Source organism: Arthrobacter sp. PAMC25564 (genome assembly GCF_004798705.1).
Classification (GTDB): Bacteria; Actinomycetota; Actinomycetes; order Actinomycetales; family Micrococcaceae; genus Arthrobacter.
The window spans coordinates 2,003,854-2,058,980 of sequence record NZ_CP039290.1 but is presented as its reverse complement, the minus strand read 5'-3'; the positions used below and the strand labels follow the sequence as shown (position 1 = coordinate 2,058,980).

The 55,127-nt window shown below is 63.5% G+C and carries 65 protein-coding genes and 1 tRNA gene (1 of these 66 running past the window's edge); 47 read left to right on the top strand and 19 right to left on the bottom strand.

The features are described 5' to 3' along the window. Positions 1-146: 146 nt before the first annotated feature. The 24 genes from E5206_RS09450 (at position 147) to E5206_RS09345 (ending at position 19,941) form a co-directional block, all read left to right on the top strand. Positions 147-533, top strand: coding sequence for a hypothetical protein (locus E5206_RS09450; RefSeq protein ID WP_136322267.1), 387 nt, complete (start codon positions 147-149; stop codon positions 531-533). A 10-nt stretch (positions 534-543) separates the two neighbouring features. Beyond that, on the top strand, positions 544-2,058 hold the full coding sequence (locus E5206_RS09445) for a hypothetical protein (protein WP_136322266.1): 1,515 nt from the start codon (positions 544-546) through the stop codon (positions 2,056-2,058). Positions 2,059-2,069: 11 nt separating this feature from the next. Beyond that, on the top strand, positions 2,070-3,485 hold the full coding sequence (locus E5206_RS09440; protein ID WP_136322265.1) for a phage portal protein: 1,416 nt from the start codon (positions 2,070-2,072) through the stop codon (positions 3,483-3,485). 2 nt (positions 3,486-3,487) lie between these two features. Beyond that, positions 3,488-4,279, top strand: a complete 792-nt coding sequence (locus E5206_RS09435) for a hypothetical protein (protein ID WP_136322264.1) — start codon at positions 3,488-3,490, stop codon at positions 4,277-4,279. An 89-nt stretch (positions 4,280-4,368) separates the two neighbouring features. After that, entirely contained in the window at positions 4,369-4,902 is a 534-nt protein-coding gene (locus E5206_RS09430) for a hypothetical protein (protein ID WP_136322263.1), read from the top strand. Positions 4,903-4,929: 27 nt separating this feature from the next. Then, positions 4,930-5,301, top strand: a complete 372-nt coding sequence (locus tag E5206_RS09425) for a head decoration protein (RefSeq protein ID WP_136322262.1) — start codon at positions 4,930-4,932, stop codon at positions 5,299-5,301. Positions 5,302-5,312: 11 nt separating this feature from the next. Beyond that, positions 5,313-6,332, top strand: coding sequence for a major capsid protein (locus tag E5206_RS09420; RefSeq protein ID WP_136322261.1), 1,020 nt, complete (start codon positions 5,313-5,315; stop codon positions 6,330-6,332). A 204-nt stretch (positions 6,333-6,536) separates the two neighbouring features. After that, positions 6,537-6,698 (top strand): hypothetical protein, encoded by a 162-nt coding sequence (locus E5206_RS19245; protein WP_168709300.1) that lies wholly within the window; start codon positions 6,537-6,539, stop codon positions 6,696-6,698. A gap of 5 nt (positions 6,699-6,703) precedes the next feature. Continuing rightward, entirely contained in the window at positions 6,704-7,096 is a 393-nt protein-coding gene (locus tag E5206_RS09415) for a hypothetical protein (protein WP_136322260.1), read from the top strand. A gap of 400 nt (positions 7,097-7,496) precedes the next feature. Next, positions 7,497-7,760: a hypothetical protein gene (locus tag E5206_RS09410; protein WP_136322259.1), complete on the top strand. Its 264-nt coding sequence runs from the start codon at positions 7,497-7,499 to the stop codon at positions 7,758-7,760. Beyond that, positions 7,757-8,161 (top strand): hypothetical protein, encoded by a 405-nt coding sequence (locus tag E5206_RS09405; RefSeq protein ID WP_136322258.1) that lies wholly within the window; start codon positions 7,757-7,759, stop codon positions 8,159-8,161. The genes E5206_RS09410 and E5206_RS09405 overlap by 4 nt, the downstream gene beginning before the upstream one ends. Positions 8,162-8,215: 54 nt before the next feature. Continuing rightward, a complete protein-coding gene (locus E5206_RS09400) occupies positions 8,216-8,881 on the top strand; it encodes a hypothetical protein (protein ID WP_136322257.1) in 666 nt (221 codons plus the stop codon). Between the two features lie 82 nt (positions 8,882-8,963). Then, positions 8,964-9,098: a hypothetical protein gene (locus E5206_RS19730; protein ID WP_276605958.1), complete on the top strand. Its 135-nt coding sequence runs from the start codon at positions 8,964-8,966 to the stop codon at positions 9,096-9,098. A 28-nt stretch (positions 9,099-9,126) separates the two neighbouring features. After that, positions 9,127-9,471, top strand: a complete 345-nt coding sequence (locus E5206_RS09395) for a hypothetical protein (protein ID WP_136322256.1) — start codon at positions 9,127-9,129, stop codon at positions 9,469-9,471. Positions 9,472-9,521: 50 nt separating this feature from the next. Beyond that, positions 9,522-9,917 (top strand): hypothetical protein, encoded by a 396-nt coding sequence (locus tag E5206_RS09390; RefSeq protein ID WP_136322255.1) that lies wholly within the window; start codon positions 9,522-9,524, stop codon positions 9,915-9,917. 21 nt (positions 9,918-9,938) lie between these two features. Beyond that, positions 9,939-13,604, top strand: coding sequence for a peptidoglycan DD-metalloendopeptidase family protein (locus tag E5206_RS09385; protein ID WP_136322254.1), 3,666 nt, complete (start codon positions 9,939-9,941; stop codon positions 13,602-13,604). Between the two features lie 303 nt (positions 13,605-13,907). Next, on the top strand, positions 13,908-14,594 hold the full coding sequence (locus E5206_RS09380; protein ID WP_136322253.1) for a hypothetical protein: 687 nt from the start codon (positions 13,908-13,910) through the stop codon (positions 14,592-14,594). Then, on the top strand, positions 14,594-15,700 hold the full coding sequence (locus E5206_RS09375; RefSeq protein WP_136322252.1) for a hypothetical protein: 1,107 nt from the start codon (positions 14,594-14,596) through the stop codon (positions 15,698-15,700). Before E5206_RS09380 ends, E5206_RS09375 begins: the two co-directional genes overlap by 1 nt. Beyond that, positions 15,700-16,638 carry a hypothetical protein gene (locus E5206_RS09370; protein WP_136322251.1) on the top strand — a complete coding sequence of 313 codons (939 nt, stop codon included), beginning with the start codon at positions 15,700-15,702 and terminating at the stop codon, positions 16,636-16,638. The genes E5206_RS09375 and E5206_RS09370 overlap by 1 nt, the downstream gene beginning before the upstream one ends. After that, a complete protein-coding gene (locus E5206_RS09365) occupies positions 16,635-16,889 on the top strand; it encodes a hypothetical protein (protein WP_136322250.1) in 255 nt (84 codons plus the stop codon). The genes E5206_RS09370 and E5206_RS09365 overlap by 4 nt, the downstream gene beginning before the upstream one ends. Continuing rightward, complete coding sequence (locus tag E5206_RS09360; RefSeq protein ID WP_136322249.1) at positions 16,886-17,662, top strand: M23 family metallopeptidase; 777 nt, start codon at positions 16,886-16,888, stop codon at positions 17,660-17,662. The genes E5206_RS09365 and E5206_RS09360 overlap by 4 nt, the downstream gene beginning before the upstream one ends. Continuing rightward, complete coding sequence (locus E5206_RS09355) at positions 17,662-17,931, top strand: hypothetical protein (RefSeq protein WP_136322248.1); 270 nt, start codon at positions 17,662-17,664, stop codon at positions 17,929-17,931. Before E5206_RS09360 ends, E5206_RS09355 begins: the two co-directional genes overlap by 1 nt. Beyond that, positions 17,924-18,625: a hypothetical protein gene (locus E5206_RS09350; RefSeq protein WP_136322247.1), complete on the top strand. Its 702-nt coding sequence runs from the start codon at positions 17,924-17,926 to the stop codon at positions 18,623-18,625. Before E5206_RS09355 ends, E5206_RS09350 begins: the two co-directional genes overlap by 8 nt. A 197-nt stretch (positions 18,626-18,822) precedes the next feature. Continuing rightward, positions 18,823-19,941, top strand: coding sequence for a polysaccharide deacetylase family protein (locus E5206_RS09345; protein ID WP_240690082.1), 1,119 nt, complete (start codon positions 18,823-18,825; stop codon positions 19,939-19,941). A 63-nt stretch (positions 19,942-20,004) separates the two neighbouring features. On the opposite strand, the gene E5206_RS09340 is transcribed toward E5206_RS09345, so the two are convergent. Beyond that, positions 20,005-20,988, bottom strand: coding sequence for an acyltransferase (locus E5206_RS09340; RefSeq protein WP_168709299.1), 984 nt, complete (start codon positions 20,986-20,988; stop codon positions 20,005-20,007). 381 nt (positions 20,989-21,369) lie between these two features. Here E5206_RS09340 and E5206_RS09335 point away from each other — a divergent pair, with 381 nt between their 5' ends. Next, complete coding sequence (locus tag E5206_RS09335) at positions 21,370-21,981, top strand: YdcF family protein (protein ID WP_136322244.1); 612 nt, start codon at positions 21,370-21,372, stop codon at positions 21,979-21,981. A gap of 90 nt (positions 21,982-22,071) precedes the next feature. Here E5206_RS09335 and E5206_RS09330 read toward each other — a convergent pair whose 3' ends face one another. After that, complete coding sequence (locus E5206_RS09330) at positions 22,072-22,608, bottom strand: hypothetical protein (RefSeq protein ID WP_136322243.1); 537 nt, start codon at positions 22,606-22,608, stop codon at positions 22,072-22,074. A 613-nt stretch (positions 22,609-23,221) separates the two neighbouring features. Between E5206_RS09330 and E5206_RS09325 the strand changes: the two genes are divergently transcribed. The 5 genes from E5206_RS09325 (at position 23,222) to E5206_RS09305 (ending at position 26,030) form a co-directional block, all read left to right on the top strand. Next, positions 23,222-23,869 (top strand): hypothetical protein, encoded by a 648-nt coding sequence (locus tag E5206_RS09325; protein ID WP_136322242.1) that lies wholly within the window; start codon positions 23,222-23,224, stop codon positions 23,867-23,869. Continuing rightward, complete coding sequence (locus E5206_RS09320) at positions 23,869-24,309, top strand: hypothetical protein (RefSeq protein ID WP_168709298.1); 441 nt, start codon at positions 23,869-23,871, stop codon at positions 24,307-24,309. The genes E5206_RS09325 and E5206_RS09320 overlap by 1 nt, the downstream gene beginning before the upstream one ends. Positions 24,310-24,407: 98 nt before the next feature. Beyond that, the gene (locus E5206_RS09315; RefSeq protein WP_136322240.1) at positions 24,408-24,860 is read left to right on the top strand and encodes a hypothetical protein; all 453 of its coding nucleotides are present in this window, start codon (positions 24,408-24,410) and stop codon (positions 24,858-24,860) included. Positions 24,861-25,042: 182 nt separating this feature from the next. Next, positions 25,043-25,243, top strand: a complete 201-nt coding sequence (locus tag E5206_RS09310; RefSeq protein WP_136322239.1) for a hypothetical protein — start codon at positions 25,043-25,045, stop codon at positions 25,241-25,243. Between the two features lie 79 nt (positions 25,244-25,322). Further along, a complete protein-coding gene (locus E5206_RS09305; RefSeq protein WP_168709297.1) occupies positions 25,323-26,030 on the top strand; it encodes a DUF3800 domain-containing protein in 708 nt (235 codons plus the stop codon). Positions 26,031-27,034: 1,004 nt separating this feature from the next. On the opposite strand, the gene E5206_RS09295 is transcribed toward E5206_RS09305, so the two are convergent. The 3 genes from E5206_RS09295 to E5206_RS09285 all read right to left on the bottom strand — a co-directional run bounded on the left by E5206_RS09295 (position 27,035) and on the right by E5206_RS09285 (position 28,595). Beyond that, the gene (locus E5206_RS09295) at positions 27,035-27,280 is read right to left on the bottom strand and encodes a helix-turn-helix domain-containing protein (RefSeq protein ID WP_136322237.1); all 246 of its coding nucleotides are present in this window, start codon (positions 27,278-27,280) and stop codon (positions 27,035-27,037) included. Positions 27,281-27,350: 70 nt separating this feature from the next. Then, positions 27,351-28,025 (bottom strand): hypothetical protein, encoded by a 675-nt coding sequence (locus E5206_RS09290; RefSeq protein WP_136322236.1) that lies wholly within the window; start codon positions 28,023-28,025, stop codon positions 27,351-27,353. A 348-nt stretch (positions 28,026-28,373) separates the two neighbouring features. Further along, positions 28,374-28,595 (bottom strand): helix-turn-helix domain-containing protein, encoded by a 222-nt coding sequence (locus tag E5206_RS09285; RefSeq protein WP_136322235.1) that lies wholly within the window; start codon positions 28,593-28,595, stop codon positions 28,374-28,376. A 177-nt stretch (positions 28,596-28,772) separates the two neighbouring features. On the opposite strand from E5206_RS09285, the gene E5206_RS09280 reads away from it, so the two are divergent. Then, entirely contained in the window at positions 28,773-30,215 is a 1,443-nt protein-coding gene (locus E5206_RS09280) for a hypothetical protein (RefSeq protein ID WP_136322234.1), read from the top strand. A gap of 446 nt (positions 30,216-30,661) precedes the next feature. On the opposite strand, the gene E5206_RS09275 is transcribed toward E5206_RS09280, so the two are convergent. The 3 genes from E5206_RS09275 to E5206_RS09265 form a co-directional block, all read right to left on the bottom strand. Continuing rightward, complete coding sequence (locus E5206_RS09275; protein ID WP_240690080.1) at positions 30,662-31,279, bottom strand: TetR/AcrR family transcriptional regulator; 618 nt, start codon at positions 31,277-31,279, stop codon at positions 30,662-30,664. 132 nt (positions 31,280-31,411) lie between these two features. Beyond that, on the bottom strand, positions 31,412-32,068 hold the full coding sequence (locus E5206_RS09270) for a PAS and ANTAR domain-containing protein (RefSeq protein ID WP_136322233.1): 657 nt from the start codon (positions 32,066-32,068) through the stop codon (positions 31,412-31,414). Positions 32,069-32,222: 154 nt separating this feature from the next. Continuing rightward, entirely contained in the window at positions 32,223-32,633 is a 411-nt protein-coding gene (locus tag E5206_RS09265; protein WP_346763472.1) for a YegP family protein, read from the bottom strand. A gap of 351 nt (positions 32,634-32,984) precedes the next feature. Between E5206_RS09265 and E5206_RS09260 the strand changes: the two genes are divergently transcribed. Continuing rightward, the gene (locus E5206_RS09260) at positions 32,985-33,344 is read left to right on the top strand and encodes a metalloregulator ArsR/SmtB family transcription factor (RefSeq protein WP_136322231.1); all 360 of its coding nucleotides are present in this window, start codon (positions 32,985-32,987) and stop codon (positions 33,342-33,344) included. Between the two features lie 13 nt (positions 33,345-33,357). Here E5206_RS09260 and E5206_RS19240 read toward each other — a convergent pair whose 3' ends face one another. Continuing rightward, positions 33,358-33,501 (bottom strand): hypothetical protein, encoded by a 144-nt coding sequence (locus E5206_RS19240; RefSeq protein WP_168709296.1) that lies wholly within the window; start codon positions 33,499-33,501, stop codon positions 33,358-33,360. Between the two features lie 137 nt (positions 33,502-33,638). On the opposite strand from E5206_RS19240, the gene E5206_RS09255 reads away from it, so the two are divergent. Continuing rightward, complete coding sequence (locus tag E5206_RS09255) at positions 33,639-34,253, top strand: DUF2510 domain-containing protein (RefSeq protein ID WP_168709295.1); 615 nt, start codon at positions 33,639-33,641, stop codon at positions 34,251-34,253. Between the two features lie 143 nt (positions 34,254-34,396). Here E5206_RS09255 and E5206_RS19560 read toward each other — a convergent pair whose 3' ends face one another. Continuing rightward, on the bottom strand, positions 34,397-34,537 hold the full coding sequence (locus E5206_RS19560) for a hypothetical protein (protein ID WP_240690078.1): 141 nt from the start codon (positions 34,535-34,537) through the stop codon (positions 34,397-34,399). A 216-nt stretch (positions 34,538-34,753) separates the two neighbouring features. Here E5206_RS19560 and E5206_RS09245 point away from each other — a divergent pair, with 216 nt between their 5' ends. Both E5206_RS09245 and E5206_RS19235 read left to right on the top strand, forming a co-directional pair. After that, the gene (locus tag E5206_RS09245) at positions 34,754-35,677 is read left to right on the top strand and encodes a CHAD domain-containing protein (protein WP_136322229.1); all 924 of its coding nucleotides are present in this window, start codon (positions 34,754-34,756) and stop codon (positions 35,675-35,677) included. An 8-nt stretch (positions 35,678-35,685) separates the two neighbouring features. Next, positions 35,686-35,844: a hypothetical protein gene (locus E5206_RS19235; RefSeq protein WP_168709293.1), complete on the top strand. Its 159-nt coding sequence runs from the start codon at positions 35,686-35,688 to the stop codon at positions 35,842-35,844. 40 nt (positions 35,845-35,884) lie between these two features. Here the strand turns inward: E5206_RS19235 and E5206_RS09240 are convergent, their stop codons facing one another. Next, the gene (locus tag E5206_RS09240; RefSeq protein ID WP_240690076.1) at positions 35,885-36,298 is read right to left on the bottom strand and encodes a hypothetical protein; all 414 of its coding nucleotides are present in this window, start codon (positions 36,296-36,298) and stop codon (positions 35,885-35,887) included. Between the two features lie 301 nt (positions 36,299-36,599). Here E5206_RS09240 and E5206_RS09235 point away from each other — a divergent pair, with 301 nt between their 5' ends. Beyond that, the gene (locus E5206_RS09235) at positions 36,600-36,965 is read left to right on the top strand and encodes a hypothetical protein (RefSeq protein ID WP_136322228.1); all 366 of its coding nucleotides are present in this window, start codon (positions 36,600-36,602) and stop codon (positions 36,963-36,965) included. Here E5206_RS09235 and E5206_RS09230 read toward each other — a convergent pair whose 3' ends face one another. The 4 genes from E5206_RS09230 to E5206_RS09215 form a co-directional block, all read right to left on the bottom strand. Continuing rightward, positions 36,966-37,187: a hypothetical protein gene (locus E5206_RS09230; protein ID WP_240690074.1), complete on the bottom strand. Its 222-nt coding sequence runs from the start codon at positions 37,185-37,187 to the stop codon at positions 36,966-36,968. Between the two features lie 28 nt (positions 37,188-37,215). Then, positions 37,216-37,656: a universal stress protein gene (locus tag E5206_RS09225; protein WP_136322226.1), complete on the bottom strand. Its 441-nt coding sequence runs from the start codon at positions 37,654-37,656 to the stop codon at positions 37,216-37,218. A 98-nt stretch (positions 37,657-37,754) separates the two neighbouring features. Further along, positions 37,755-38,498: a dienelactone hydrolase family protein gene (locus E5206_RS09220; RefSeq protein ID WP_136322225.1), complete on the bottom strand. Its 744-nt coding sequence runs from the start codon at positions 38,496-38,498 to the stop codon at positions 37,755-37,757. A gap of 56 nt (positions 38,499-38,554) precedes the next feature. Further along, positions 38,555-39,037: a MarR family transcriptional regulator gene (locus E5206_RS09215; RefSeq protein ID WP_136324052.1), complete on the bottom strand. Its 483-nt coding sequence runs from the start codon at positions 39,035-39,037 to the stop codon at positions 38,555-38,557. A gap of 97 nt (positions 39,038-39,134) precedes the next feature. On the opposite strand from E5206_RS09215, the gene bcp reads away from it, so the two are divergent. The 9 genes from bcp to E5206_RS09170 all read left to right on the top strand — a co-directional run bounded on the left by bcp (position 39,135) and on the right by E5206_RS09170 (position 50,234). Next, positions 39,135-39,608 carry a thioredoxin-dependent thiol peroxidase gene (gene bcp / locus E5206_RS09210; protein ID WP_136322224.1) on the top strand — a complete coding sequence of 158 codons (474 nt, stop codon included), beginning with the start codon at positions 39,135-39,137 and terminating at the stop codon, positions 39,606-39,608. Between the two features lie 123 nt (positions 39,609-39,731). Then, positions 39,732-39,813 (top strand) — tRNA-Leu (locus tag E5206_RS09205). Between the two features lie 233 nt (positions 39,814-40,046). Beyond that, entirely contained in the window at positions 40,047-40,715 is a 669-nt protein-coding gene (locus tag E5206_RS09200; protein ID WP_136322223.1) for a fasciclin domain-containing protein, read from the top strand. Positions 40,716-40,967: 252 nt separating this feature from the next. Then, on the top strand, positions 40,968-42,584 hold the full coding sequence (locus tag E5206_RS09195; RefSeq protein WP_136324051.1) for an ABC transporter substrate-binding protein: 1,617 nt from the start codon (positions 40,968-40,970) through the stop codon (positions 42,582-42,584). A gap of 80 nt (positions 42,585-42,664) precedes the next feature. Then, positions 42,665-44,167 carry a malate:quinone oxidoreductase gene (locus E5206_RS09190; RefSeq protein WP_136322222.1) on the top strand — a complete coding sequence of 501 codons (1,503 nt, stop codon included), beginning with the start codon at positions 42,665-42,667 and terminating at the stop codon, positions 44,165-44,167. A gap of 89 nt (positions 44,168-44,256) precedes the next feature. Then, complete coding sequence (locus E5206_RS09185; protein ID WP_240690072.1) at positions 44,257-47,448, top strand: efflux RND transporter permease subunit; 3,192 nt, start codon at positions 44,257-44,259, stop codon at positions 47,446-47,448. A 162-nt stretch (positions 47,449-47,610) separates the two neighbouring features. Beyond that, positions 47,611-48,444: a hypothetical protein gene (locus tag E5206_RS09180; protein WP_136322221.1), complete on the top strand. Its 834-nt coding sequence runs from the start codon at positions 47,611-47,613 to the stop codon at positions 48,442-48,444. A 204-nt stretch (positions 48,445-48,648) separates the two neighbouring features. Beyond that, entirely contained in the window at positions 48,649-49,773 is a 1,125-nt protein-coding gene (locus tag E5206_RS09175; RefSeq protein ID WP_136322220.1) for an LLM class flavin-dependent oxidoreductase, read from the top strand. Beyond that, positions 49,773-50,234, top strand: a complete 462-nt coding sequence (locus E5206_RS09170) for a MarR family transcriptional regulator (protein WP_136322219.1) — start codon at positions 49,773-49,775, stop codon at positions 50,232-50,234. The genes E5206_RS09175 and E5206_RS09170 overlap by 1 nt, the downstream gene beginning before the upstream one ends. Before the next feature lie 71 nt (positions 50,235-50,305). On the opposite strand, the gene E5206_RS09165 is transcribed toward E5206_RS09170, so the two are convergent. Continuing rightward, positions 50,306-51,112: a transglutaminase family protein gene (locus E5206_RS09165; protein ID WP_136322218.1), complete on the bottom strand. Its 807-nt coding sequence runs from the start codon at positions 51,110-51,112 to the stop codon at positions 50,306-50,308. 76 nt (positions 51,113-51,188) lie between these two features. After that, the gene (locus E5206_RS09160) at positions 51,189-51,995 is read right to left on the bottom strand and encodes a hypothetical protein (protein WP_136322217.1); all 807 of its coding nucleotides are present in this window, start codon (positions 51,993-51,995) and stop codon (positions 51,189-51,191) included. A 114-nt stretch (positions 51,996-52,109) separates the two neighbouring features. Here E5206_RS09160 and E5206_RS09155 point away from each other — a divergent pair, with 114 nt between their 5' ends. Continuing rightward, positions 52,110-52,784 (top strand): DUF1684 domain-containing protein, encoded by a 675-nt coding sequence (locus E5206_RS09155; protein ID WP_136322216.1) that lies wholly within the window; start codon positions 52,110-52,112, stop codon positions 52,782-52,784. 110 nt (positions 52,785-52,894) lie between these two features. Then, entirely contained in the window at positions 52,895-53,410 is a 516-nt protein-coding gene (locus E5206_RS09150; RefSeq protein ID WP_136322215.1) for a GtrA family protein, read from the top strand. Between the two features lie 65 nt (positions 53,411-53,475). Here the strand turns inward: E5206_RS09150 and E5206_RS09145 are convergent, their stop codons facing one another. Both E5206_RS09145 and nadC read right to left on the bottom strand, forming a co-directional pair. Next, positions 53,476-54,648, bottom strand: a complete 1,173-nt coding sequence (locus E5206_RS09145) for a cysteine desulfurase family protein (protein ID WP_136322214.1) — start codon at positions 54,646-54,648, stop codon at positions 53,476-53,478. Positions 54,649-54,656: 8 nt separating this feature from the next. Next, positions 54,657-55,127, bottom strand: the final stretch of a protein-coding gene (gene nadC / locus E5206_RS09140) for a carboxylating nicotinate-nucleotide diphosphorylase (protein WP_136322213.1). It continues 477 nt past the right edge of the window; the window shows 471 of its 948 coding nt (coding positions 478-948); its start codon lies beyond the right edge, outside the window — the gene reads right to left on this strand; the stop codon is at positions 54,657-54,659.

The following is a 55,127-nucleotide window of genomic DNA, read 5'->3' as shown; positions in this document are numbered from 1 at the left end:
GTGGACGAGAATGAGTTGGCCTCAAGGGCTCGTGAGGCACTCTCGCTGGCAGCCTGAGGGGGTGCGGAGGGCATCCTCCCCGCCGCCCCTTCTTCGCTCCCTCGGCAATAGCTAAAAATCTCCCCCCGAGTCACAGGAGGCCACGCATGGACACCCCTCTCGGCCTTGGTGAGCGCGGCTCTGCGATCTGGCAGGCGATGGCAACGACCGACATTCCGCGCAATGCGCTGGTGCTCGAAGCGGCCCGCACCGCTGACCGCCTGGACGAGCTGGACAACATAATTCAGGGCAAGGGCGTCCTGAACCTGATGCAATTCCGGCTTGACTTCCCAAGTGGTGACGATGAGCCATACATCGTCGAAGTGAAGTTCGCAGCGCCGCTGGCTGAGGCCAGGCAGCAGGCCACCGCACTGGCCGGCATCCTCTCGAAGCTTGCCCCTGCCGATACTAAGGCTGCACCACAGGCAGCCCCGTCGAACCTTCCCTCGAACGTCTCCCCGCTACAGAGGTTGATGCAACAGCAAAAGGCGTAGGTGATGTGTCGTGCTGATCGGTTCGCAGATTGCACGATTCAACACCGCACCATCACCCCGCGGTTACAGCATGGTTCATGCCGACAGGGCGCTTGAGTTTGCAGAGGGCTACAACCACATTGCGGACCCTTGGCAGGCTGAGGCGGTCCGCGCATGGTTGCGCACCGACGACTCGGGATGGTGCTCTTCGACTTGGGGTCTGAGTGTCCCGAGGCAGAACGGTAAAAATGGAGCGCTGGAAATTGTTGAGCTCTACCTTATGGTGGCCCTCAATCTCAAGATCCTGCACACGTCGCACCTGCTGAGTTCTGCCCGTAAGGCGTTCAAGCGCCTCATGCACTTCTTTGGCACGAAGGTCAATGACCCGTATGCGAAGTTCCCGGAGCTGAATGCTCTGGTCAAGGAGATTCGGAAGACTAACGGGCAGGAAGCCATTGAGCTAATCAATGGCGGGTTGATCGAGGTCGGCGCACGCACTGGCGGCGCGGGCCGCGGTAGCTCCTTTGACGTACTCGTGGTTGATGAGGGGCAGGAGTATGAAGAGGATGAGCAGGAGGCCCTGGAGCCCACCACGTCAGCCTCTCCGTCTGGCGATCCTGTCATCATCTACATGGGCACCCCGCCACGGTATCTGTCTGATCGTGGCGCGCCTTTCGTCCGCGTCCGAAACGCTGCCATCACTGGGGCTGACAAGCGGTCTGCATGGGTTGAGCATTCCCCGGCCGGTGACGTGGACAAGATGGACGAGCAAGAGCTTCGGATCTTCACGGCCGACCGCAAGAACTGGTCAGACGGCAACCCGGCTCTCGGTGGCCGCATAAAGCTGCGCACGGTCGAGGGCGAGCAGTTCCGGATGTCGCCGCGGTCCTTTGCCCGGGAGCGGCTGAATATGTGGCCGACGCCTTCAGATATCGGCAAGCTCGCGTTCACTCCTCAAAAGTGGGATGAACTGGCCATCGAGAACCCGGACGCTGAGTGGCCTCTCGCGGCTATCGGAGTGGACATGAATCCGGAGCGCACAAAGGTCTCTATCGGCGTGGCCACATTCTCGGACACTGGCGGCGTGCATCTTGAGCTCGCTGCCGATGCCCCGTTCGATGAGGCGGGCACGACTGCTCTTGTGGATTGGTTATGGACGCGCGCTAAGCGCCGTATTCCTGTGGTGGTCGATGCTTATTCGCCGGCACGTCCGATCATCGAGGCCGCTCTGAAGAATAAGCAGATGCTTGTTCGGATCCTGGATGCCAATGAGTACTCCCAAGCCTGCGTGATGCTGCGCGAGGCCGTGGAGCGCCACCCGGCAATCACGCACTTTGGGCAGGAGCATCTTGATCATTCCGCGAAGAACACTGTGCAGGATCAGATCAAGAATCGTCCGGGCTCTTTCAAGTGGAACCGTCTGAGCCTTGACGTTGACCTGTCCCCCATTGTTTCCATCACGTGCGCGCATTTCGGTGCGCTCAAGTTCGCTAAACGTCGTCGCCAAGCTTCCGAGCGGAAGCAGCGACACGCAATTGTTGGTTAGGGGTGGCGCTGATGGCTGTTGACATTCTTCGGAAGCTTTCGTTTGATGAGTCGGCGGCGTTTTATCGGATGCTGTCTACGATCCGGCGCAAGGGTTCCCGTAATAACCTGCGGGCGGCGTATGTGGAGGATAAGAAGCGTCTGGATCGGATCGGCTTTTCGGTTCCGCCGCACATGATTGATTTTCAGACGCCGATCGGTTGGGCCTCGAAGGGTATCAAGGTTCCGGCGTCCCGGATCCGTCCTGATGGTTTTACGCTTCCCCGCCCGTCCACCCTGCTCGATGAGATCAGTGCGACGTTCGAGGACAACTATCTGAGCGCTGTGGAGCGGATGGCGATTGAGTCGTCTTTGCAGCATTCGGTGGCATTCGTTTTCGTGACCCCGGGTGACACCACCCTGGGTGAGCCTGATGTGATTGTGGCGGCTCGGACGGCGCTTGAGGCGACGGCGGAGGTTGACGCCCGGACTAACCGTGTGACGTTGGCTCTTGAGATGGTCACGCCGCTGAAGGCGCTGCTGTACGTTCCGGGCCTGACGTTGCGTGTTGAGTCTGGCCGTGATGGCTGGATGGTTACGAGCGAGATCCCTAATGCTTCGGGTCTTATTCCTTGCATCCCTTACATCTGGGGTTGGTCACTGTCCCGCCCGTTCGGTCGCTCCAGGGTGACGCGCCCGCTGATGGGTTACATCGACAAGGGTGTGCGGACGATGCTCCGGCAGGAAGTCACTGCCGAGTTCTTCAGTGCCCCGCAGCGGGCACTGCTTGGCGCTGACGAGGCGCACTTTACGGGCCCGGACGGTAAGCGCATTTCCCCGCTTGACGCGCTCATGGGCGGTTTGTGGGCTCTGCCTGACGTGTTCGATGAGGATGAGCAGAAGCTTGTCCGCCCGGACCTGAAGCAGTTGCAGCAGGCGTCTATGCAGCCGCACTCTGAGATGATGCGGACCATCGGATTGATGGTGTCTAGTGAGTTGTCGATCCCGGTTGGTTATCTGGGAATCATTCATGACAACCCGTCGTCGGCTGATGCGATCCTGGCGTCTGAGTCGGACATGATCGCAATGGTTGAGCATGAGGTCGATCTGGGTTACAAGATCGCCCATGAGAAGTTGGCGCGCACGGTCCTTGCTGTGAAGTATGGCGGTGTCACGGATGCCATGGCTGCTGAGTTGCGTGGACTTTCGGCGCATTTTGCGAATGCTGGCACACCTACTCGTGCGGCGCGTGCTGATGCGGCGTTGAAGTACACGACGGCGTTTCCGAATGGTGATCCTGAGGTTGCCATGGAGGAATATGGGCTGTCGAAGTCGCAGATTGAACGGAACCTTGCCTATGTGAAGCGCGCACAGGCCGGGCAGCGACTTGACGCGCTGGTGGCGGCCTCGAAGGCTTCCCCTGCTCCCGTGTTTAGTGCTGGCGGTTAGCCATGGCCGATCCGGTCATTGAGCAGTTCCGTGCCGCTAATGCCGGGCTGTCGAAGCTGGTCCGCGATGAGCTTGCGGGGTTCTTCGGAACACTGGACCTTGCCAAGCCTGAAGCGGTGCGGGATGCGCTGCTTGAGTTCGTTCCGTTGCTGGTGTCCGAGTATGGGCCGGTCGCCGAGTCGCTGGCGCTGGACTACTACGAAGAGATGCGGGCGGCATCCGGCGCGTCCGGCGCGTTCCGGGCGATGGCTGGGGCTGGCGGCATCCCTACTGGGGCGGTCGAGTCCAAGGTGCGATACCTTGCCGGCCAACTCTGGACCCCGGACCCGGCGTCGATGCTTGGCGGGCTGCTAAGTGCTGTTGATAAGTACGTGAAGCAGCCGGGCCGGGATGCGGTCTCCTACAACGCCAAGCGTGAAGGTGTTGCGTGGGCTCGGGTTCCGACCGGCGCGAAGACATGTGCGTTTTGCCTCGTGCTGGCATCGCGGGACGCAGTTTTTCACTCCAAGCAGTCGGCTGGTGACAGGCGCGGAACCGGCAAGGGCGATGCTTTCCACGGCGACTGTGATTGTTCAGTTGTCCGCATATCGAAGGCGTCTGACTATCCCAAGGGGTATCTGCCGGACAACTACTACGACATGTACACGAGCGCGACTGATGACAACAGCCCAGAGGTTGCGGCATTCCTTGAATCGCTACCTCCTGGCGACAAGAACAAACAGTTGAAGGCCGCCGTGTTTTCCATGCGCCGCAACTTCCCCAACGCCGTCAAAGACGGCGTCCATACCCACTAGCCGCCCCAAGCGGCCCATATTTTCCCTTCCGTGCGATGCGGGCAGGGTTTTTCGCCGTGCGATGCGGCAACCACTGAAGGAGTCAAGCAATGACCGAAGAAGAGATCGCAGCAAAGGCCGCCGCCGATGCCGAAGCGAAGGCCGCGGCTGATGCTGCTGCTGCTGCCGAAGCCGCAAAGGCTGACGAGAAGCTAGGCGAGGGTGGCATCAAGGCGCTGAAGGCCGAGCGCGAAGCTCGGGAAGCTGCCGAGAAGCGCGCCGCTGAGGCTGAGGCCAAGATCCAGGCCGCCGAGGATGCCAAGCTGTCCGACATCCAGCGCGCCCAGAAAGAGCGGGACGATCAGGCGGCCGAGAACGCGAAGCTCAAGGCCACCAACGCCCGCCTGTCTGCACTGGCAACCCATCCGGTCCCGGAAGAGTACCGGGATTTGGTGACGGGGACGGACGAGGCCAGCTTCCTCGCGTCCGCCAAGAAGATCTCCGAGCTCTACGCCCGCGCTGAGGGTAAGCCTCTGAAGGGCTCCCCGGTGCATGACTCCGGCAACCGCAATGGCGACACCAACCCGGCTGGCGGCTCTCTCGCTGCCGGTCAGGCCCTGTACGAAAGTCGCAAGAAGAAATAGCACTTCGATATCCCGAGGAGGGATCAAATGGACATCACCGTGAAGCGTGAGACCTTCGGCCAGGACAACCAGTCTTGGCTTGGATCTGCACATGGCACCAATGCCGCGCAGACCATCACTTTGGACGTTTCGACGTTCACTAAGGCAACCCACTACCCGGATGGCTACCTGAAGTCGGGCATCCCGCTGCAGAAGCTTGCTGGCGGCAAGTACGGACTGTGGCTGACCACCAAGGAGCTTGCCGGGTTCCTGTTCACTGGCGTTTCCGCTCCGGCCTCTACCGCCACCCCGGTGGCTGCTGCGCTGCTTGAGCATGGCCGCGTCATTGAGGCCAAGCTGCCCGTTCCCGTCGATGCTGGTGGCAAGACTTCTGCCGCTGGCCGCATCATCTTCGCCTAAGGAGGCGCACCATGGCACTTGTTCTTTCCAGTGATTACATCACTCCTACGGAGCTGACCGGTTATGTTCGGACGGCCCTGGCTGACCTGCCGCAGAACTCGTTCGGGCTGTCTGCTTACCTGCCTGACGTGATGGTAAATGACATCGACTTCCGCGCATCGGTTGGCGGTGGCGGCCTTGCGAAGGCTGCTAAGTACCGCTCGTGGGATGCTGAGTCTCCGATTTCTGGCCGGGTTGGTGTTGACCGCATCAGCGGCTCGATTCCGCCCATCTCGGTCAAGCGTCGCCTTGGCGAGTTCGACCGGCTCAAGATGCGCGGCATCAGCACGGCAATCGTTGACGCGATCCTGAACGATGCAGTGGATCTCGCCAAGGAGATTCACGCCCGCGCCGAAGTTGCCCGAGGTCAGGCGATCTCAGAAGGCAAGGTCACTCTCAACGAGAACGGCCTTGTCCTTGAGGCTGATTTCCAGCGCAAGGCATCCCACACGCAGACCGCTGCAACGAAGTGGAACGCCGGCGGATCCAAGCCTCTGGATGACCTGCTGGCATGGCAGACGGAGTACGTCAAGACCAACGGTGTCCGTCCCGGCGCGATGCTGACCAGCCAGGACGTGCTCAGTTCGCTGATGCGCAACTCTGATGTGCGCGCCCTCTGCCTCCCGGCTGGCGCGACTCAGCAGATCGTCACGGTTGATGCCATCAACGCAATGCTGATGTCCTTCGGCCTCCCGCCCGTGTCGCTCTATGAGGCGCAGATCCAGGACGATGCCGGGGCTGCTAAGGCAATCATCGATGCCAAGAAGGTCGTGTTCCTCCCGGGCGCCGGCCAGAAGCTTGGCGAGACCCTTTGGGGCATCACTGCCGAGTCGCTGGATGCTGAGTATGGTGTCGATTCCGTTGATGCGCCCGGTGTCGTTGTCGGCTCCTATTCGGATCAGGATCCGGTTGCACTGTGGACCAAGGCGTCTGCTGTCACTCTGCCGGTTCCGGCGAACACGAACCTGACGCTTTCCGCAACGGTTCTGTAGTTGACCGCTGGGCGGCGTCCGGGCTTATGCCTGGGCGCCGTTCGGCCCCAATCTTTAGGAGTCAAGGTGGCAACTTTCGCCGCGCATGTAATTGTCCATGGCGAGACTGGCCCGGTGCAGTTTGCCCCGGGTGATGAGCTTCCCGAGTGGGCTGATGGCCTTGTTGGGGATCATGTTCTCACCGCTGAGCCCGAGTCGGAATCTGTGACTGACGATGACGCAGATGAAGGCGACGATGAGCCCGAGACCGCAGATGCAGCGGAAGATCCCGCCGCCGACGAGGTTGACGACGCCGAACCCGAGCCCGAGTCTGCCGCCCCTGACTTCACTGCTGCGGCCCCGCGCCGTGGCCGTCCCCGGAAGTAGGCACCATGGCCGCCGACTATGCGACACTGGCGGATCTGAAGGCGCACTGGCCCGGGCTGCCTTTCGAGGATGACGCCGCCGCAACTCAGAAGCTCCACGAGGCGTCCATTGAGGTTTGCGGCAATTACCCGGACCTTGATGCACGAATCCTCGCCGGGACTATGGACCCTGATATTCCGAAGCTCGTTGTCTGTCGGATGGTCAAGCGGTCCATGGATGTCTCAACCGAGGCGCCGACTGCCGGTTTTGAGTCGGTCCAGTTCGGGACTGGTCCGTTCTCCATGGGCGGCAAGGTGCTCAACCCTGATGGCAACGTTTACTTGTCTGCCGCCGACAAGCGACTGCTGGGCAAGTCCCGTCCGCAGCGTAAAGCCTGGACTATTCCAATGGGGGTCTGATGGGTTACGCCTTCGCGCTCCCGGGTGATTATCACGTGCCGGGCCAGTCGCTTGTGAAGCGTTTCCCGCGCTCGTGGCTGACCTCTGTGACCGTGCTGCGGGGCGGCGGTAAGGATGCTAAGGGTAATCCGCTGCCGGTGCAGGAAATTACCGTGACGGGCTGTCTCTTGGCTCCCCGCGCAACTGCTGACCCGCTGGACCGTTCCGACGTCGTAAGTAGCACAGCCGTGCTTTATCGGGATCCCGGCTTCACGTTCCTACCGGCTGACCGTATCCGCGTCCCAACTGGTGCGCGCATGGCCGGCACGTGGTCTGTGGATGGGCGCCCTGGTGAGTGGCCGCATGGTTCCGAGGTTGGGCTGGTGATGGCGTGAGTCTCCATAAAGTCTCGAAGCATTACATGGCTGATGATGCCGGGCTCAAGGAGCTTGGCGCGTCGTCCATCATCGGCACTGCCACCATGAACGCGGCTAGTGATCTGGCACGCAAGGCGCAGTCTGTTGGCCGCGGCGAGTATTCCGCGGCACCCATGACGGTTGTTGCCGGTTGGGCGAATGAGCGTCGGGCCGGTGCGGTGGTTCGTGAGACGCGCCGTGACTGGAAAGACACCCGTGACGCTGTCCTGTTGCGCGTGGCTGACTCCATGAAGGCGAGGGGCAATTGATCGACGCTCTCATCTTCCCGGACGCCCGCGAGGCACTGTTCGACCTGATCGACGGCGCAACCCACCTAGGCGAACCGGTGTCGGCGCACTACCAACTCCCCGCCGACTCATACGGCGCGCTTGGGGGCCCGTTCCCAATCGCCTTGATCTACGTGACGGGCGGCAATCGCGGCTTCGTTGACCGTGTAGATCGGGCGACGATCGAGGTTTACGCACCTGGGCAACAGGCCGTGAACACGCTCGAATCCATTGCCGCATCCATCATCGGCGATGGCATCGAAACCCCATCCGGCTTCATCGACTCCATCGAGCAGGACGTAACCCCCGCTGATGTGCCCTACCAATCGGACACGCTCAACAAGGCTGTAGGGACCTTCTTTGTGACGTCCCGGCCCCTCTAAAACCCCGTTCGGGGAATCAACTAACTCTGAGCCCTTGAAAGGGGTCTATTTCCCATGCCTACGTTTGCCACGATTCAGCAGGAATCCGACAATCGGAACCTTGTCCGCAAGATCCAGAAAGCCATCGCGTTCCTGGCTCCCACGTCCGTCGAGCTCCCCGCAAGCCTGTTCGGCGTCGGCGGCGCGCTCGTTGACCTGAAGGCCCTCGGATACCTGCCTGTCGGTCTCGTCACGCCGGACGGATTTGAATATGGGCGAGACATCTCGAAGTCCGACATCTCGGCACTCGGTTATGCCGGGCCTGTCCGCTCTGACATCGACTCTGTTGCCCGCTCGGTGAAGTTCACTGCGCTGGAGACCGGCAAGAAGCACATGCAGGAGTTGACCTACGGCACCAGTCTTACCGCCGTGACTCAGGCTGTGGCATCGGGCGAAATCGTCATTGATGAGCCGGACCTTCCGGTTGGGCAGGAATACCGCATGCTCATTATCGGCTCTGATGGCCCCGCCGCTGACAACTGGATCCTTGGCCGCGGCTATGGCTCGGTGAAGCTCGCCGCGACGGATTCCCAGAAGTGGGGAACGTCCGACGCCATTACCCAGGCGTACACGTTCGACGTTTTCACGGATTCCGTGATCGGCGTCCCGGTTCGCCACTACATCGGCGGAACTGGCGCTGTGAAGAACAAGACGGCGCTGGGCTTCACTGCCGCCGTCTAGTCCCCCAATCCCGGTGCGCGGCGTTCTCTGGGTGGCGCCGCGCACCGTACCACCTGACACCCCGAAATCTTAGGAGCCGAAATTGCCCAAGTTCACAAAAGGCACACTGACCATCGAAACCGCTGTTGCCACTGAGGCCGCAGAGCTTCGCCGCGACGGATTCACCGAAGTACCCGCCGACGCCTTCAAGGCTGAAGCACCCAAGTCCAGCAAGTAGCCAACCCCTCACACCCGGAGGCAACACCATGGCCGTTGATAAGCCGAACGTAAATCTGTCCCTCGCCTCGCTCGAAGCTGAGGTCGCTAAGCCGGAGCCTTTCGTGCTCGCTCTCAAGGGCGGGAAGCGGATCACGTTCCCTGACCTGTTCGACTTGCCCGCTGATGAGGCGGGTGAGTTCTTCAAGGATCTTGAAGCTACGGGACAGAACGACTTCACATTCCTTGAAAAGTGGCTGTCGGAGAAGGATTTTGAGGCGTACAAGGCTGAGAAGATCCCGCTTCGCGTCCATGCCGCCCTGATCCAGCGCGTGATGGCCTATTACGAGCAGACCGTTGGTAAGCCGGGGGAAGACACCGCCTCGAAGAGCTAATCAAGCGTTACCGTCCGCAGATCCGCGCCGACCTCTTGCGGGAGTACGGCGTGGATCTGGCGGAGTGGTACGCGGGTAAGCGGTGGGTTGGGTTGCTCGAACTGATCGACAACCTGCCCACCGCTTGCAGGCTCAACGAGGCAATAGCGAACGACCCGGAAACCGCGGCGCACCTTGCGGAACTCCGGCTATCCGCGCCGGACGATGCCGAGCCGTGGTCCCCAAGAATTTCTGAGTTCGACTTGAATATCACGATGCTGCGGGAGATCCTGCACGCCATCAAGGGTTTGCGGCAGGTCAGCATTGCCGCTGCCGGTGGGAAGCCTGGCGAAGAGACACCATTCCCCGCACCGTACACCGAGATAGACCGCGCCATCGAGGCCGCAGAACGCAACTGGGCCGAAATGTTCGTCGGTCAGTTCGGATTCGACGCCGACGACATTTGACAACTTAAAACAGGAGGCCCCATGCCTACGATCGGTGTTGCCGATGTCCTTGTCCGGGCGTCGTTCAAGGGGCTCCAACAGTCCGTAGGCCGTGAACTCGACGGCGTTGGTGAATCGGCGGGCGATAGCGCCGGAAAAGGCTTTGGCAGCAAACTCACTGGAGCCGTTACTGGCTTCATGGGTGGCGCTCTCAAGGCTGCCGGCATCGCTGGCGGCCTGTCGGTCGGCGGCGCATTTGGAACGGCCCTATTCAAGGGCTTCGGGCGCCTCCAGGCTATCGAGGAAGCCAAGGCGAAGCTGTCGGGACTGGGGCACTCTGCCGAGGGCGTCGCGCAGATCATGAACGACGCTATGGCCGCAGTGAAGGGAACAGCGTTCGGCATGGACGAGGCCGCGACCGTTGCGGCCGGCGCTGTCGCTGCTGGTATCAAGCCGGGCAAGGATCTGGAGCGAACCCTCAAGCTGACAGGTGACGCTGCAACAATCGCTGGCGTTGGTATGGGCGAGATGGGTGCGATCTTCAATAAGGTTGCAAGCTCCAACAAGATTCAGGGCGACGTGATCGCGCAGCTCAATGATGCTGGCATTCCGATCATTCAGCTACTCGGCAAGGAGCTCGGCAAGTCTGCTGAGGAAACCGTCAAGCTTGCCTCTGATGGCAAGATCAACTTTGAGACCTTCCAGAAGGCAATGGAGGCCGGTCTCGGCGGGGCCGCGCTCAAGTCTGGCGAGACACTCAAGGGCGCGTTCAAGAACACAATGGCGTCGGTCAGTCGTATCGGCGCGTCATTGCTCTCCGGCGTGTATCCGAAGATTCGGGAGTTCTTTGCCGGGGCTATCAACTGGCTCAAGCCGCTCGAAGACGGCGCGAAGATCGCTGGCGTCAAGATCGGCGAGTTCATTGACAAGGTCATGGATGGCGCAAATGGGCTTTATGACCTGATCGTAAAGGGCGACTTTACGGGCGCGCTAACTAAGGCGTTCGGCTGGCAGGAGGACTCCAAGCTTGTTGACTTCCTACTCAACGTCCGCGACGGTGCGCAGGGGCTTTATGACCTGCTGGTAAAGGGCGACTACACGGGCAAGCTTCGGGCCGCGTTTGGCTGGGAGGAAGATTCCCGGTTTGTTGACTTCCTGCTCGGTGCTCGTGAGGCAGCATTCAAGCTCCGCGACGGGGCTAAGAAGGCCTTCGAGGACATCGTTTCGTACATCAAGACGGATCTGATTCCGGCGTTCGATTCGATGGGCCAGTGGGTCCGGGACAACAAGGATTGGCTGGAGTCGCTGGCGGTCGGTGTTGGCGCGGCTGTTGCTGCGTTCAAGATTTACACGTGGACGCTGGCGATTCATGCGGCGGTGACGGGTGGTCTTGCGGCGGCTCAGACGGCGATGGCATGGACGGCGATTGCTGCGTCTATCGCCATGTACAACCTGAATGCCGCGATGAAGGCCAACCTGATTGGCATCATCGTGTTTGCGATCATCGGGCTCGTTACCGGGCTCATCTGGTTCTTTACGCAGACCGAGCTTGGCAAGGACATCGTCAAGAACGTCTGGAACTTCATTCAGTCCGTAATTTCCGGCGTGGTGGACTGGTTCACGAATACGGCACTACCAGCGGTCCAGGGTTTCATCGGCGGAATCGGCGACGTGCTCAACTGGCTTTACGAGAACATCGTCAAGCCCGTCTTTGATGGGATCATTACTGCGGTCAAGTCCGCTGGCGACTTCTTCGGATGGCTCTACGACTCGGTTATCAAACCGGTCTTTGATGGGATCGCCGCCGTCATCAAGTGGGTCTATGAGTCAATCATCAAACCCACCTTCGACGGGATCGCTGCGGCTGTCCAATTCGTCGGCGATGTTTTCAACTGGCTGTGGGTGAACGCTCTCAAGCCGGTGTTCGATTCTGCGGCGGTAATCATCGGCGGTTTTTACCTGTTCTTCCGCGGCATCTTCCAGCTCATCGTCTCGGTCATCATGAACATCGTTGTCCCGCTATTCAAGTTCTTTTGGGACCGGATGGTTGAGGCTTTTTCTGCCATCGGCGCCGTGATTAGCGACTGGTGGAATGGCGCGGTTGCGATCTTCAATACCGTTGTCGGCTTCATCCATGACGTCTTCGCGGCGGCGTTTACGTGGCTGCATGACACGGTCATCAAGCCTGTCATGGATGCAATCGGTGTAGCAATTTCATGGGTCTGGGACAACGTCATCAAGCCGGTGTTCGACAACTGGGTGAACGTTTTCACGGTCACCCTTCCGGCAGTCTTCAATTGGCTGCATGACACGGTCATCAAGCCTGTGTTCGATGCTATCGGTTCGGCTGCCAGTTTGATGTGGAACCTTTTTCTGAAGCCGGTATTTGATGCCTGGGTGAACGTGTTCACTGTCATCATTCCAAACGCTCTCAACTGGCTATACCAGAGCATCATCAAGCCCGTGTTCGACGGCATCGGTTCCTCGATCAAGTGGGTCTGGGTAAACGTCATCAAGCCCGTCTTTGATACGCTCGCGAACTTCATCACGAAGACGATCCCGGATGCTTTCAATCAGGGCGTTGACTTCATCAAGACGGCTTGGGACCGGATCATTGACATCGCCAAGATGCCGGTGAAGTTCGTCATCGACACCGTAATCAATGATGGGCTGATCGGCGCGTTCAACACCATCGCTGGAATCCTGCCAGGCATCGACAAGCTGCCTCGCGTGGCGCTCCCGGCTGGGTTTGCGGACGGCGGCTACACGGGCGACGGCGGCAAGTATGAGCCGGCGGGCATCGTCCACGCGGGCGAGTTCGTGTTCACCAAGGAGCAGACGAAGCGCGCTGGTGTGGCGAACCTCTACGCGATGGCCGGCGCACTTGCTGGCTACGCAAATGGCGGGTTCGTGAATCCGCTCAAGCAGCTCATCGAGACGCAGGGCTACAACCGGACACACAAGGGTGTTGACTTCGCGGCATCGGAAGGCACTCCGGTCTTTGCTACCGAGAATGGCCGCGTGTCGTGGTCCGGGCCTGGTGTGAAGACCCCAGACGTGTGGGGCGGCAACGAGATCCACATCGACGGCGGCTCCGGCATTCAGTCATGGTTCGCCCACCTGTCGTCAATGGCTGTCAAGATCGGCGACATGGTCAGGGCCGGGCAGCAGATCGCACTCTCGGGCAACACTGGCATCACGTCTGGGCCGCACTTGCACTTCGGGACGTTCGCGGGTGGCTGGCCTAATGACGTCAACCCTTATGGCGTGCTTTCGGGTGCTGGTGTTCCTTCTGGTGGCGGGTTCAATCCGCTGGCAGGGATCATCGACGGTTTGCTGTCGAAGTTCCGTGAGGCGTTCCCGGCTGCGGGCATGATTGCGGATCTCGCTATCGGTGTGGGCAAGAAGCTGTTCACCAGCGTCTCGGACCTCATCACGGGTGGCGGTAAGGGTTCGGCGGCGGGTGATCCTGCACTCTACGATCTGGGCGGGATCTTGCCTCCCGGTATCTCGCAGGTAGTCAACCGCACTGGCAAGCCTGAGGCGATCCTGAATCCGCAGCAGTGGGCGGACATCAGCCGCCTTGCCAACCAGGGCGGCGGCCGCGGCGACGTCATCATCAAGGGCAACGTCGGTTGGGATCCGCACGAGGTGGCCCATCACATCGAAACGAAGCGCCGGGATACGTTCGCGGCCTTCGGAATCTAGGGAGGCTTATCAGTGGGTATCGCTTATGCCATCCCTTACGTTCCACCGGCCCCGCCCGTCTCACCGTGGCGGGGGTTCAGCCTCTCATGGACGGGCTGGGACGGCAGCGAGTGGGATCTCACACGCCCGGCTTCGGGGTTGTTCCTGAGGCCGGGCGTGCGGGGCCTTGGACTGCCGGAGTCTGAACGGCTGTCGAGCTCTTCGCCCATGGTTCCAGGCTCACGGCACCGGGGCACGTCAACGAAGGACCGGACTGCTTTTTGGCCGCTGTACCTGTATTCGGATCAGGGCTCGGCGGAGTTCATGGCCCGGGATCGCGCCTTCTGGCAGAGTCTCGACACGGACCTTGAGGGCACGTGGACGGTGGCGCTGCCTGATGGGTCACGGCGGACGCTCGGGTTGCGGCTCGTGGGCGCCGACGATGACATGTCGCATGATCCGATTCAGCGCGGGTGGGCGAGTTACGGTATCAACTTGCTCGCCGATGAGCCGTACTGGCTGGGCGAAACGGTCACGAAGTCATGGGCTCAGGGCGACATGAGGAACTTCTACATCACCGAGGCTGACCGCACGACATACGGCTACCCGGATGATGCGATCTATTACCTGTCATCGGGCGGCGAACTCGGCACGGCGACGTTCACGAATGACGGTGATGTTCCCGCGTATCCGGTGTGGACGGTCGTTGGTCCGACGACGGCGGTCTCATTCGGCGTCGGCGGGAATGACATCATCGTCCCGTTCGCCATCCCGGCAGGCTATGCGGTGCAACTGGACACGGACCCGTTCAATGGGCAAGTGCTCTGGTATGGGCCGTGGGACGCGGAGTCTAAGTCGATCACTTCACCTGTGGATCGGACGTCGGAACTGGATCCAGCGTCGGCGTTCGTTGCGATCCCCCGCGGGCAGGACCGACCCCTGAGCATCGCCATGACCGGCACCGGGACCGTCATTGCTGAGGTCCGGAACAAGTATCGGAGGGCCTGGTAATGGACCCGGAAAACGCTTACGGAATCCGCGTTTACAAGGGCTGGGAGTTCAAGGGCTGGGTTGGGCGGCCAATCGATTTGAAGCCGACGATCCGCCACAACATGAAGTCAACGGCAACATTCACCATTGACGCCGATCATCAGCGGGCGGCGGACCTCATGACCGCAGGCGCCCGCGTGATGATCTACCGGCATGGCGAGTTTCAGATGAGCGGGCCTGTGCGTCTATCTGGCGGCGACTTCACAGCGGCGGCTGAACTCAACTTTACGGTTGAAGATGATTTCCGGATCCTGCACAACTGGCTTGCATGGCCCAAGCCTGGCGCTGCTCTTACTGGGCAGGACATCGAATACCGTTCGATCACGGGCCCGGCTGAGACTGTCGTGAAGACTGTCATGGCTGAGAACGCGGCACGCCTCGGCTTCCCGCTCACCGTGGCACCGGACCTTGGGCGTGGCGCATCGGGCAAGTACACCTTCCGCTTCCACCCAGCCTACGACCGGCTGTTTCCCGCCGTCGATCAGGCAGGCATCGGCGTCACGGTCAGGCAGCAAGGCGCTGGCCTACTGCTGGACTGCTACACCCCGCGCGACTACCCACACACGCTATCCCCGGAGAACGGCACTATCACGGGCGGCACATACTCACTGGCGGCACCGGGGGCAACCCGCGTCGTCGTCGGCGGGCAAGGTGAAGGCGTGGCGCGTGAGTTCAAGGGCTTCACTGAAACGGCGCGCGAGACCGCATGGAATGACGTCATCGAGGTTATGCGGGACGCGCGCGACTCATCCAGTGGCGACGTCTACGCAGACAGAGCCGCGGAAGTCCTGGCTGAAGGCGCACCGCTCGCCGGGCTGTCGCTCGAACTCTCCGAAACAAAGCACTTCCGCCTCGGTGGGGACGGTCTGCGGGTGGGCGACCGCGTGACGGCGAAGATCCGCGGGCAAGCTTTCACGGATGTTCTCCGTGAGGCTCGTCTCTCATGGGCCAGAGACGGCGACACGGCAACCCCCGTCGTGGGCGAGCGTGCCGACGACCCGGACTTGAACCTCGCCAAACGAATCCGCGCACTACAGCGCGCCGACAATGACAGGAAGGCCCGCTAATGGCTTTGACCAGCGTCTTTTACGACGGCACAGTGACGGAAACGGACTGGGCCAAGAATCGGGGCGGCGTCCCCGATTATGGCGTCTACGGCATCCACGACTTCGAGGTGAAGCCGCACCCGTCGATCCCGTACGCGGTCCTCGTGACGGCTGGCAAGGCTCACGGATTCGGTGTCACGGATACCGCCGCCACGGACCAGGTTGTCAACTGCACTACGCTCTCATCCGGCGTTCGCTGGGACTTGATCGCGGTGCGCCGCAACTGGCAGCCGGCACTTGGTGGGCCCTCCGCACTGGTGGCAATCCCGGGCGGTGCTTCTGCGGAGATCCCCGCGGCCCGCAAGATCGGCCCAGGCGTGGAAGATGACCAGCCCCTCGCGCTCGTGAAGTGGGTTGGTGGTCTTAGTGCGCCGCAGCGGATCATTGATCTGCGCGTGTGGACCGGCAACGGTGGACTGTTCGCCAAGGATGACTTGGTGCGCACGTACCTTACCGGCGTCGGCACTGAGGTAAACATCAACGGCACCGTCTGGGCTCTCTCGCTCGGCGCCATGGACGCTGTTGGCTGGGTCAAGACTTCCGAAATCGGCAAGGTTCCCCTGTTCAGTGTCGGCTCAACTCTTGACGGCGGTACTCCCCCGGCTGGCACACAGTTTCTTACGCAGTCCGGGACAGTCGTCCAGACAACAAACTTCGTCGGGGCGGCACGGCTGGTATTCCCAAGCCCATTCCCCAACGGACTGGTCAGTGTGCAACTTTCCAGCGGGGACAACTTCGCCAATGGGCGCGGAACCACGATCACCCCCGCTGGCGGCAGCGCCTACGGTTCCAGCGGCGGCGGCGACAGGGCCAGCGTCGTCTATGAAGTCTGTGCAGCTGGCGGCGCACTACTTACCGACCGGACCCACCGCCTCAGCTGGACGGCCGTGGGCTGGTGAGCAGCGAAGAGCACACCGGCCTATTGACTGACCGTGAACTGTTGGTGCGAATCGATACGCGACTACAGGCCGTTATCGAGGACAAGAAAGACCACGAAACAAGGATCCGCGCACTGGAACAGTCCAAGGCGCTGATGGAGGAAAAGATCGGCAGGGCAGTTACGCCCAAGCAGCTGTGGGCTGGTGCGGCATCGGCCGTCGCAGCAGCGTCCGCGGCGATCCCATTTATCAGTTCGGTGGTGAACAAATGACAGCATTCACTCTCCCGACGTCGCGCCCGGTCACGCAGGACTGGGCGCGGGAGTTCTACAACTTCAAGGGTGTTGCATACCCGCAGGGCTTTTACCGTTCTCTTGGGTGGCTCGGGCATAACGGCATTGACTACGGCTGCTGGATCGGCGATGCGGTCGAGGCGGTCTGTGACGGCGTGATCGAGTACGTCGGCCCCGGAAACAACCACCCGCTGCTGACCGGCGGTGGGAATACCATCCTGCTCCGTAATGACGAGCTCGGGATCCGTTTCGAGTATCTGCACCTTTCCCAGCAGAACGTCTACACCGGGCAGCGCGTGAGTATGGGGCAGGTCATCGGCCTGTCAGGTGACTCCGGCGCAGCAACCGCCCCGCACTTGCACCTCGGCGCTATCCCGGTCGGCTATGTCAATCAGAATGACGGCTGGCGTGGCCGTGTAGACCCGACCCCCTACCTCTACGGCACCACCCAAGGCGCCATAATCACGGCTTCGGCCATCATCAACCATTTACAGGAGGCCGGCGTGGCACTTGAACTGAAAGACCTCGAAGCGATTCAGGGGCTCGTGAACACCTCCGAGGGCCGCATCATCGCGGACGCTCGGGCGCAGTCGGCATGGGTCCTCAATGAGCTCGCACAGAAGATCGAGGACAAAGCCTACGAGGTGAAGGTATTCACGCAGGCCGTGAACAACCAGAACGCCGACAGGACCATCATGGACAACCGGGCACAGGAAGAAGCAACCCGCGCCGCCATTGCGGGAGGCAAGTAATGGCTGATCACCTGTACGCATCAACCCAGACCGCCTACCCGTGGCGTGCGACTGTCCGAACCGCGTTTGCGTTCCTTGTCGGACTCGCTGCTGCATGGGCGCTCATCATCCAGGCTGCCGGGATCGATCCGGGCGTGGAGTGGGCGGCAACCTCGCTGACTGTCGCGGCTGGCATCACCCGCGTCATGGCCCTGCCCGCCGTCGATGGACTCATCCGGCAGTTCGCCCCGTGGCTCGCACCTGACAAGAAGGATCTGACCAATGACTGATTACCCGTTTGCCCTCCAGATTGTTGTGGATCCCGACAACCCCATGAATGTTGTCAAGGCCGGAACCGTCTACCTGTATGACCCTTCCGACCTCGCATCTGTCTCGCCTATCGCGATCAAGGACCTGTCCGGGCTGCCGATGACCAACCCGTTGAAGTCCAACGGGATCGGCGCCACAAACCCGTTCATCGCCACGATTCCCAAGGTCAAGTGGAAGTCCGGGCCGTATGAGGGGTTCTTCTACTCCTACGACGGTCTCCGCAATGAGGCTGTAGCGGCACGTGCGGCCGCCGAAGCCGCGAGCGGATCCGCAGCCACCGCAGCAACTAACGCCGCTGCTGTCACGACAGCAGCCATCGCCGGGGCGGTCGCCACAGCTGGGACTGAGGCAGCAGCAGCCGCCAACGCCTCACTGAGCGCGGCTGTAGCATCTGCCGGGACCGCAGCCACCAGCGCCACCAGCGCGGCCACAGCAGCGGCCACAAGTGCCAGTGCAGCAGCAGCCGCCGCCGCACTCGTGGCAGCACCCGCAGACGCCGCCATTGCCGCCGCCATCAACGGGGCCGGGACCGCAACGAAAACGGCACTAAATGACACCTATGCCCCACTCGGGACACTCCTGATAGACGGCGGAAACGCCACCTCGATCTACACCAACACATTCAACCTAGACGGCGGGAGCGCTGCAGTATGACGAACCGAATTCAACACCGCAGGGACAATTACGCAGCTTGGATTGCGAGCAACCCAGTTCTCGCCGCTGGTGAAGCGGGCTATGAAACCGGGACGGGTAAACACAAGATCGGTGACGGGTCCACGGCGTGGAAGTCCTTGCCCTACGCCGCTGACGCTTACGAGAAGGAGAGGCCAAGGGCTGGCCGTGGGGCGGTCATGTTCAGCCTCGATGACAACCGGGCGCAGAACGTCGAACTCGTTGCCCTGCATGAGGCATTGGGGCAGAAGATCACGCTGGCCATCACGTCATCCTGGGTTGATCAGACAGACCGCCTCACATCCGCTCAGATCCTCGATTACCACAAGCGCGGCCATGAGATTGCCAACCACACGACCACGCACGCGAACTATACCGGCATCTCTGCCGCCGCCCGACAGACCGAGACCGATACCTGCTCGCAATTCATATTCAACCTCACCGGCCGCTGGCCCTCAACGTTCGTGTACCCATTCGGGGCGTGGAATGCAGCATCAAACCAGGAACTGTACACCCGGTTTCGTTCATGGGCGATGACGTGCTCGGCAACGACAGACCTTCCTCTGCTCTACCAGCTCGGCGATACGTTCCCATGGTTCTACAGGCTTGATCTCGACAACCCGTTGAACCTTGACCGGGCGAAGGAGCTGATCCGCATGGCCGCTTATTCGCCGATCATCGTCAGCTTCTATACGCACTGGACGGACCAATCGGGGACGATGACAAAGGCGCAGTATCAGTCCATCGCCCAGGTGGCCTACGACTTGAACGTCCCATGCGTGCTGCCCCGTGACGTGTTTGGACAGGAGTCCCGAGTCGCGGACCCGTCCTTCGAGGTTGCCGGGCTGCCCAACTGGCTTCCAACCAAGACCGGCGCGGCAACCACAGGCCGGGTGTCGGTCACCCCCGATGTTGGCCTCTCAGGCGCCTATGCCGCTGCGTTGACCGCCACGAACCCTGACACCGCTCAGGTGTCACAGGCTGTACAGGTCAGCCCCGGAACGTGGCGCATCTCCGGCCGCGTAAAGCAGGACACCGGGGCCGTTCTCACGACCAACGACTTCGGTGTGCAGATGAAATACCGGAACGCGGACGAAACAGTCCTGTCTTCGCAGACGCTGTACCCGACGCTCTCCGCAATCGGCGTGTGGGCGCGGTTCCAGATTGATGTGACAGTCCCGGCAGGGGCTCGCTTCGGGTGGCTCGGGTTCCTGAATGCCCCCGGCGCAACCAGAGGCGGAACACTCCATGTTGACCATGTGGACATCCGTCCCATTGAACAGGGTTCGCTCGGATAGTTAACGGGCAGGGTGGCCCGCGATGAAAGAATTCATTGCGGGCCACCCGCGTCAACTCGTCACCTAGGCGCGCCGGCCCCCGAATCGTGAGAGCAGTGCCTTGTTGGCGGGCCTCTCCACTCCGTGGTGGAGGGCAATCGCGCATAGTACGGAGGCAAGGAAGGCTAGGGCGCCGACAGCGGCGCTAGTCCCCAGCAAGTGGACGCTGTGAACAATCACGAGCTGGTGCACTAAGTAGAAGCCGAAAGACACCTCGCCGGCATAGATGAGTGGTTTCGCCTGCATAATCCTTACGGGACGTGTGCAGTCCGCCTGGGCGGCCCCAACAATCACTGCGAGGAAGATCAGCGTGCCCCAAACATCGCCGGCTGGCTTGTCGGAGACGGCAACGAAACCAACCCCTGCGACGGCAAGCAGGACCGCGCCGTGCCACATCTTGGGGACCCAGCCTGACCGCATTGCCAGGGCAGCGCACACGCCGAGGACAAACTCGGGCAGACGCACGAGCGGGTTCGTGTACCGGATGGCCTCGACAGCAGGACCGGCGTCAAACATCGTCGTCGCTAGGACCGCGGAGGAAACGACGGCGAACAGCCCGAATCCCACGACCACGAGAACCCGGACCGACAGGCCACGAAGCGCCGCGACAATGAACGGGAACAATAGGTAGAAAAGAACCTCGCAGGAAAGCGACCAAGCCACACCGTTCACGGAGTATGTATACGCGAAGTCCGGGGCCCATGCCTGCACCAGAAGCACGTTCATAAGCGTCGGAAGCGGCCCGCTCTCGCCTACCCCGGTGGGGAGGCAGAGCGCTACCAGCATCACGACCAGATGTGAGGGGTAGACGCGTGCGAAGCGTCGCAAGTAGAACTTTGAAGCTCCTTGCCCCTGACGGTCGGTCCACGCCAACAGGAAACCTGACAGTACGAAGAAGAACGCCACACCGGAGTAGCCCAGCTTGGCCGGCGCGAAGCTGATGATACCAACACTGTTCAAGTGGAAAACGAACACGAACACGGCTGCAAAGCCGCGGAGTGAGGTCAAAGACGGCAAACGGGGCGGTAGCGCAGAATGTCTTTCCCGATTTTGGGCAGCGTCGAAAGTCGCGAATGTAGTCAAGAGATCCCCCCAAGTGAAGTGCGACCCCCGGCCGCTCGCTTGATTATATCCGATCACCAAGGTCCCAGCGGCCCGAAAGACCGGTTAAGTAACGTAGCTGAGTTTCCCTTCCCTTGAGCCCGGGTCATTGGACGGGACGCTTGTCGTACCCAAATCTCGCTAGTGGACGTCCTGGGCCACGGGACCATGGCGGGCTTCCGCGACGGGCACAGGAATGACCCATCTGGGGGTGGTCTGGTTGTGGGAGATAGAATTCTGGTTGAGCGTGCAACGGTGCCTCCCATCTACTGAGCGCCAGAGGACAGCATGACCACTACGACCTGCATCCCTGAGACGAAAGCGGCAGCCCCCCGTCAACGCCGCAAGGGCCCCGGCACAACCATTGCTTGGCTCGCCGTATCACTATTGCTGTTGTGGGCAGCAGCTGGCGTGTTCCTATACGTTGCACCGGCCAGCGATGCTCCGAAACATGCGGATGTGCTTTTCGTCTTGGGGCCTCCGGACAGCCGCATGACGTATGCCGAGCGGTTGATGGACCAAGGTTACGCCGGCACCCTCGCAGTATCTGTCCCGCTGGACAAGCGGGGATTGCCGAGCCTGGCCCTTTGTAATGAACGGCGCACCTACCGGATTATCTGTTTCCACCCCGAGCCCTTCACCACGCAAGGAGAAGCTCGGGCACTCCAGAGCCTCTCGCAAGAAAATGGGTGGAAGAGCGCGGATGTGCTCACTGCGCAATTTCACATCACTCGGGCCCGGGTGATCGTGCAGCGCTGCTACGAGGGCGACCTGAGCATGGTTGCTTTTCAGCAGAAATTGCCGCTGGTCTCGTTCACGAAGCCAGAAGCGTCCTGGGTCTACCAGTACGCCTACCAAACAGCGGCCTTCGTGAAAGTGGCACTCCGCGAAGGCTGTTGACTGGCGGACCATCGGCGTCTGGCGGCATAGACCGGCTTAGTGACGTAACGGAACTGCCCCGCTCCCTGTTTGGGCGGCGGGGCAGTTCCGCTAGCTGATGTGCTCCACGGATCCGGCCAAAGCGGCGGCGATCTGCTCGGACGTCAACTTTTCCCCAGGAAGGTCCGGGATCGGGTCTACGTGATCCTCGACGGCGTACTGGGTGAGATTCCCGGCGTCATTCGTTAGCTGCCAGTGGAACGTCATGTCACGCCGAACGTGAGCCGTCCAGCCAGCCCCGGCAGCATAGTAGACCTCGTCCTCGTCGGCCCGCACGACGCCGGCGACCTCCGCAGAGGCGTTGGCATCACTCCAGCTATAGAAGTCCACGGTGCGGCCTCCGATCACGCAGGACGCCGTGGAGGCCATCCCCGGGCCACCCTGGCCCACATCGCCCGCCTGGATGGCGCTGCAGCCCGGGACCAGGGCAGCGATAGCGGACGCGGTCTGCCCGAAGTACGTCGTTGGTTTGGGCGCAGGCGTACTGCTCGCCGTTCCCGTTTGGTCAGTCGCCGCCGCGGCCGAGCTACAGCCGGCCAACGCAATTGCCAGCAGTGCACCGCTGGCAGCGCCACAAATTGGTTTCATCGCCCGATAGTAGCTCCATATTCAGACGAAACCTGTGGATCTTGGGATCAGCTCAGCACTATGACGGAACTTGCGGTAAGTCGCGGTAATTTCCGTAGGAGGCTCGCCGGACAAGTCCGGTAACGACCGGTTAACCGAACCAACTGAAATGCCCACATGAATGATCGGAGCATCCGCGGTCGGCCACTTGGAGAGTGCGACGCTGGCTCGAAAGCGGTTGCGCCTATGGGGCCAGTCTCTGCGGGCTACGGCATGCCGCCGATGAGGAGTGACCCACGATATGGTTGCCCGGAGCCACAATCCTATTGTCGGGCTAACCGCAAGATTACGTGCTAGCAATGAATGTATTTGACTTGCACAATGCATAAACCTAGGCTCATCGAGTCCCGCCGTATCCCCCCCCAATGACGGCGGAACCGCACGTGAACGCCCCCGCACCAGACCCCCGGCCTGTGCGGGGGCGTTTTGCTGTCCGGCTACGATTGCCCCATGGTCACATTTACGCTCGGCGGCGCAACCTACGAGTACCTGAGGCCCGTCCTCGGGCACTCTATGGCAGGGCTCTGACACTGCGGTAGCATCTAAGGAACCCGGCAAGCGGGACAAGCGCCGAATGACTTACGCCACGTATCAAAGGGTCCGGATGTCTCTAAACAACTTCAGCATCGTCTTTGCGGGAGAGAATTTCCCAATCAGTTCGATCAAGACGACAGACTTCGTGTTTCGTCATCGAGAGCTAGTGGAGACTGTGCGCCTCCCTGTGCTCCTCCAGGCTGCTGCTGGTGGAGCGAGTATCGATGTCCTTCACGACCGGTTTGTAGCGGCTGTCACTTCACCTGACAAGGTCGAGGTCCAGACGGAGGGCCTCCAGGACCTCGCACGGACGTTCTTGGAGTATGTCGGGAAGCGTACGATTCGTGCCACGGGGCACAACCTGCAGTTTTCCTTGGATGGTGTCGATGCTCCAAAGCAAAAGATTGCGGACCATTTTCTCAGGAGGACGGCCGTCCAGGACGCCCTCGGATCTCCGGTGTTCGGCGCGGACCTCCAATTTTTGTTTGACGGCGACAACCATTCGCGTGTGCGCGTAGGGCTCGTCACGGAAGGCGTGGACGTACCAACAATTGACTTCAATTTCAACTTCGAAGCAGCGGAAATATCACCCGAGGATGCCCTGACTGCATTTGGAGATTCGTATCGACGCGCCCTGACAATAGTAGAAAAGCTGCGCCAGGCGATCGAATCTGAGGTGACGGTCTGATGGGAAAGCAAGAAATGTTCATCGACACAATAAGAAATAGGACGTGGAGCACTAGCATCCCGGATCTTGGCTCTGAGTCTTTGGCCCAGTCCACCTCAAGGGTCATCAGAGAGCAGCTCGTCATCGGCAGCGATGCCCAACGAGAGGCCTTTGTAGACGCGCTAACCCGGTGGTCCGGCGTGGGGAAGACGCCGAGCACGGCGACCTTTTCTCCTTTGGCGCATGGAACAACCGCCGCCCGGCTGGGAGGTGTCGTCGAACTATTAGATGAGGCGATAGCCATGCTTGCAGTCGGGGAACGAAGCGAACTTGAGGATGTCATTGGCTCGGCCGCCCCTGCCACAGTGCCCGCGAGTTGGGTGGCGGAAATGAAGGGCATCAGCATTAGCCCGTCCGCGGACGAAGTGATGGACTGGTACGACTCTCAGCCGCCCGCGTGATATTTGAAGAGGTTGCCGGCCTAGATCTACGGCAAGGAGACGTCTGCACGGTTGAACACTTCCCTCGCTGGGACCTAGCTAACACCATGAATTCGACGATGCCTGATGGCACGGCCAAATTCCTTCAGATACCAACATGGGATCGTGTGGCCCAGCCCTCAGACTCCACTGAAAGACTAGTGGTGGTGTGTTCATACGATTGCGACATCGAGAACCCCCGTGGGCGCTCCGGAATACTCATAGCGCCGACGATCGCGATCACAAATAGGGACCCCCGGCTTGCCGACATCATGGCGTCTGGGACACCCAAGGATGATCTAGGCGGTGGGTTGGCTTTCACCCACCTCAACCTATTCCCATTTCCGCTGACCGCTCTGAACGACTCCGGCGAGCTGAACGTTGTCGCTGACCTCAGCGCGATGACGTCACTGGGACCTGCCCCGTTGGCAATAAAGCAGCTGGCCGGCTCTAAGAAGTTCGAGCTAACCGAAAACGCACGTAAGGACTTTCGCACAAAGCTCGCGGTGTTCCTCGGTCGCCCTGATATGTGAGCAGTTGGGCTGATCGAATTAGACTTCTGCATCAGGCACGATTTACAGATCGCAGAGGCAAGATAGTGTATTCAAAGCGGTTCCGCGATCCCCCCATTTGCGGAGTTGCACGGTCAGCCCCCATGCTTGAGTCTCCCACGACTCGCGTGGGGGCTTTCTTGTCGTCTGGGTACGATTGGTCCATGGCGACCTTCACCCTGGACAGGGAACCGTACGAGTACCTGATGCCTGACCCGGGCACACATGAAAGCGTCCGGTCGTGGACCTATGGGCAGTACCCGAAGGCGATGGCCAGCCTCCCACTCGCTGACGGCGGGACCGTGGACGTCTACGCCCATGCGGACCGCTGGGGCAGCCGGTTCCCGGGATTCCTGCCGGGCTAGAGGGCTGTCAACAGCTAATCCACAGGGGATCAACGCGCCCTGTTATGGATATTGCACCGCGGCATGCCTTAATCAACTGGTGCTAGTTGCCTTCGTAGATGAGTCCTACCCCAACCTCAAAGACAAATACTTCGTCAGCGCCGTGGTCGTAGACATGGTCGCACTGTTCGACCTGAACCAGGGGTTCCGGGACGTGGTCTCCTATGCGAACAACGCCTTCGGCGTCGATCCAGCGGCGGAGCTGCACGGGCACGAGATTATGCAGCAGCGGAAGCATTGGCGGCCTATGGCTGGCAAGGTCCGCGGCGCGGTGAAGGTCTACAAGAAGTGCCTGTCCGCGATCGCGGACAGTGGCGCTAAGATCTTCTTGGAAGGCGTCGACGTGACCCGGCTGCACCAAAGATACAGTCGGCCGGATGATCCCCATGAGATCGCGCTTCGGCACGTCTTGGAACGGGTGGATGAATACGCACGCCACCGGGGCCGTAAGGTGCTCGTGGTCGCGGACGTGGTACCAGGGCAGGCTAACCACGCAGCCATCCTTGAGCTTTTCAGCAAGAGAGGCACACCCGGCTACCGCAGCAGCATGCTAACGCAGGTGATTCATCCGGTGCGCTTTGATGACAGCTCGCTTCACTTCGGCCTGCAGGCAGCAGACCTGGCCGTCTACTTGTACCGGCGGATGAACTGCGTTACGGAAACTTCGCCAGCGGCGGAAAAGTCTGTACGCGAAATGTGGGGCACACTGTTGCCGGCGCTCCACCACGCGAGGTTGTGGGTCCCTTAAGCACTGAGAGCCCCTCGCGAGAAGGGCTCTAGGCGGTCAACGCTGGCTCTATCTAGCAAGCCCTCGTCGTGTTCACTACACTACACGCTGGACGCCAAGATGCCATAACAATCATCTGCTAGCCCAGCGCATCGGCGGCCGCAGCGTCGGATGCCTTGGTCAGCCGGGCGTACACGCGGGGTGGTCTGCGGGCCCTCCCCCCACCCCGGCTCCGTATGGCTCTATCGGTCTTCTTCAGCCCCGTACCAAACGGGAGTATGTCCGCAAGTATGCCCTGGCCTACGAACGCACGGCATGAAGCCAGTGGGGGACTGGGTTCGCATTCCCTCGTAGTCGCAGTGATCTTCCGGTATCACTCTGATTTCGGTCATGTGCTGATGCTAGGCATGGAATAGGCATTTAAGGGGGAAATCTATGCGCCGGACCTGATATCCGCCTGACCGACAGCATCCGCGGACCCCGCCGCCGCCGCCAAGGGTGTCAACACTGTGTACACCCTTGCCAGCGATCGCCGGAAAGGGGCGTGCGGGACTCGCACCCCGTAGTAGTAGTAGGAGTATTCCTACTACTACTTTCCCCGCCCGCTGACGGGCACAGAAAAGCCCCGGACCCATGACAAGGTGCCGGGGCAGTTCCTGGAGGCTTAGCGGCGCGTCAGGCGGTTAGTCTTCGCAGTTCTGCAAGACCCAGTTCTGAGCACGCCAGATGACGTTGTAGAGGTTGTAAGGTGCGACATCAAAGGTGTCCCACTTCTGGCCGACGCGAGCGGTCCAGTTGGGAATGTGGCCACAGCAGACACGGTGTCCGAAGATATAGAACAGTGCATGTGGCAGAGCGCGCTTCAACATGGAATGCCTTTCCATTGTCGCTGCCCCCGAATAGGGCTAGCGTAGCCGCGTGCTCATAGCGTTCATGGTAACTGACCGTAGCCCTTACGCCAGACTGCGATCAGCGCTGGCACTTTCGTCTGGGCCGCCAAGGGTGTCCACGACCGTGGATACCCCTTATCCACGGGGATACGAGGTTGAGTGGAGCAGCCGCGCAATATTCTCGCGCTGCGTGCGCGGTCGTTGCTCTGGCATGGCCGGGGTAGCGATGATGGCCTGGTAGTGCTCTTCGGTGAAGCGGTAGAGCCGGCCGATCTTGGTGTGCGGCCACCTGCCGGTCTTGCACATCTTGTAGACCGTTTCGACGTTCACTTTGAGTTTCGCGGCCACTTCGGCGGCCGTCATCAGTGGGATGTCTCTCATCGACTGAGCATACTCACCGCTCGTGCCCAGCGCGGTTAATGATGCCTGACGTTTGCCTAGTCCATTCCAGTCAATCGGCGGCCCATCTCCGCAACGATTCGGAGGTATCACGTAGTTCGCGCATGAACTTCAGCGCGGACGGGTCCTGGATTACTCCCCTCTTGTCGGAGCGGGCAAACCGGATCTCCTTGACGTCTTCGTCGCAGTCCTCTGCGCAGTTCAGGCACTCTTCCCGGAATCGCCTGGCCAGGCCGCCCAAGATCCAGTGGACGACGGGCCACGGAACGACTAGCCCTTCCCTGTCTTCGAAGGCCAGAGGATGCGATGGGACATCCGCAGCGTCAGGGCCGAGCTTGACGGATAGCAGCCGCGAATCCCGGATCCTCATCAGCGCTCTCGAATTGCCAACCCATGTATCTAGGCAAGATTCGGCGTCGGCCGCCCCGACGACATAAGCAATTGCGGACACTTCGCCGTTGGTCAGATTCGGTGAGATCGCATCGGCCGCATATAAGGTAGCTTCGAGGGCAAGGAAAGCGTCCAGCTCACCCCATGGGACGACCAGTCGTTGAATCGGCCGCCATGCCTCCAAGGCTTCTTGCTCAGGATCCAGAAACGCTAGCAAGGCTTGACTCGGCCGCTTGACGCCAAGCTTGATGATTCGGACCTCTTCAACTGGGGCGCCATTCTTTTCCCGGTAGGCCCAATGTTCACCCGCTTGGATCTCCCTGTTCGACTTGACCACGTTCCCAATCTACGGGTCCAGGCTATCGCCTGCATCGAATTGCCAGACTCGATAGGCTTTCACTCCTCGGTCGGTCCAGATAGCTTTCTAAGTGCGGCGGCGATGCGGTCTTTGTCGTATCCGCCACGTCGTGTTCCGGCTACGATCTGAGCGATTTCGTCTTGCTGGTCAGGGGAGAATCGGTAAAGGCGCCCGATGCGGTCGCACGGCCATTCGCCGGTCTGGGCTTTCCGGCGTACCGTGTCGTCCGCGATCCGGTACTTTGCCGCCATGTCCTGCGCCGTGGCGTATAAATCTGAACTTCGAGTCATTTGCCTTACAGCCCTTCTAGTGCTTTGGCCGCCACTTTCAGATCATCCCCTTGAATCGCTCCCGCGCCGCTCGCGACGGTCGCTTGAAGGGGACAGGGGGCTCGATGATGGCCCGGTAGTGCTCTTCGGTGAAGCGATAGCTCCTGCCGAGCTTGATGTGTGGCCACTGGCCGGTCTTACACTTCTCGTACACCGTCGCAGTGGTCAGGTTGAGCCTCTTGGCGAGGTCGGCGGCCGTCATCAGTGGGGTGTCGTCCATCAATCGAGCATACGTCCGGAGCCCGCGCCAACCTGGCCTCAGTCCGCAGAAAGTCCGCAAGAGGACAGGTATATTTGCCGCAGGACCCCTGCGGCAGTTCACCGAGAAAGACACCTGCCGCGGGTTTACCGCTACCCCGGATCGGACACGTTTCAACACTGAGAGGGCTGCTAGGAAATGGCAAAGACGCCGCCAACTGAACGTCAGCTTGAGGTCTTGCAATGGATTGCCGACGGATGTCCGGATGGGGTGATGACGGACCCGCAGTTCAAAGTCAGCGCCTATGCGTTGGATAGTCGCAACCTTGTGCGGGTGAAGCGCCGAAAGAACCCGTGGATCGCGGAAATCACCGACGCGGGCCAGCAGGTGCTTGCCAATAGCGGTGCTGCCGCGCTGAGCGCCGCCGGGCGCGCCATATGGACCGCGAGCCCCATCCAGACCGAGGCTGAGATGCCAGGTGGATCAACCACCATGGGCCCGCCTGTGCCTGTACCGCCGAGGGCGCCGACCGTACCAGCCAAGAGCGCAACGCAAAAGATGATGGACCGCCTGCTGGTGGAACCAGTTATCGAATTCACGCGTGCGGAAGCCGGACGATACAAGCAACTCGCCACGGTCGCCAGGCGGAAGAAACTGTTTCCAGACGACATGGAGCTGGTCGTCTCCACCAGCTGGAGCGAGCCATGCACGGTTCGGCTGAAGCGGCGTCCGGAATGGCAACTGGTGGCTCTTGACCCAGTAGAAGTGCCGGCAGCCAATCGGACGCCGCACGATGTCGTTGCCAAGCTGAAGGAGCAGCGAACAGATCGCCTCGGCATGGACGCGCCCCGGTGGAACTGGACGCTGCGTGTTGTCCAAGGACTGGTTGCGGAAGCTGAAGGACGAGGCTACGGAGTGGCAGCACCACCCGAGCCCAAGCCGGACTACTATGGCCACCTCAGCCGCGAACAGCGAACGATCGGTCATCTTATAGTCAGCATCGGTGAAGATGAGGTCCATTTACATTTCAGTCAGGCCATGGAGCTGGTGCCTCACCTACTTACGGCGTCCGAACTTCGCCGGCAAGAAAAGGGCTACTCGGTTCCGACCGAGAACCTCGTCAAAACTGACTTCGTCACTATCCGGCTAACTGGCCTGGAGCCAGCGTTCTGGCAATCCGAGTGGACCGAAACCGACACGACTCGCGCCGATTCGCTCTTGCCACGAATTATTCAGGAGATCGAACTCCGCGCCGCCCGCTCGGTCGGGAGGCGGCTCGAAAAGCAGCGCCATGACGATGAAAAGCGCCGCCAGTGGGAACGGGTCCGCGACCAGGCGATCGGGCGGCTCAATGAGGATCACCGCGCCAAAGTACTTCTTGACCAAGCCGAGCGTTTCCAACGGGTCCAACTGCTGGGCGAGTACATCGCCGCAGTGAGGATCCATATTGAATCAATGAACCTAGCGGATGCTGCCGCCGCCACCGACTGGCTGCAATGGGCGGAAGCCCATGCAAAGGCTAGCAACCCGCTACTCGGCGTTATCTGCATGCCGGATGATCCGAAGCCAGACGCCGACGCGATCAAGCCGTATATGAATGGCTGGAGCCCCTACGGACCGGACCGAGGCATCTGGGGCTGACGCCGCCGGGCAGCGGTCGCATTTGAAATGCGACCGTCCCGAAGTCCTCCAGATCCTCAATATTGTTGCTGACCAGTTGCAGCACGGCGCGAGACGTATGGCGGTCTGTGTTCAGTTCAATACAACGCGTCCGCCGCTCGTCGTTTGGTCGTCTTTTAATCCGTTGCGCGCCGTGGGGTTCCGTTGCGTTCGATGAGTCATAGGTGCCCAAATCCGCTAGATTCCGGGGATTTTGCGTGGTGGTTGGGGCATTATCGTTGGCTTCCGTGGAGGATGCAATACTCCGTATGCTCTAGATCAATGGGTTCCGGGTTCGAGTCCCGGGGGGTGCACCACAGCGGAAGAACCCCGCCCTTACCCGCCTGACGGCCGGTAAGGGCGGGGTTTTGTGTTGTTGACCCGTCCATCGGCTGTGCCGGCCGGCAGCCGATCCCACATCCGCACAGTTACAAGGTCCGATGGTGTTCGATCAGCCAGCGGGCCATTTGCTGGGCGCGTCTCGAAGCCAGGACGTCGCCTTCCGTGGCCGAGATGATGGACCCCTTCATCAGGATGTGCCAGGATCGTGCGAATTCCCCGGGGCGGTCCAGCCCGGCTTCCTCGGCCAGGGCCTGGATATGGCCCCTGATCCTGCTGAGGTATCCGATGCTCGCCTTCCCCAGGGGGTGTTCCGGTCCCATCTCCAGGAGGACGTTGATGAACGCGCACGCCTCGAAGTCGTCGCGCTGGAACCAGTCCCCGAACACGTCGAAAATGGCGAGCAGCCGTTCCTCGGCCGTGTGGCCGCGGCGTCTGGCCTCGGCGACGATGAGGTCCACGGTCCACACCTGGTCGCGGAGGGCGAGGAAGGCAAGCACCAGTGCGTCCTTGGACGGAAAGTGCCGGTAAAACGTTGCTTTGGAGACCCCTGAACTGTCGATCAGCTCGTTAATCCCGACGTCACGGATGCCGCGGCGGGAAAACAGCTCGTAGGCGGTGGCGAGAATACGGTCCACCGGATCGTCGCGGCCGGCCATGGCAGTGGCCGGCAGCAATGTGGGACCGTCGGCATCGTTGGCAGTCATCGTGGAAGAAATTTTACACGGGACTTCCCGAACAGACTTGTCTGCCTTCGGTTGAAGTTGCCTTCTGCCCCACGCCCACGCCGCGGCCGCCGGTCCGCCGACGCAGCGGCCGTGAATCATGATGAGCGCTGTTCAGTCCGTCTGATGCGCCGCGAAGATGCCGTCCAATGTGTGGATGACGCCGTCGAGCGTGGCGGATTCCTGTGTGTCGTTGGCCAACCGGACAATTGCCGCCGCCGCGTGGGCGATCTTGATGTTGTGGTGCTGGCTGTAGGCAGAAAGCCGTTCAAAGGCGGCGTTGGAGCCAATGTGAAGGATTCCCATCAGGATGCCCTTGGCCTGTTCGATGAGGCCTCGCGTACCGATAGCTCCGGCTATTGCTTCGCGGGCGGTCCGGTCCGTCTCCAGCTGAAGAGTCTTTGTGAGATCGAGGACAAATCCGTCGATGAAAAGCGGCCTCCCGGAATCGTCCGGTACCGCCTCCCCCGCGGTCAGGACCCGGCGTTCCCGGCGCCGTGCGTCGATAAGACGGTGGTAGCTGGCAAAAAAGCCTGCCCCGCGGCATACTTCAAAATTTTCCCTGCACCGGTCCCTGTCTTCGGGATGCTTGTGTGACATCAGGAGGTCAACCGTGGGGACGACCTCTCCCCGGCGATAGCCGTGGATGAGGTAGATCTCCTCGGACCATTGCAGCTCCCCGGTCACCAGGTCATAGTGAAAGGTCCCCGCGAGGCATTCCTCGGCCAGCAGTGCGCTGGAGTAGGCCTGAAGTGCTTTCAAGGTGGTCACCGACACGCCTGCACTCCAGGCTCTGTCGGCGGCCGAACGCCCTCTTCGGGCCCGGCCCGGGCCGCTCGGGCGACGTCCGTGAAGTTTTCCGCCGGTCCTTGGTGGCCGGCAGACAACGATTCCTCCCATCGGACGGTCGGGGAGAAGGCCGGTTTCAGCACGCGCTGGGCTCAGCCGGAGCCGTTCGTGATCCCAGGGTTTGCCGCCAGCGCAGGATCATCTGGTGATTCCGGGTAATGGCACGTTCGCGGAGGAAACGGGCGGCGGACCGGATGCGGATGTGTGGCGGCCGGACAAGGGCTCCGGTGATGCCTGAGCGGCGCGGTCTGTTCTCAGCGCCGGTACCCGAGCGGATCCGGGCTGGCAGGGCGCGGGGCAAGGTGTTACCTTGCGGTTCCGTTATTTCAGTAACAAGTCCCATGCCGGCATACTCGCGCACGGCGGCGATGCCGGCCACGGCTGCGGGCTTGTCGGCGAAGGGCTTGGAGAGGGCCATGACTGTCCCGTCCGGGGCAGTCAGCCGAAATCGGTAGGAAGTGTCGGTGTCGGGGAACAGTTCGAACATGCCTGTCATAGAACCCTCCTGGAAGCGGGACCATTGTGTTTCCGGTGACACCGTTGTCACCGGAAACAGCCTGAATCCATCGGTAGGATGCCAGCCACTTGCAGAGTGCGGGGCCGAATTGATGAATTCATGAAAGTCTGAACCATGACCCCGGTCTGCGCAAGGGGTCCCGGCACGCCTGCCGCCGCCGCCGACGACACGAAAGCGGTCCGGCGCTACGATATAGGTGCAAGCAGGCCCACGAAGAAGACCGCAAGACAGACTTTTCTGTCTTGCGTGTGCTAGTTTCCTCCAACCGGGTTCGGCGAGCACTCCGGTCTGTGAGCGATTGGACGTGAAGGAGAAGGCCCCATGGCGGATGATCTTCCCGCAGGTCTTGTCCTGAGCGATGTGAAGGCCGAACTTTTTAAATCCATCGGCCACCCTGCACGGATCCAGCTTCTGGAAATGCTTGCCGACGGGCCGGTTGCGGTGAGCCGGCTGCGCGACAACACAGGTCTGGAGCCTTCCAACCTGTCCCAGCATCTGGGCGTGCTGCGCCGGCAGCGCCTGATCGTCCCGACACGACGCGACGGCCGGCTGTTTTACGAACTGGCCTGCCCCGAGGTGAACATCCTGCTCGGAGCCGCCCGCTCCCTGCTGGGAACCCTCCTCCACACCACCCGGGTGTCCCTCGCCCTGGACGAAGCCCGGGAAAAGGCAATCCGCTGATATCACTCCGGTGTCAGGGTTCCCGACGGACCGGCCCCTCACGGAAGTGGAAATGGATCGGCAGCGCCAGTTGGATGGGTTCGGTGCCGATCGGCTCGTCGAGCAGCTCGTTGATCGAGATCTGTCCCTCGAGTTCCGCGGGATGGTCAGTGCCCATGCAATGACGATAGGCGCCAGCCGCGCCGGTCGCCCCGAATGACACGGCGGCCGCGGCCAGCCAGTGCAGAAGGGCCCTCCGCCCGGGGCCGGTGGCATGTATTCTCTGTTCCACGACCCGTTACAGAAAGAGCGCCCATGACTGTCCCGCCCAACGCTTCGACGCCTGGACCTGGCTGGTACCCGGATCCGGCGGGTTCCGGCCGGCTCCGGTGGTGGGACGGCACCGCGTGGACCGTTCATTTCAGCGCTCCCCCGTACCCGGGTCCGCCGGTTACCAGGCCACATCTCAGGGAGAATACCCCGGTCTACAACCCGTTCATCTGGCTGATTGTGGCCCTGTCCCTGGTCCCCCTCATCCTCCTGCTGACCTGGAATCCCGTCCTGCGGCTGCGTACCATCGGCGCGGGCCGGGCCCAGACCCTCGACCCGGCGGCGTTGTTCACCCCCCAATATTTTCTGCTGGTCATCAGCGGTTTCGTCGTCTACGGGGTGTCCGCGTTCATGGCCTACCTTGACTGGGAACGGCTGCGCCGGGACGGCGTTGTCCGCCCCTTTCACTGGGCCTGGGTGTTCCTGAGCCGCGAGGTCTATGTGATCGGCCGCTCCGTGATCGTTCACCAGGTGGCGCCGAAGCGCGGACTGGCACCGGTTTGGGCCACGATCGGCGTGACCCTCCTGGCCCTGGTCCTGGCCGGACTCAAGATGTCCGCGCTGCTGGCCACAATCGTGAACCACGCGGCCACCATCTGAACGCCGCGTCGCCCGGCTAGGGCCATCAGGCACGGACCCTTCCGTGCCTGACGGCCCTAACCTTAAGCCTGGCCGGTTCTGACGAGCTTGAAGTGGAACGAAAATACGACGCCGCGGCATCCGATCCCCTGCCGCCGCTGCAGTCATTGCCCGGAGTCGATCACATCGGGCCGCCGGAGCAGCAGGACCTGGACGCCGTCTACTTCGATACAGCGGAACTGGCCCTGGCCGCCCGCCGGATAACGCTGCGCCGGCGGGCGGGCGGCAGCGATGCCGGATGGCACTTGAAACTGCCCCTTGCAGCCGGGAACGCCGCGAAATCCGGGAGCCACCGGGCGGAGATGACGGTTCGGTGCCCGAGCGGCTGCGGCAGCTCGTGCGCGTCCACAGCAGGGACCGCGAACTCGTGCCGGTCGCACGGGTGACGACCCGCCGTACCGTACTGCCCCTTCAAGCCGCCGACGGAACGATCCTGGCCGGGTTCTGTGACGACCGCGTTGATGCCCGCTCCCTCCTGGACCCGCAGGAGGGAGCGGTCCGTATGGCGGGAATGGGAAATCGAGCTGGTCGAAGGCACCGGACGGCTGCTCAAGGCCGCCGACAAGCTGCTCGCCGCCGACAGCCACCGCCCCGCAGAGCTTCCATCCAAACTCGCCCGCGCTCTGGGCCCCCGATATCCCCACGGGCCCGCTCCGGCCCCACGACCGACATGGCGCGGCCCCGCCTCTGACGCGCTGCTGTTCTACCTGCACGAGCAGGTGGAGGCCCTGAAGGCACAGGACCCGGGGGGACGCGAGGATGCCCCGGACGCTGTGCATCAGCTTCGGGTGGCCGCCCGCCGGATGCGGTCCGTGCCGGCCACCTTCGGTAAGCTCCTGGACACCGGGACCGCGAAGCCGCTGCGGACGGAACTTCAATGGCTGGCCGGCACCGTAGGCCAGGCCAGGGACACAGAGGTCATGCGGACCCGGCTGACGGAGATGATCAGCGCCGAACCGCCGGCGTTGCTCCTGGGTCCGGTTGCGCAGCAGATCGAAGAACACCTCGGCGCCATCTACCGCGATGCGCGCGCCGAGGGACTGGCGGCGCTGGAGGATGGCCGCTACTTCCGCCTCCTCGATTCCCTCGATAGCTTCCTCGCGGAGCCACCCTTGACGGCACGGGCGCGGAATGAAGCGCCCCGGACGGTCGGCCGCCTCGTCACGTCCGAACGCCGACGGCTCAAAAAGGCAGTGCATGCCCTGGACACCGGCCCCGTCACGGCACAGACGGATGCCGCGCTCCACGAAGTGCGCAAGAGCGCCAAGCGGTTGCGCTACGCGGCGGAAGCAGCGGAGCCGCTCTTCGGGAGGCAGGCCACCAGGCTTGCCGGCGGCGCCGAGAAGATCCACGAGATTTGGGCGATCATCAGGACAGCATGGTGACGCGCGGGATGTTGCGGACCCTCGCCGCGCAGGCCGCTGACGCCGGGGGCAACGGATTCAGCTACGGACGCCTGCACGCCCTGGAAGAACAACGCGGCCGGGAGGCCCGTGAAGGATTCCTCCGCTTCTGGCAGGACTCCCGGCCAAAGCGCCTTCGTTGGAAATAGCCCTCTCCGGCTCTGCTGCCACTCCGGCTCCGATGCCGGCTCAGCCGCCGGGCTGTGCGGCCAGGACTTCCCGGGAACGTTCCAGGGCCTGCAGGCACACCCGGGCAAGGCGTTCGCGCCCGGCCGTGCGGTACAGGTCGTACGCCCACTGCAATTCCGCAGCAGCGTCCCGGTAGCGGGCCTCATCAAAGAAACGCCTGCCGATCTCGTAACGGACCAGGGCCTCCCTCGCCGGGGAACCGGCCAGGCGGAGGGCCTCCTCATGCAGCAACGCCGCTTCGTGCCAGCGGTACTGACGGTGACAGGCGTGCGCGAGCACGAGCAAGGGCCTGAACCTGTCCCTCGAAGCGGCCAGCAGTGCGTGTCCTTCAGCCACAGCCTGCGGGCCACGGTCCAGCAGGGACAACGCCCAGACCCGTTCCAGGCTCGGGTACTCCCCCAGCCGGGCTTTCATGGCTGCACGGTCGACAACGACATCCCGCAGGGTAGAGGGGTCCGTGCGCCAGATCTCCCCCGCAGGACCCACGGACCTGCCACCATTCCCAAAGACCCCCGTCGTCATCAGTTGCCAACTCAGGGCTATCATCCCCCTAGGATTTCACATCCGCCCACCGGTTCCGTACCGCTGCCCGGGCCGCCCGGCACACGAAGTTCACTTCTTTGCGGTGTGCCGTTTTGTGTGGGTTCGAAGCGGCGTGACCCCGGTCCGCAAGAATTGCGTTCCAATGCCAGGGCGCATCGAGACGGGACCAGCCATGATCGCAGACAGGGAACGCGCCGTCGCCTACGTCGCGGGACGGCTCTACAGCGGCTCCCACAGCCATCTCATCCGGGAACAAGCCTCGGGGAAGCTGCTGATGATGTCAGGGGAAGTCTCCGCTGACCACGTCCACTTCTACGACTTCGAATGCTGCGGCTACGTCTCCGGCCACTCCTTCAACGGACGACTCATCATCTTCCACGCCCGTGACAACGCGACTACGGAACTGATACCGGCGGCTCCGGGCAGGTACACGGGCTATGACCTCGCGTCCCAAAGGTGCTTCGCCGTCATAGTGACAGGAAAGACCGTCAGCGTGACCGGCATGGTCGAGTCGCGGGAAGGCCGCTACTTCCTGTAGTCAGTTGTCGAAGGAGGGCGCCCCGAACTCGAGACGAATCCGTGTCCTGGCCCGATGTTCCACCAGCGTCGGCAGGTAGATCTTTATCCGCCCTGCATCCAACGTGTCATATTCCTCCGAAACAATCCCGGCGACCTGCTCCAGCGGGACATCGGGGAAGCGTGCCGACAGCCGGGCGACAACGCCGCTGACCGTGGGCTCCTTCTCTGGATCGCTCACCATCACAGTTTGAGGGAGGATACGACCGCCGTCAATCGGCCGCGGACCCGGTCCGGATGATCAGCACGGGGCAATGCGCATGGTGCGCCAGGTTGGAGGACACCGACCCCAGCAGCAGGCCGGCGAATCCCCCGCGTCCGCGGGATCCGACGATGACAAGGTCCGCATCCCGTGAGGCTTCCACCAGGGCAGCCGCCGGGTTCCCCTCGACCACCTGTCCGGTGATCTGCACGGCCGGATCGGCCACGCGCTGGAGCTCCTCAGCAAGGACCGCCTGCACATCCTGCTCGAAAGCCGCGTAGTCCCATGCCTGGCCGGCAGCGTCCGCCACATACGGAAGGTGCCACGTCGCCAGGGCGAGCACCTGGCCCTGCCTCAGCCGGGCCTCCTGCACGCCCCAGTCGAGGGCCGCCTGGGACTGGGCCGAGCCGTCCACCCCCACAACAATCCTGAATCCGTTACTGCTGCTCATGCTCTTGCCTTCCGACCGGGCCGATGTGCCAGTTCATGGCACCCAGGACTATCCTCGCACTGCCTGCCCGCGGCCGCGGACCCCCGCAGTGTTGCGTCCTAGGACGCGAGGTTTTTCGCCAGGAATCCCAGGGTCCGCTGCCACGCGTCTTCGGAGGCAACGCCGTCGTAGGTCCAGTCGTTGGTGTCGTTGAAGAAGGCGTGGCCGGTTCCGGGATACACGACGGGGGTGAAGTCGACGCCGGCCTCGTCCATCAGCCGCTCCAGCCAGGGCAGCCGGTCAACGAGGGCCGCGTCCTTTTCACCGTAGAACGCCAGGACCGGGCAGCCGATGTTCCGGAGCTGCTCCAGCGGCAGGTCCGCGTGCCCGTAGAACGGCGCCGCCGCCCGCAGGCGCGGTTCCCTCGTGGCCAGCGAAAAGCTGTAGGTACCGCCGAAGCAGAAGCCCGTGACCGCCACGCGGCCGCCCAGTTCCGGGAGAGCGTGGAGGTGTTCGAAGCAGGCCTGCAGGGATGCCATCGTCCGCTCGGCGAAATCCGGGGCGTGCAGCGGGGCCATCACCTCGCGGAGCTTCGGCTGGGCCTTGCTGCGCTGCTCCGGGTCAAAGAGCGTGGACTGGAGTTCCGTGGCCAGCTCCGGCGTCATCCCCGTTCCGGACAGCAGGTCCGGGGCCAGGACCAGGTAGCCCTCGGCGGCGAAGCGGTCGGCAACTGCCCTCGTATGGTCCACCAGTCCCCACACTTCGTGGATGACGATCAGGCCGCCCCTCGGCTCACCCGCAGGTCCACTCAGGTAGGCGTCGACCGAGGTCCCGTTGTTCGAAATAGTCAGCATGTGTCCCATGCCCCCAGCTTTGCACATGGTCCCGGGAGCCGGGGCGGGACACCCGTTGCGAAGGCTCAGCCCAGGCTGGAGGCCTCGGCGACGAGTCCGGGCTCCGCGGCGGTGACAATGGCCGTGGCCGCCGGGGATGAGATGCGGTTCGCCAGTTCCCTCACGACAGCCTGGAGTTCCTGCCTCAGCAGCTCGGGGTCAATTGACGCGGCCGCAAGCACGGTGCGTTCCATGTCCGCGGCTTCGGCGACGGCCTCGCGGCCCCGATCCGTCAGGGACACCACATGGCTGCGGCGGTCAGAGGTGCTGCGCTCCCGGGAAATATGTCCGTGTGCTTCCAGCCGGGTCAGCGTCTTGCCCATCGTCTGCGCCTGGACCCGGACCAGTTGGGCCAGTTGGGCCTGCGTCATCGGCCCGTTCGCGGCGAGCACTTCCATGGCGATCACCCCCGCATGGGTCAGGCCAATGGCCCCCAGTTTTTCGTTCCAGGAGTGCTCGACCAGGCGTGCTGCCGTGGACAATAGGCGCCCAGTGGGCCAGCGATCCATATCAGGCATATCAACGAGTATAGCGAGCGCCGGATTCGTCGGCCGCGGCACTGCTCATTAGGCTTGGACATTCCCCCACCCTGCGAAGGAGAACGCCTTGACTGAACGACTCATCCCCGGTGACCCCGCACCGGATTTCACCCTTAGGAACGCGGAAGGACAGGACGTCAGCCTGAAGGGATACCGGGGCCGCAGCACCGTGGTGTACTTCTACCCGGCGGCATCCACCCCGGGGTGCACCAAGGAGGCGTGCGATTTCCGTGATTCCCTGGCATTCCTGCAGAAGGCCGGCTACGAGGTGCTCGGAATCTCTCCCGACCCGGTGGACAAACTCTCAAGGTTCGCCACCGCTGAAGGGCTGAACTTCCCGCTGCTCTCGGATGAGGACCACGCCGTGGCCGAGGCGTACGGGGCCTGGGGCGAAAAGAAGAATTACGGCCGCAGCTACCAGGGGCTCATCCGCTCCACGGTCGTGGTCGATCCTGAAGGCAAGGTCGCAGTCGCGCAGTACAACGTTCGCGCCACGGGACATGTTGCCAAGCTGCGCAGGGATCTGAACCTCGGAGTCTGATCCCCGCCGTGCCGTGCCAGTGACCCGGCCCGGCACCCGCCGGACAGAGGTGCCGGACATAGGTACAATGGAGCCTGGCATCCGCCGTCGACGGTCCGAGGACCTGACAGGCGACGGCGCCGCGCGCGAGTGGTGAAATTGGCAGACACGCAGGATTTAGGTTCCTGTGCCTTCGGGCGTGGGGGTTCAAGTCCCCCCTTGCGCACAGAGAGAACCCCGGTCTTCGGACCGGGGTTCTTTTGTCTGGGCGCGTGTTGCCCGGACTTCAGCGGCTTCTCCGGCCGCCAAAAGAAATCCCGCACCGCACCCATCCGTTTTCTCCGGACTCCCGAATACCCATTGAGACACCAACCAAAGGTCGGTGCCCGACAGTTGGAAACAGCCGGAGCGGCAAAATCCGCCGCAGCCAGGATCGGCAAAACATAAGGAGAAACGGAAATGCAGACCATCAAGCGCACGACTTTCGCCGTTGCAGGCATCGCTGCCGCGGCCATGCTCAGCCTCACTGCCTGTGGCGGATCCAGCACCACGGCCTCGTCGGCTCCGGCGTCCACGCCGCCGGCCTCGAGCATGGCGCCGTCACCGTCCACCAGCTCGGCGCCCCCCATGGACCCCGCCGCCAACCTCGTCGGTTCCGGCTGCGCCGCCTATGCCGCCCAGGTCCCCAGCGGTGCCGGTTCCGTCTCCGGAATGGCCCTCGATCCGGTAGCCACCGCGGCGTCGAACAACCCGCTCCTCACCACCCTGACCGCCGCCGTTTCCGGCAAGCTCAACCCCAAGGTCAACCTGGTGGACACCCTCAACGGCAGCGAGTTCACCGTCTTCGCTCCGGTGGATGACGCCTTCAAGAAGATCGACGCCGCCACGATCGAAACGCTGAAGACGGACGATGCCCTGCTCAGCAAGATCCTGACCTACCACGTTGTCCCCGGCCAGATCACCCCGGACCAGATCGTGGGCACCCACAAAACGGTCGAGGGCGGTTCCGTGACCGTCACCGGCACCAAGGACGCCCTCAAGGTTGACGGCGCCAACGTCATCTGCGGCGGCGTGAAGACCGCGAACGCCACTGTCTACCTGGTCGACTCCGTCCTGATGCCCAAGTAAGCAGAACCAAACACTCCTGCTCCGGTTCCATCCGGACTCCCTGGACCGGACAGCTGAAGCGGTGGCCCGCACCCAAGAGGGTGCGGGCCGTCGCTTTTTGGTGCGGGCGTCAACAACAAAGGGCCGGCCCTTTGGTCAATTAGACTGGGGCTGTTCCGCAGCCCGGCGGCCCATCCATTTCCCAGAGGTGATAGTCGAGTGCCCAGCAGTACATCGCGCCGCATCGCAGCCGGTATCGGCGCCCTCCTACTGATGCTGCCACTTGCTTCCTGCACCGGAACCGCGGGGGACGGCCCGGCGTCGTCGGCTGCGTCCGCCAGTCCGTCCGCCGCCCCCACTGCCGTCTTCACCTTCGGCACCGCCTCCCAGCCCCTGGGCCTGGACCCGGCACTGGTGTCCGACACCGAGTCCTACCGGATCACCCGCCAGGTGCTGGAGGGCCTCGTGGGCGTCGACCAGACCACCGGGCAGCCCACTCCGCTGCTCGCCACGGAGTGGAACCAGAGCGAGGAAGGCCGGGCCTACACCTTCAGGCTCCGGGACAAGGTGACCTTCCAGGACGGATCGCCCTTCGACGCCGCGGCGGTCTGCTACAACTTCAACCGCTGGTTCAACTTCCCGGATGCGCTCCGCAAGCAGGCCACCGGGACCAGCTTCAAGAGCGTCTTCAAGGCGCATTCGGACCAGGCCTCCCTCTCCATCTTCAAGGGCTGCACGGCCCTGGCGCCCGACAATGTCAGGATTGACCTGACCCAGCCCTTCACCGGGTTCCTCCAGGCCCTGACCCTCCCGGCCTTCGCCATCTCCTCGCCGCAGGCCCTGAAGGCCGGGAACGCCGATGTCCTGGACCAGAGCCGCGACGGGCAGCCGATGTCCGCCTATGCCCTGCATCCGGTGGGTACCGGCCCGTATGTCTTCGGCTCCTGGGACCAGGGCAGCGTCACACTGGCCAGCAACAAGGACTACTGGGGTGACAAGGGCCAGATCGGGACCATCAACTTCGTCGCCTACGACCAGCCGCAGGCACGGCTGCAGGCCTTGCTCGACGGCAAGATCGACGCCTACGACGCCGTGACGGTGGGAAATTTCGACCAGCTGGTCAAACGGGGCAAGCAGATCATCCAGCGGGACCCCTTCTCCGTCATGTACCTGGGCATGAACCAGGACATCCCCATCCTGCAGAACCTCAAGGTCCGCCAGGCGATCGAAATGGCCCTGGACAAGGACACCCTGATCCGCCGGTTCTTCATCGACAACACGGCCCAGGCCTCCCAGTTCGTCCCGCCCAAGCTGAGCGGCTTCAACAACACCGCACCGTCCCTGGGATACAACCCGGACAAGGCCAAGCAGTTGCTGGCCGAAGCCGGCTACAAGGGCGAGGAACTGAAGTTCTACTACCCGCTCAACGTCACCCGGCCCTACCTGCCGACCCCGGAAAAGGTCTACGCGGAGATCAGCAGGCAGCTGACCGCCGTCGGCCTGAACATCAAGCCGGTGCCCGTCGACTGGTCCGACGGCTACCTGCAGAAGGTCACCTCCCCCGGCGACCATGCCCTCCACCTGCTCGGCTGGAACGGTTCCTACTCCGATCCGGACAACTTCGTGGGGCCGCTCTTCGGTGAGAAGACCGGCGAGTTCGGCTACCAGGATCCCCAGGTCTTCTCCAAGATCGCCCGGGCCCGCGGCCTGCCGGACGGCAAGGAGCGGACCGAGCAGTACCAGACCATCAATACGCAGATCGCGGCCTCCGTGCCGGCCGTCCCGATTGCGTTCCCGATCTCGGCGCTGGCGCTCTCCGACCGCGTGCTGAAGTACCCGGCGTCGCCGGTCCTAAATGAAGTTTTCACAAAGGTCGAGCTGAAACCTTGACGGAAGGGCCCAATTTCAGTTAGTAGGCTGGGCAGGGATATTCTGTGACAGCCAGAGCCGCTGCTAAACGGAGACTGATCGTGACTTTCATTTCCAAGACCCAACATGCCGACGTCGTCCTGATTGGCGGCGGCATCATGAGCGCCACCTTGGGCGCATTCATCAAGCAGCTTGAACCGAACTGGACCATTTCCTTGTTTGAGCGCCTGGATGAACCGGGCCTGGAGAGCTCCGGGCCCTGGAACAACGCGGGCACCGGACACGCCGCACTGTGTGAGCTTAATTACTCCCCCGCAGCCAAAGACGGCTCGGTGGACCCCGCCAAGGCATTGAACATCAACGAACAGTTCCAGCTGTCCCGGCAGTTCTGGTCCCACCTCATCACGAACTCGCTGATCGGCTCACCCAAGGGCTTCATCAACACCGTTCCGCACATGAGCTTCGTGATCGGCGACGCCAACACCAAGTTCCTGCGCACCCGCTACGAGGCGCTCAAGCCGAATCCGCTGTTCCGCTCGATGGAATACTCCGAGGACCACGCCCAGATCGCCAAGTGGGCCCCGCTGATCGTCAAGGGCCGCGACCCGAAGCAGCACATCGCGGCAACGCGCGCCGCAGAAGGAACCGACGTGGACTTCGGTGCCCTGACCCGGGAGTTGACCACCTACCTCGGCAACAACGGCGCGGAAATCAACTACGGCCATGACGTCACCGGCATCAGCAAGGCCTCCGACGGCGGCTGGGACCTCTCGATCAAGCACCCGAAGTCCGGCGAACACGGCTCGATCCACGCGAAGTTCGTCTTCGTCGGCGCCGGCGGCGGCGCCCTGCACCTGCTGCAGGCCTCCGGCATCCCGGAAAGCAAGGGCTACGGCGGCTTCCCCGTCTCCGGCCAGTTTTTCCGCTGCACCGACGAAACGCTCGCCGGCCAGCATAGCGCCAAGGTCTACGGGCAGGCATCCGTCGGGGCCCCGCCCATGTCCGTGCCGCATCTTGACACGCGCTTCGTCAACGGCAAGCGTTCCCTGCTCTTCGGCCCCTACGCCGGCTTCTCCACCAACTTCCTCAAGCACGGCTCCTACCTGGACCTGCCGCTGTCCATCCGGCCCTCCAACATCCTCCCGATGCTGGCCGTAGGCCGGGACAACATGGACCTCACCGCCTACCTGATCAAGGAAGTCGCCAAGCGCCACGGCGCCAAGGTCGAGGCCCTTCGCGAGTACTACCCCGAAGCCAAGGACGGCGACTGGGAACTCATCACCGCCGGCCAGCGGGTCCAGATCATCAAGAAGGACCCGAAGAAGGGCGGCGTGCTGCAGTTCGGCACCGAGGTCATCGCCGGACGCGACGGCTCCATCGGCGCCCTGCTCGGTGCCTCCCCGGGCGCTTCCACCGCTGTGCCGATCATGATCGAGCTGCTCCAGAAGTCCTTCCCCAGGAACTTCAAGGGCTGGCAGTCCAAGCTCAAGGAGATGATGCCCGGCTACGGCATCAAGCTCAACGAGAACCCTGAACTCGCCGCGCAACTGGAAGCCCAGACGGCGAAAACCCTGCAGCTCGAACAGGTCGGCGCACAGATCTGACCCCCGGCGTGGGTTGCGGCAGCTGTGACAAGTCACCCCTTTGAACCACCCGTGAAGCACGTCCCCTCAACCCACCAGGAGACCATGAGATGTTCCGGCTCGCAAAGCTGTCGCTGGCAAACCGGGCACTGATCGCGCTGATCACCGTTTTCGCGTCCGTCTTCGGCGTGATCACGATGTCTTCGCTGAAGCAGGAGCTCATCCCGTCCATCGAGTTCCCGCAGATCACCGTCATCACCTCGATGACCGGCGCCTCGCCGGAGGTCGTGGACAAACAGATCAGCGCACCGCTGGAAACGGCGCTCAACGGCGTCGAGGGGCTCGAGTCGACGTCGTCCACCTCGCGCAACGGCGTCTCGCAGATCACCATGGCCTTCACCTACGGCACCAACCTGGACCGGGCCCGGAACCAGATCGACCGCGCCATCTCCAACGCCAAGCAGGCGCTGCCCAAGGACGTCCAGCCGCAGGCGATCGCCGGCAGCATCAGCGACTTCCCGATCGTTTACCTGGCCGTCTCCTCGGACAAACCACTCAGTGAACTCAACGCCGACCTCGCCCGGCTCAGTGTGCCGCGCCTGCAAAAGATCGACGGCGTGCGGGGCGCCGACGTGACCGGCGGCGCCACCCAGCACATCCAGATCCTGCCCCGTCCCGCGGCGATGGCAGCGTCCGGTGCGAGCATCCAGTCCATCAGCAACGCACTGAAGAACAACGGCACGCTCATCCCGGCCGGCACCATCCAGGAACAGGGCAAGACGCTCTCGCTGCAGATCGGCAGCCCGGTGGATTCCCTGGACGCGGTCAAGGCCCTCCCGCTGGGCGGCGCGAGGGATGGCGCGACGATCGGAAGCGTGGCCGACGTCAGCATCGCCGAGGACGCCCGCACCTCGATCACCAGGACCAACGGCAAGGAAACCCTGGCCCTGTCCGTCACCAAGAAGCCCGAGGGCGACACGGTGGCGATCTCGCATGCGGTCAAGGACTCCATCCCGCAACTGGAGGCCGAGCTCGGCGCGAACGCCAAGTTCACGCCGGTGTTCGACCAGGCACCGTTCATCGAGAAGTCCATCAGGGATCTGACCACCGAGGGCCTCCTGGGCCTCGGCTTCGCCGTCGCCGTGATCCTGGTCTTCCTGATGTCCGTGCGCTCCACCCTGGTCACGGCCGTGTCCATTCCGCTGTCCCTGCTGATCACCTTCATCGGCCTCTCGGCGACCGGCTATTCGCTGAACATCCTGACCCTGGGCGCGCTCACTATCGCGATCGGCCGCGTCGTGGATGATTCGATCGTCGTCATCGAAAACATCAAGCGCCACCTCAGCTACGGCGAAGCCAAGATCACCGCGATCCTGACCTCCATCCGGGAAGTGGCCGGTGCCATCACCGCCTCCACCCTGACCACCGTGGCCGTCTTCCTGCCGATCGCCTTCGTGGGCGGCCTCGCCGGAGAGCTGTTCCGGCCCTTCGCACTCACGGTCACCATCGCCCTGGTCTCCTCGCTGCTGGTCTCACTGACGATCGTGCCTGTCCTGGCTTACTGGTTCCTGCGGAACCCCGCAGATTCCGGTGTCACGGAAGCGTCCGCACGGGAGATCGCGGCCAAAGCCCACGAGGCCGAGCAGCGCAGCCTCCTGCACCGCGGCTACCTGCCCGTGCTGACCAAGTCCCAGCGGCATCCGGTCATCACCCTGGTCGCCGCCGTCCTGGTGCTCGGCGGAACGGCCGCGATGTCCCCGCTGCTCGCCACCGACCTGCTTGGCAGCTCCGGGGAAAACAGCATGACCGTCAAGCAGGAACTGCCCGCGGGCACGAGCCTCGCCGACGCCAACGCGGCGGCGGTCAAAGTCGAAGACGTGCTGCGGAAGATCGACGGCGTCAAGGACGTCCAGGCCACCACCGGCAACGCCCAGTCGGGCTTCTCCGCGCTCCTCTCCACCGGCGCCTCGAATTCCAGCTTCACCGTCGTCACCGATGCGAAGGCCAAGCAGGCCAAACTCCAGGACACGGTCCGCAGCGCCCTGGCCGGGCTCAGCGACGCCGGCAAGATCACCGTCGGCTCCCAGCAGGGCGGTTTCGGCACATCCTCCACCGTGGACATCACGCTCAAGGCGGCGACGACGGCCGACCTCAGGACCGCCAGCGACGCCATGGTCAAGGCCATGGACGGCGTCCCCGGCAGCAGCGAGGTCGCCACCAACCTGGCCGCGAGCCAGGCCGTCGTCCAGGTCAAGGTGGACCGGGCCAAGGCTGTCGCCGCCGGCCTGAACGAGGAGCAGGTCGCCGGCGTCCTGGCCGCGACCGTCAGCCCGATTCCGGCCGGGACGGTGCGCATAGGCACCAACGACTTCCCGGTCCGGATCGGTGAGGGCACCCGCTTCACCAGTATCGGCGCCGTCCGGGACATCCCGCTGCCGACGGCGGCCGGTGCCGTTCCGCTGGGCAGTATCGCTTCCGTGGAGCAGGTGGATGTTCCGGTCTCGATCACCGCCAGCAACGGCCAGCGGACCGCACGGGTTTCCATCACGCCGTCGGGCTCCAACCTCGGAGCGGTCAGCACCGAAGTGCAGAACCGGCTCCAGACTGTCCAGCTCCCTCCCGGTGTCACAGCCACGATCGGCGGCGCCACCACCCAGCAGGCCGATTCCTTCGCCCAGCTGGGCCTGGCACTCCTCGCGGCCATCGCGATCGTCTACGTCATTATGGTGGCCGCGTTCAAGTCCCTGGTGCAGCCGCTGATCCTGCTCGTGTCCGTCCCCTTCGCCGCGACCGGCGCCATCGCCCTGCTTGTGGTGACCGGGGTGCCGCTGGGGCTGCCCTCGCTGATCGGCATGCTGATGCTGGTGGGCATCGTGGTGACCAACGCGATCGTGCTGATCGACCTGATCAACCAGTACCGCCAGCCGCGGGACGGCGAGCCGGGGATGAGCGTGGCCGATGCGATCATCCACGGAGCCCGGCAGCGGCTCCGGCCGATCCTGATGACCGCACTGGCCACGGTGTTCGCCCTGACGCCCATGGCCCTGGGCCTGACGGGCGGGGGCGGGTTCATCTCGCAGCCGCTGGCCATCGTGGTGATCGGCGGCCTGATCTCCTCTACCGCGCTGACGCTGGTCCTGGTTCCGGTGCTGTACCGTCTGGTGGAAGGACGGCGCGAGCGGAACGCCCTGCGGAAGGCCCTCCGCCGCAGCGCCCGCCACGCCGCCCCCGCGCCCGCGCCAAGCAGTGACGATACCGACGACGCCGAGGACGCCGAGGAAGAGCCCGCGCTCCGGCACTGACGCGTCATTCCGGTCCCCCGCCCTCCCCGCCCTCCCAACTGACTCGCATTTGTTGTCGTTTTGGGCGGTCAAAACGACAACTACTGCCAGTCAGTCGGGCTGCGGGCGCGCCAGCCTGTGGATAACCCCACGCGGCGCGCCTGGATTTGCCACGATGGGGCGATGAAGACCCCTCAACCATTGCCGGAGCCGCTGGCTTACGCTCCCTTTACGTTCCGGGAAGCGCTCGACGCCGGCGCCAGCCACCGCAGGCTGCGTCGCCCCGGGCTTCCGGCGCCCAGCCGCGGCATCCGGATTCCAGGGGATCTGGCCGAGCCGGGGTTCGCGGCGCTGGTCCGTCCGGTCAGCCGCATCACGGAGTTCTCGGCAGCGTCCCATGCCACCGCCTTTCGGCTCTGGTCCTTGCCCGGCTTCCTCCCGGGAGCGGACTCCCCCGGCTTCCATATCTCACGGCCGGACACGGTGGCCATACCGCGGCGGACCGGCGTCGTGGGCCACGTCGGCCAGTTCTTCCCCGACGAGATCACGAATCTGGACGGCGTCCTGCTCACGACCCGCGCCCGCACGTGGCTGGACGTCTCACGCAGGATGAGCATCGACGAGCTCACCGTCGTGGCCGACCACCTGATCCGCCGTCCGCGTCCCGAACTGGAGGGCCGTCGCGAGGGATACGCCAGTATCGACGAACTCGCCGAGATGCTGGACAGGGAAGGCCTGCCGGAGCCCTGGCTGAACCCGCGCACGGAACTGCGTGCCGGCGTCGTGCGTCAACCCGATCTTGCGTACCCCGAATACCGCGTGGCCGTCGAATGCGAAGGCGAGGGCCACTCCGAGGCCGGCCAGATCATCCGCGACATTTCCCGCGAGGAGGATTTCAGCCGCGCCGGCTGGACACTGGTCCGGCTGTCCAAGCGGCACATGGCCAACGAAGCCCGTTCCGCCGTCGCGAAGGTCCGCGCCGCACTCCTGGACCGCGGCTGGGCCCCGAGGGGCTGAATTCCCGCGCTGACGCCGGCCCGACTGGATCGCAGTTGTTGTCGTTTTGGGGGCTCAAAACGACAACAACTGCGGGTCAGTTGGGAGGAAGACCGGGGAAGGACTCACTGTGGCGGACGTTATACCGATCAATAGATGCATATGCATGTAAATGGCCTATACTGGAACCAGAAGCGAAGCACATCGGAGAACGGAAGGCACATCATGCAGATCGGCGTATTCAGCGTCAGTGACATCACCACTGATCCCACCACCGGCCACACACCCTCGGAAAACGAGCGGATCAAGGCGTCCGTGGCCATTGCCAGGAAGGTCGAAGAAATCGGCATGGATGTCTACGCCATCGGCGAGCACCACAACCGGCCGTTCTTCTCCTCCTCCCCCACCACCACGCTGGCCTACATCGCCGCCCAGACAGAACGCATCATCCTGTCCACGGCGACCACGCTGATCACCACCAATGACCCGGTGAAGATCGCCGAGGACTTCGCCATGCTCCAGCACCTGGCCGACGGCCGCGTCGACCTGGTCCTGGGACGCGGCAACACGGCACCGGTCTACCCCTGGTTCGGCAAGAACATCCAGGACGGGATCGAGCTCGCCATCGAGAACTACAGCCTGCTGCGCCGGCTGTGGGACGAGGACACGGTCAACTGGTCCGGCAAGTTCCGCACTCCGCTGCAGAACTTCACCTCCACGCCCCGCCCGCTCGACGGCGTCGCTCCCTTCGTGTGGCACGGGTCCATCCGCACCCCGCAGATCGCGGAAGTGGCCGCCTACTACGGCGATGGCTTCTTCGCGAACAACATCTTCTGGCCCAAGGAGCACTACCAGCAGCTGATCAGCCTCTACCGCGAACGCTACGAGCACTACGGCCACGGCAAGGCCGACCAGGCGATCGTGGGCCTTGGCGGTCAGTTCTTCATGCGGAAGAACTCCCAGGACGCCGTCAAGGAGTTCCGCCCGTACTTCGATAACGCGCCGGTCTACGGCCACGGCCCTTCGCTGGAGGACTTCACCTCGCAGACCCCGCTCACAGTCGGCAGCCCGCAGGAAGTCATCGAGAAGACCCTCGCGTTCCGTGAATACTTCGGCGACTACCAGCGCCAACTGTTCCTGATCGACCACGCCGGACTGCCGCTGAAAACCGTACTGGAACAGCTGGACCTGTTCGGCGAAGAAGTGCTCCCGGTGCTGCGCAAGGAATACGCCGCGCTTAAGCCGGCCCACGTTCCGGAACCGCCCACCCACGCCGGCCGCGTGGCCGCTTCACTGGCCGCCGGCGCCGCAGCGTCCCAGCCGGGTGAAACCGCCCGCCAGGACGCCTGATGTCCGCCAGGACGGTTGAATCGCCTGTCCGCCTGGCCGCGGAGACCTGGGAGTCCCTGTTCCGCGCCCAGGTGGCGGTGATGCGCAAGCTGCAGGCCGGCCCCGCCTTCAAGGCCCTCGGGCTCAACGAGTACGATGTGCTCTTCACCCTCTCCCGATGCCCCTCCGGCTGGCTCCGCCTGAACGAGCTCAATGACCACGTGCTGTTGAGCCAGTCGAGCCTCAGCCGGCTCGTGGAACGCCTCGAGAAACGCGGACTCGTGCAACGTCTGCCCGCCCCGGACGACGGCCGCGGGATCCGCATCCGGCTCACCGAGGCCGGCGCGGAGCTGCAGAAGCAGATCGGCCGGGAACATGTCCGGGACATCGTCGCGCTCGTCTCCCCGGCCCTCACGGCCGCCGAACAGCAGGAGCTCTTGCGGCTGACCGAGAAGCTGCGGACCTCCGTCGCCTCCCGCTGACCAGCCCTGACAATGCAGTCCCAGGCGGGGCGCCCCTTTCAGGGGCGTCCCGCCTGCGGCATGCTGGCGGGCTACCGGATGGCGACGAGCTTCGCCGGATCTTCTTCGGGCAGCCCGCCGTTGACGACGGCGGTGACCCTGAGTTCGCTCAGCGACAGGCTGCCGCCCACGGTGGACAGGAACGCGGTATCCGAGGAGTCGCGCCCGGAAGTGATCCGCAGCATGCTTTCGCGCGGCGCGAGTCCGGTGGGGTCGATGACGTGCCAGGCCCCGCTGATGTGGGCCTCGGCCACGGCATGGAAGTCCATCGGGCTCAGGCCCGGCGCATACACGGCGGCCAGCCGGGCCGGCACGTTCCTGGACCGCAGCAGTGAAATGGCGAGGTGGGCGAAGTCCCGGCACACCCCGCGCCGGTGCAGCAGGGTCTCCACGGCGCCGTCGGTCCCTCTGGAGGATCCGCTGACGTAGCGGAGTTCCCTGAAGACCCAGTTGCGCACGGCGTGAAGGAGTTCCTCGCCCTGGAGTCCGCCGAATTCCGCGTAGGCCGTCGGCAGGAGCCTGTCGGACTCGGCGTAACGGCTGGGCCGGACGTAGCGGATGAGTTCCATCAGGCCGGGTTCCTCCGGCAGCGCCAGGCCTCCCACGGTGGCGGTGTAATCCACGACCACGTCAGTGGGCTCTTCAAATTCCATGTAGTGGAAGCGCCCGCCATGGTGGTCGCCCAGCTCCGTCAGGGGGATGTCTTCACCACCCGCCGTGACTGACAAGGACTCCTCGAACGAGCTGTACCCGGCATTCCGGGCCACGGCCACGGCCATGGCCACCTTGGTCCAGGCCACGGTCTTGAAGGACAGCCGGGCGGCCACAGTGCGTTCCATGAATCTCCGGGGTGTGAGTTGAGGGCAGGGGAACCAGCCGCCGTCGCCGGTCAGGGGGTGTGAGCGCGGAGCGGGACTAGTTTTTGATCTTCAGAGACATTAGCATCCGTTGGAGGTTGGCGAATTCGGAGCCCTCGTTGACGTATTTGGCCGCCTGGTCCAGCGTGTCGAAGGCCTTCGCCGGGGCAACCTTCTGGTCCGGGGCGAGCGGCACCAGCGCCGTCAGGTCCCCGAAGGAATAGTCGCCCTTGCCCGCCGGGCCGCGGACCAGGTTCTGCAGCGCGCAGGACTTTCCGCCGGCGCCGCCGACAATGTTGGTGATGCCGTAGGAGCCGAAGTACTTGTAGCCCTGGATCACCCGGAACACGACATGGGGATCGATGGTGCCCTCGCCGCCGGCGTGCGGCAGCTCCACCGGAACGCTGCTGACCACGACGTAAGGTCTGGCGGCTTCATCCGGGCAGGCCGGGACGGGTTGCGGCTGGAGCCCGGTCTGCAGGGTCGCCAGGTACCCGCCCTTGGCATCTTTGACCTCGATTCTGAGCGCCCCGGGCATCGTTCCCGGATCCGGCGCCACGGACTGGACAATCCATTCCTGCGGCAGCTCGAAACTGACGTTCTTCGAGGGGTCGGTAAACACCTTCCACGCCGACGCCGTCGAGCCCGGAGCCTCCGGGCCGCCCCCGGAGGCGGTGGCGGCCGGGGTCGAACCCGGCGCGGCGCCCGCGGAAGCGGCCTCCGGCGTCGTGGTTCCGGCCGGGCCGCTGCCGGCAGTCCATGCCGGCGTTCCCTTGCCGTCGCTGCTGCAGCCGGAGAGTGCGGCCGCGGCGAGCGCGAGCCCAGCGGCGATCCGGATTCCGCGGGATAGTGCCGTCCCAGTCATACCGCCAGCCTAGCCGCCGTGCTGACGGACGCCGTGAAGCGCACGGCTCCCGGATCAGTGTTTCATCCTCCACAAGCGCAATTCCGCACCGGGAAACGGGGTTACGCTGGTGAAATGGCGCAACAGCAGTTTGACGGAACGCATTTTGGGGACCAGGACAGTGTGGCGGGCATGTCCGCCGTCGACATCGCGGACTGGCGGCTCCGGACCTTTGCCCTCTACGCCACCGTGCGGACAATCGCCGCGGAAGACCCGGCCGAGGCCCATTCCTACTGGCGCCAGGAGCGTGACCGGATGTTCGGCACGCACCCCGCATCGCCGTTGACAGCCGCCGCGAAGTCCAGTTTCGCCGGGCTGCAGACGGCGGACTACGATCCGATCTACCGCTTCCACATCCCCCTGACAAACGAGGGCGCCGGCCGGGAGATGAACGTTGAAACCGGGACCGACGGCCTGGTCCGCTTCGTCCGGCTCGGCACCTTCGACCTGCCGGAGATGGGGCAGCTGGCCGTCTGGAAGCTGAACGGCTACGGCGGCGGCATCTTCGTGCCGTTCCGTGATGCCACCGCCGGGCAGCCCGGCGGCAGCTACGGCGCCGGGCGCTACCTGCTGGACACCATCAAGGGCGCCTTCCACGGGGTGCGCGGTTCCGGCCCGAAGGCCGAGTTCGTCGTGGACTTCAACTTCGCCTACAACCCGTCCTGCGCGTACAACGAGGCCTGGGCATGCCCCCTCGCGGGCCCCTCCAACCGGCTGGCCGTGGAGATCCCTGTCGGCGAGCTCTACTGAGCCGCTCCGGGCCGGGACATCCGCTGCATCCCGGACCCCGCCCCCGCACCGATCCGGTATCCACAGCCTCCCGACAGGAAACACACAACGTCATGTGACAGTCTTGACGGATGGATTCCCCTGCTTCCCCCGTTGCCGAGTCCGTGCAGCGGCTGCTTCCGGACCGCGCCGGTCCTTCCGGCACCCGGAAACCGGCGGCCGTGCGCCGCAGCGGGATCTTCCGTTACCCCGTGGTCCGGCAGCTTGTCCGGTTCACCGGGGTCGGCATCGTCTGCACCGTCACGTCGCTGGCGCTGTATACCCTGTTCCGGCCGTGGATCGGATCCCAGCCGGCGAACGCGGCAGCCCTCATCATCACCTCGCTGATGAACACGGCGCTGAACCGGCGGCTGACCTTCCGGATCACCGGGCGCGGGCGGATGAAGCGCGACCATGTCAACGGGCTGATCGTGATCCTCGTGGCCCTGCTGATCACCGGCGGCAGCCTGGCGGTCCTGCACTGGCTCCGGCCTGAGGCCTCGGTGGCCGATGAGCTGTGGACCACCACCCTCTCCGGCTTCGTCGCCACGGCGGTGAGGTTCACCCTGTTGCGGCACTGGATCTTCCGCCGCGCGCGTCACCGCTGAGCTTCCCGCGTGCCCAACTGCCTAGCAGTTGTGGCCGTTCCGGGCGCCCAAAACGGCCACAGCTGCTAGCCAGTCGGGCCGAGTGCCCGGACGCTGCCGACGGCGTTGCGGACCGCCGACGCCGCCTCCTGCAGTTCCGCTGCCGTGATGGTGGCATCAAAACTGAACCGCACCGCCGTCTGGGCCACCTCGGCGTCGATCCCCATCGCCAGCAGCACCGGGGACGGCTCGTCCGAGCCGGCAGCACAGGCGGAACCGCTGGAGCACACCACGCCCTGGCGCTCGAGCTCCAGCAGCACGGATTCACCGCTGGTCCCCGGGAAGCAGAACGACGCCACCGAGGGCAGCCGCTCGCCGGGGTGGCCGGTGAGGACCGCCCCGGGGACGCCGGCCAGGACAGACCGGATGAAGTCGTCCCGCAGCGCCGCGATCCGCACGGCCGGACCTTCGCCGGCGCCGAGACCCGGTGTCCTGGCCAGCGTGAGCGCCGTCGCCAAGGCCACGGCGCCGGCCACATTTTCCGTGCCCGAACGGCGTCCGCGTTCCTGCCCGCCGCCGTGGACCAGGGGCTCCAGCCGGGTCCGGCCGCGAAGGAAGAGTGCCCCGTTGCCCTTGGGTGCCCCCAGCTTGTGCCCGGAAATACTCAACGCGTCCACGCCCAACGCCCCGACGTCGAGCGGCAGCCACCCGGCGGCCTGGACCGCATCGGTATGGAACGGGATGCCGTGTTCGTGGGCCAGCGCCGCGAGACGGGCGACGGGCTGCACGGTGCCGACCTCGTTGTTGGCGTACATCACGCTGACGAGGGCCGTCCCGGGCCGCAGGACTGCGGCAAGGGCCTCCACCGTGACCTGTCCGAAGGAGTCCACCGGAATCACGTCCACGGCGAAGCCATGCACCCGTTCCAGGTAGAGCGCGGATTCCTGCACGGCGGGATGTTCGACGGCGCTGATCGCCACCCGGTCCAGCCGCGGATCCGCCGCCCGGCGGGCCAGGGCGATGCCCTTGACGGCCAGGTTGTCCGCTTCCGTGCCGCCGGAGGTGAAGATGATCTCGCCCGGGCGGCAGCCCAGCGCCTCGGCCGCGGCCGCCCGGGCCCCGGCCAGCGCGGCGGCGGCCGTCTCGCCCAGGGAATGATGGCTCGAGGGGTTGCCGAATTCGCCGCTGAGGTACGGCCACATGGCCTCGAGCACCTCGCGGCGGACCGGCGTCGTGGCCGCGGCGTCCAGGAAGATCATGCCGCGCCTCAGCCGGCCGCCGGCTCGACGCCGGGTTCGGCGTCGAGTTCAACGTCCAGTCCCAGGTCCAGGGCCGTGACGCTGTGGGTGAGGGCGCCGATCGAGATCACGTCCACGCCGGCGGCGGCGATGGCCGCCACCGTGGACAGGTTCACGTTGCCGCTGGCTTCGACCCGGGCGCGGCCGCCCACAAGGGCCACCCCGGCGGCCAGCTCGGCCGGCGTGAAGTTGTCCAGCATGATGGTGTCCACGCCGGCGGCCAGCACCGGTTCGATCTGCTCCATCCGGTCCACTTCCACCTCGAAGTGCGTCGTGTGCCCGAGCTGCGCCCTGGCCGCCCGGAGCACCCCGGTCAGCCGCGCCGGGTCTCCCCCGGTGAGCACGGCCAGGTGGTTGTCCTTGGCCAGCACCGCGTCGGAGAGGCTGAAGCGGTGGTTGGCGCCGCCGCCGCACCGCACGGCGTAACGTTCCAGCACGCG

Coding starts and splice junctions, on each gene's coding strand:
- E5206_RS09450 (WP_136322267.1), top strand. CDS start 147: ATGGACACCCCTCTCGGCCTTGGTGAGCGCGGCTCTGCGATCTGGCAG.
- E5206_RS09440 (WP_136322265.1), top strand. CDS start 2,070: ATGGCTGTTGACATTCTTCGGAAGCTTTCGTTTGATGAGTCGGCGGCG.
- E5206_RS09435 (WP_136322264.1), top strand. CDS start 3,488: ATGGCCGATCCGGTCATTGAGCAGTTCCGTGCCGCTAATGCCGGGCTG.
- E5206_RS09430 (WP_136322263.1), top strand. CDS start 4,369: ATGACCGAAGAAGAGATCGCAGCAAAGGCCGCCGCCGATGCCGAAGCG.
- E5206_RS09425 (WP_136322262.1), top strand. CDS start 4,930: ATGGACATCACCGTGAAGCGTGAGACCTTCGGCCAGGACAACCAGTCT.
- E5206_RS09420 (WP_136322261.1), top strand. CDS start 5,313: ATGGCACTTGTTCTTTCCAGTGATTACATCACTCCTACGGAGCTGACC.
- E5206_RS09415 (WP_136322260.1), top strand. CDS start 6,704: ATGGCCGCCGACTATGCGACACTGGCGGATCTGAAGGCGCACTGGCCC.
- E5206_RS09410 (WP_136322259.1), top strand. CDS start 7,497: ATGGCTGATGATGCCGGGCTCAAGGAGCTTGGCGCGTCGTCCATCATC.
- E5206_RS09400 (WP_136322257.1), top strand. CDS start 8,216: ATGCCTACGTTTGCCACGATTCAGCAGGAATCCGACAATCGGAACCTT.
- E5206_RS09395 (WP_136322256.1), top strand. CDS start 9,127: ATGGCCGTTGATAAGCCGAACGTAAATCTGTCCCTCGCCTCGCTCGAA.
- E5206_RS09385 (WP_136322254.1), top strand. CDS start 9,939: ATGCCTACGATCGGTGTTGCCGATGTCCTTGTCCGGGCGTCGTTCAAG.
- E5206_RS09380 (WP_136322253.1), top strand. CDS start 13,908: ATGGCCCGGGATCGCGCCTTCTGGCAGAGTCTCGACACGGACCTTGAG.
- E5206_RS09375 (WP_136322252.1), top strand. CDS start 14,594: ATGGACCCGGAAAACGCTTACGGAATCCGCGTTTACAAGGGCTGGGAG.
- E5206_RS09370 (WP_136322251.1), top strand. CDS start 15,700: ATGGCTTTGACCAGCGTCTTTTACGACGGCACAGTGACGGAAACGGAC.
- E5206_RS09360 (WP_136322249.1), top strand. CDS start 16,886: ATGACAGCATTCACTCTCCCGACGTCGCGCCCGGTCACGCAGGACTGG.
- E5206_RS09355 (WP_136322248.1), top strand. CDS start 17,662: ATGGCTGATCACCTGTACGCATCAACCCAGACCGCCTACCCGTGGCGT.
- E5206_RS09350 (WP_136322247.1), top strand. CDS start 17,924: ATGACTGATTACCCGTTTGCCCTCCAGATTGTTGTGGATCCCGACAAC.
- E5206_RS09345 (WP_240690082.1), top strand. CDS start 18,823: ATGTTCAGCCTCGATGACAACCGGGCGCAGAACGTCGAACTCGTTGCC.
- E5206_RS09335 (WP_136322244.1), top strand. CDS start 21,370: ATGACCACTACGACCTGCATCCCTGAGACGAAAGCGGCAGCCCCCCGT.
- E5206_RS09330 (WP_136322243.1), bottom strand. CDS start 22,608: ATGAAACCAATTTGTGGCGCTGCCAGCGGTGCACTGCTGGCAATTGCG.
- E5206_RS09325 (WP_136322242.1), top strand. CDS start 23,222: ATGACTTACGCCACGTATCAAAGGGTCCGGATGTCTCTAAACAACTTC.
- E5206_RS09320 (WP_168709298.1), top strand. CDS start 23,869: ATGGGAAAGCAAGAAATGTTCATCGACACAATAAGAAATAGGACGTGG.
- E5206_RS09315 (WP_136322240.1), top strand. CDS start 24,408: ATGCCTGATGGCACGGCCAAATTCCTTCAGATACCAACATGGGATCGT.
- E5206_RS09310 (WP_136322239.1), top strand. CDS start 25,043: ATGGCGACCTTCACCCTGGACAGGGAACCGTACGAGTACCTGATGCCT.
- E5206_RS09295 (WP_136322237.1), bottom strand. CDS start 27,280: ATGAGAGACATCCCACTGATGACGGCCGCCGAAGTGGCCGCGAAACTC.
- E5206_RS09285 (WP_136322235.1), bottom strand. CDS start 28,595: ATGGACGACACCCCACTGATGACGGCCGCCGACCTCGCCAAGAGGCTC.
- E5206_RS09280 (WP_136322234.1), top strand. CDS start 28,773: ATGGCAAAGACGCCGCCAACTGAACGTCAGCTTGAGGTCTTGCAATGG.
- E5206_RS09275 (WP_240690080.1), bottom strand. CDS start 31,279: ATGACTGCCAACGATGCCGACGGTCCCACATTGCTGCCGGCCACTGCC.
- E5206_RS09265 (WP_346763472.1), bottom strand. CDS start 32,633: ATGTTCGAACTGTTCCCCGACACCGACACTTCCTACCGATTTCGGCTG.
- E5206_RS09260 (WP_136322231.1), top strand. CDS start 32,985: ATGGCGGATGATCTTCCCGCAGGTCTTGTCCTGAGCGATGTGAAGGCC.
- E5206_RS19240 (WP_168709296.1), bottom strand. CDS start 33,501: ATGGGCACTGACCATCCCGCGGAACTCGAGGGACAGATCTCGATCAAC.
- E5206_RS09255 (WP_168709295.1), top strand. CDS start 33,639: ATGACTGTCCCGCCCAACGCTTCGACGCCTGGACCTGGCTGGTACCCG.
- E5206_RS09245 (WP_136322229.1), top strand. CDS start 34,754: ATGCCCGCTCCCTCCTGGACCCGCAGGAGGGAGCGGTCCGTATGGCGG.
- E5206_RS19235 (WP_168709293.1), top strand. CDS start 35,686: ATGTTGCGGACCCTCGCCGCGCAGGCCGCTGACGCCGGGGGCAACGGA.
- E5206_RS09240 (WP_240690076.1), bottom strand. CDS start 36,298: ATGAAAGCCCGGCTGGGGGAGTACCCGAGCCTGGAACGGGTCTGGGCG.
- E5206_RS09235 (WP_136322228.1), top strand. CDS start 36,600: ATGATCGCAGACAGGGAACGCGCCGTCGCCTACGTCGCGGGACGGCTC.
- E5206_RS09230 (WP_240690074.1), bottom strand. CDS start 37,187: ATGGTGAGCGATCCAGAGAAGGAGCCCACGGTCAGCGGCGTTGTCGCC.
- E5206_RS09225 (WP_136322226.1), bottom strand. CDS start 37,656: ATGAGCAGCAGTAACGGATTCAGGATTGTTGTGGGGGTGGACGGCTCG.
- E5206_RS09220 (WP_136322225.1), bottom strand. CDS start 38,498: ATGGGACACATGCTGACTATTTCGAACAACGGGACCTCGGTCGACGCC.
- E5206_RS09215 (WP_136324052.1), bottom strand. CDS start 39,037: ATGGATCGCTGGCCCACTGGGCGCCTATTGTCCACGGCAGCACGCCTG.
- E5206_RS09200 (WP_136322223.1), top strand. CDS start 40,047: ATGCAGACCATCAAGCGCACGACTTTCGCCGTTGCAGGCATCGCTGCC.
- E5206_RS09195 (WP_136324051.1), top strand. CDS start 40,968: ATGCTGCCACTTGCTTCCTGCACCGGAACCGCGGGGGACGGCCCGGCG.
- E5206_RS09185 (WP_240690072.1), top strand. CDS start 44,257: ATGTTCCGGCTCGCAAAGCTGTCGCTGGCAAACCGGGCACTGATCGCG.
- E5206_RS09180 (WP_136322221.1), top strand. CDS start 47,611: ATGAAGACCCCTCAACCATTGCCGGAGCCGCTGGCTTACGCTCCCTTT.
- E5206_RS09175 (WP_136322220.1), top strand. CDS start 48,649: ATGCAGATCGGCGTATTCAGCGTCAGTGACATCACCACTGATCCCACC.
- E5206_RS09170 (WP_136322219.1), top strand. CDS start 49,773: ATGTCCGCCAGGACGGTTGAATCGCCTGTCCGCCTGGCCGCGGAGACC.
- E5206_RS09165 (WP_136322218.1), bottom strand. CDS start 51,112: ATGGAACGCACTGTGGCCGCCCGGCTGTCCTTCAAGACCGTGGCCTGG.
- E5206_RS09160 (WP_136322217.1), bottom strand. CDS start 51,995: ATGACTGGGACGGCACTATCCCGCGGAATCCGGATCGCCGCTGGGCTC.
- E5206_RS09155 (WP_136322216.1), top strand. CDS start 52,110: ATGGCGCAACAGCAGTTTGACGGAACGCATTTTGGGGACCAGGACAGT.
- E5206_RS09150 (WP_136322215.1), top strand. CDS start 52,895: ATGGATTCCCCTGCTTCCCCCGTTGCCGAGTCCGTGCAGCGGCTGCTT.
- E5206_RS09145 (WP_136322214.1), bottom strand. CDS start 54,648: ATGATCTTCCTGGACGCCGCGGCCACGACGCCGGTCCGCCGCGAGGTG.